The following is a 41,071-nucleotide window of genomic DNA, read 5'->3' as shown; positions in this document are numbered from 1 at the left end:
GAATCGGTGATCGCAACGTCACCACCGTGCCATGGCCGCTCGCCCCTCAGAGCAGGCGCCGTTCTCTCTCCAAAACTTTTTGCAGAACCTTCAGCACACTATCATGCTTTGCGTTTCTGGCTCTATGGCAGCAACGCCGTTGGTCTACTGCCGCATCGTTGAAACGCCACCAATACAGACCCATATGCGAATTGCGTCGGATGTCTCCTCCCATTGCGTCCGGCGCGTTCCCCTCTGGAGGTTATAGACCTTCACACTTGGCCGGGCTTAACAACCCGGCCTTTTCTTTTGGCATTTGTGTAATCCGCCTGACGGCCCTAATTTGCGAGACATTGGTAAAATCGATTTGCAAATGCATTCATGTGCCCATAACTTGTCACCATGAGCACGATTTCCAAAGTTGCCACGCGAGCGGGCGTGTCGCGCACGACCGTGTCGCATGTCATCAACCATGCGGACCGGGTATCGAAATCGCTACGTGAGCGCGTACAAGCGGCGATCGACGAACTCGGCTACACGCCGAACCCGCAGGCGCAAAGCCTGCGCACCGGCCGCACCAACATCATCGCGATGCTGATCCCGGACATCCGCAACCCGTTCTATCCGGAGCTGGTGAAAACGGCGCAGTCGACGCTCGAAGTGGTCGGCCTCGACATGCTGATCTTCAACACCGACGTGCCGGGCGGACATTCACAGGATCACGGCCGCGAGTATTTGCGCCAGATAGGGCGCAAGCGGGTCGACGGCGTCATCGTTGCCGACTTCGCGCTGCACGGCATGCACAGCGAACTGCTCAGCCTCGATCTGCCCGCCGTCTTCATCGGCCATCTGCCGAACCATGCTGTCGACAGCGTCCAGATGGACGATTTCGGCGGCGGCTATCTGATGGGCGAGTATCTGGCGAAGAGGGGCCATCGCCGCGTCGCCCATGTCACCGGGCCAGCCTTTTTCAAGGAGGCGATGGCGCGTGCCGCCGGCTTCGAAAAAGGGCTCGCCGACAATGGCGTGCCAATCTCCGCCGATCTGCGGTTCGAGGGAAGCTATCTTGCCCCGTCAGGGCGGGAAGCGGTCACCTGGCTCAGGGAGAAGCACGGCGGAAACCTGCCGTCGGCGATGTTCTTCGCCAATTATCTGATGGCCTCCGGTGCGCTGACCGAATTCTACGACCATGGGATCAATATCCCTCAGGATATCGCCATCGCAGTCTTCGATGACCTGCCTCAACTGGAATATGTCAGGCCGAAGCTGACCCGTGTCGGCAACAGTCCGACAATGCTTGCCAAGCGCGCCACGCAAATGCTGCTCGAACGGCTGGGTGGCAAAGTCGAGGGCGCGCCGCGCACCGAAGTGATCCCATGCGTGTTGAGCCCATTCGACAGCGCGTGACGCCAGGTGCCGGCAAAGGGAACGGAGGTCCCTTCGCCAACGTTCGACCGAACAACATCCAAGGGAGGAATTGATGACTGACAAAACGACCCGCGACCGGCCATTGGCCAGCCTGAACCGCCGTCGGCTGATCCAGGGCGGCGCCACTTTCGCTGCCGCCGGCCTCACAGGCTTCCCGTTCATCAACAGGATGGCCGTGCGCGCTCAGGAAGCGCCGCTGAAATTCTGGCAGTTCTATGCGCCTGGGGGAGACGTGAAGCCGCAGGTCCAGTGGTTCGAGAAGCTGGTGGCCGACTGGAACGACGGCCACGACCAGAAGGTCGAGCTCGAATATGTCGTCAACAGCGAATACATCTCCGGTTCCAAGCTGGCAACGGCCTTCGCGTCGGGCGAGGGCCCTGACATCTTCCTCATCAGCCCCGGCGATTTCCTGCGTTATTACAATGGCGGCGTACTTGCCGACCTGACGCCGCATATCGAGGATGCCGCCAAAGCCGATTTCCCGGAAAGCGTCATCGCCAACCGCATGGTGGACGGCAAGATCTACGGTGTGCCGATGGAAGTCGAGCCGATGGCCTTCTACTATTCGGTCAAAGCGTTCGAGGATGCAAAGCTCAACGAGAACGACGTGCCGAAGACCTGGGACGAGCTGTTGGCGGTCGCCAAAAAGCTGACGACGCCCAGTCGCTACGGCGTGCTGTTCGAAACGACTCCCGGCTATTACCAGAACTTCACCTGGTATCCGTTCCTGTGGCAGGGCGGCGGCGAATTCCAGGGCAAGGACGGCAAGAGCGCCTTCGATTCGCCGGCCACCGTCCAGGCGCTGAAACTCTGGCAGGATGCCATCAATACCGGCGTGGCGCCGCGTCAGGTGGTCGGCGGCGGCTTCGACATAGTCGCCAATCTCGGGGCAGGGCTGTGCGCCATGCAGAACTGCGGCATCTGGGGCATTTCGGCGATGGACAACAACGCCAAGGACGTGCCCTACGGCATCTTCAAATTGCCGACACCGGCCAATGGCAAATACGTCACCGTCGGCGGTGGCTGGGCCTTTGTCGCCAATGCCGGAGGCAAGAACCCGGATGCTTCCGCCCAGTTCTGCGCCTGGGCGCTGGCCTCAATGGATCCGGCATCGATCGACCGGGTCGTCAACTGGTGCACTGTCGCCAAGAGCGACATGCCGCCGCGCAACAGCGCGCTGAAGGCCGGCGCCGATGTCTTCAGCACCGGCAAGTTCGGCACCTTCGCCAAGGAGATCCATCCGGGGACGCGCGCCGAGCCGCGGGTTCCGCCGGAGGCCTACAAGATCATCTCCGACGCCATCCAGTCGGCACAGCTTGGCGGGGTTGATGCCCAGCAGGCGGCGACGACGGCCAGTCAGCAACTCGATGCGTTCCTCGCTTCCTATTCCGGCGCGCCGATCCTTTAGGCCCTTTCCAGCATGGATCAGATGAAACCGCCAGCCGCGGGCGCGAATTCCGCCCGCGGCCTCACCGCCAAGCAAAGGGAGCGCTACGCCGCATGGCTGTTCGTCCTGCCCGATGCGCTCGGCTTGCTGGTGTTCGTCGGCGTGCCGATGCTGCTGTCGCTCGCCGTCGGGTTTTTCGAGGTCAACGGCTTCGGCGGCTACAGGTTCGTCGGGTTCGTCAATTACAGGCGCATGTGGGGCGACCCGCTGTTCTGGTCGTCGGTGAAGGTGACGGTAGCCTATGCCGTCATGCTGGTGCCGGCGCTCTACGTCGCCGGACTGGGACTGGCGCTTCTGGTGCAGAAGACCAACCGCTTCAACGCGGTCATGCGCTCGATGTTCTTTGCGCCGCAGATGGTCAGCCTGGTCGTGGTGGCGCTCGTGTGGCAGCTCATGCTGGTCGAAAAGGTCGGCATCGTCAGCCGGCTGGCGCCGCTCGTCGGCCTCGGCGGAATTTCGCTGCTCGGCGATCCAAATCTGGCGCTGTTCACGCTGGTGCTGGTCAGCGTCTGGTTCCTGATGGGTTTCTACATGCTGATCTTCCTCGGCGGGCTCCAGGACATCCCGGCAGAGTACTACGAAGCTGCAAAGATCGACGGTGCCGGGCCGGTGACGAGCTTCTGGTACATTACTTTGCCCTTGCTCAAGCCGACCAGCTTCTTCGTCCTCCTGGTCTCGCTCGTCGCGGCTGTCGCCGGCGGCCAGGTCTTCGACCTGATCTATGTGATGACCAAAGGCGGTCCGGTCAATTCGACCTCGGTGCTGATCATCTATATCTACAAGCAGGCATTCCAGTTCGGCGCGTTCGGCTATGCATCGGCAATGGCATCGCTGCTGGTGCTGGCGCTGATGCTGGTCACGGTCTTCTTCTTCGTGCTGACGCGCGGCGGACGCTTCGAGCATGACTGACGGCCGAACTCCTTCCGGCCGTTCGCAGATACGAGCGGCGAGACTTGCCTGGATGCTGGCAACCGCCGCACTTGGCCTGATGACGGTATTCCCGCTTGTCTGGATGCTGATCATCTCGCTCAAGCCGGCGAGCGACGTCTTCACGCCGAGCCTCATTCCGGAACGCCCGACGCTCGGCAATTTCCTCTATGTGCTGACCGAGGTGCCGTTCCTGCGCTATCTCTTCAATTCGTTCTTCGTGTCGGCGACGGTGACGGTCGCCGCGCTGTTCTTCCATTCGATGGCCGGCTATTCGCTCGCACGGCTCCGTTTTCCGGGCCGCGACACGCTGTTCCTTGCCATGTTCTCGACCTTCCTGGTGTCGCTGCCGGTCATCATCGTGCCGCTGTTCATCCTGACGCGGATGCTGCACATGCTGGACAGCTATGCCGGGCTGATCATTCCGGCGATCTTCAACGCGTTCGGCATCTTTCTGCTCAGGCAATACTACCTGTCGCTGCCCAGGGAACTGGAAGAAGCGGCGATCATGGATGGTGCCGGCTACTGGCGCATCTATTGGAGCATCATCCTGCCGCTCAGCCGGCCGATCCTGTCGGCACTGGCGATCCTGTTCTTCCTCGCCAACTGGAATGCTTTCCTGTGGCCGTTGACGATCACATCGGACCTCGATCTCTGGGTGGTGCAGGTAGCCATTGCGAACTTCAAGAGCCAGTACGCCGCCGCCTGGAACTACGTCATGGCCGCTTCGACCATCGTAGCCGTGCCGATGCTGGTTCTTTTCGTGATCTTCCAACGCCAGATCATGGAATCGATCAAGACAAGCGGCCTGAAATAACCGCTGAAGCAAGAGGAGAAACACATGGATAATGCCGGCTTGTCGCCGCTTCGCGGGCTCGCCAAATTGCGCGACGCCAAAACCCGCCGGTTCTCAAGCTACGACCGCACCGGCGGCAATGACGACCGGCTGCACATTGAACCCGGCCAGACGGTGGTGATTGCCGAGCATGACGGTGCCGGCATCGTCACGCATATCTGGGCGACGCTCGCCTGCGAGAGCGAGGCGTTCCTGCGCAAGATCGTATTGCGCGCCTATTGGGATGGTGAGGCACATCCGAGCATCGAAACGCCGATCGGCGATTTCTTCGGCATGGGCCACGCCCGCACGCGCAATTTTGCCAGCCTGCCGGTGCAGGCAAGTCCCGAGGATGGCAAGGCCTTCAACTGCTACTTTCCGATGCCGTTTGCCAGCCACATGCGCTTCACCGTCACCAATGAGGCTGAGGACGACCTGCTTTTCTATTACTATGTCGATCTCGAACTGCATGAGGAACTCGAGGAAGGCCTGGGCCGCTTCCACGCCCAATACAGGCAGCAGCGACCTGATGGCATAGACGAGACGGGGCTGGCCAACGAGCAGGTCCTGTTTGGCGGGGAAGACACCGACGGGAACGGCAACTACACCATCCTGGAGGCGGAAGGTCATGGCCACTATGTCGGCGTGCTCTATTCCGTCTATTCGCGGCGGCGTTCCGCACTATGGGACTGGTATGGCGAGGGCGACGACATGATCTTCGTCGATGGCGAGCCGGGCATTTCCGTGCCGGATACAGTGCGCAAGCCCGATCCGCGCATCGGACCGAAGGCCGAACTGATCGACGATCGCGGCGAGACCGGCCCCGGCGCCAACGATGCCTGGCCGCCGACGCTGCACGGCACCGGCACGGAAGATTATTTCAATACGGCATGGTGCCCGACACAGGACTACAGCGCGCCCTATCACGGCATCATCGCCGCCGGCGGGCCGAACTGGACCGAGCCGGTTACGCTCTATCGCTGGCACATAGAGGACCCGGTCATCTTCCACAAACGGATCCGGGTGACCATCGAGCACGGTCACGCCAATCGCCGCTCGGACGACATTTCGTCGGTCGCCTTCTGGTATCAGGCCGAACCGCACAAGCCGTTCGAAGCGCTTGCCGATGTCGAGGACCGCATCCCCACCTATCGCGCGCCTTATCACAATTGGAATGCCGCCTTCGACGAGAAGAGGCGTTAGGCCGGGATGCGTTCGAATTGAACCGTGCATCCCGCGCTATCTGCGTCGGGGCACGACACTGCCGCAGCGCGCCACCTCAGCTGCGAGGTGGAAGTTGCTGGACAGACCAGGTGTTGCCGTCGGGATCCTCAAAGAAGACAAATCTGCCCCAGGGAAAATCCTTGATATCGCTGACCTCGATACCTTGAGCGGCCAGGTACCGGTGTGCCTCATCGACATCGGGCACGACCAGTTGCAGGCCCCTTATGGATCCCGCGGGGCTGTCGACGAGGCCCTTGCCCATGGCAATCGAACAGGCCGAACCGGGCGGCGTCAATTGCACGAAACGTATCTCGTCGCTTACGGTGTGGTCGTGATCGAGATGAAAGCCGACCTTCCCAACATAAAAGGCAATTGCTCTATCGACGTCCGATACGGGGACCGGGACTAGTTCCAGCTTCCAATCCATGACAGCCCTTTCGCAGCTTGATCGCCAAGTGGTGCCGAACACCGTGGCGCCATCCCGCCATCTTCCCAATGCCATTGTCGGCGCGGGCCGCTCAGTCAGTCAAGAGATACCCGGGCTCGGGCAACGTGAGGACTGGTCTCATTGCTGAGACGGCGTTCGGAACCGATGAGCACAAGCTCAGTTAGGCGGAGGACAACCACCTTTCGGATCAGCAAGGACGACTTTAATGATCGGAACGCAGGGCGCCGAATACAACTGTGGGAAGGTTGAACGGGCGTCGTTGACGCGCGAAGGGATTGCTTGGAAGCGACGCTCGCCGAAGCTGGCGAGGCGAAGCCGAAGCGCAATTATGCCGTGAATGCCTACGATTCGGCCTGCCTTCTCCTTGCCGCGATCAAAGACGCCAGCACTGTATCCAAGGGATATCCGAGCCGGCGCGACGTTCTGGCGGCGGTGCGCGATATCCGTTTCAAGGGAATCGCCTATCGCGAGCCGGTGCGGTGGGATGAAAAGGGCGACAATCTGGCCGCTGTGACTGCACTCAACGGGGTGGAAAACGGCCGCTTCCGACAGATCGCCGAAATCCAGCAGATGCAGAGTGTAGAGCAGACCTGACGCCGACAGGCTCTTCGACCGAACCGGTTTCCGCCGCTTTGCCAGGACGATTTTCACAGGACCACGAAACAATAATCTCCGGTCGCCGTTTCGCCCGCAGAACCTTTCGAGGAGGCGACGATGAGCGCAACCGGCTTGGACGTTTTTGACAAAACGCTGCAAATAACAAACATCTGGCTTGACGAGATCATGGCGGATCTTGGTCCGGATCGACACGTCGCCTGGCATACATTGGGCGCCGTTCTGCGAACCCTTCGCGACAGGCTGCAGATCGGACTGGGGCCAACTTGGGAGCGGAACTGCCGCTGCTAGTGCGCGGCGCCTACTATGATCGCTATCGGCCCGCCGACATGCCCGACAAGACACGCTCGCTCGAGAAGTTCCTGCAACACATCGCCGATGAATTGAAATCGACTCGTCCTGTCGATCCCGAGGATGCGGCACGCTCAGTGCTGCGTGTGCTTGCACGGCATATCGACCTTGGCCAGTCGGCAAAGGTGCGGGATGCGCTGCCAAAGGAAATCCAGGTCCTCTGGCCTGAAAGCGTGGGCGTCAAATAGCGGCGATCCTGCTCATGCGGACGCGCGACGGACCAACTGCCACGAAACGCTGAAAAGGGTAGGTATTGCGCCCGGTGTTGCTGAGATCAATGAGATCAGATGATCGGCAAGATGGTCGTAGTGGGCAGTTTCGGGGCCGATTGTCGTCAATGCCGGATGACTGAATTCGCCCTCGTCGATATTGCCGCAGCCGATGACTGCAATGTCGCCGGGCACGGAGAGGCCGGCCTCCTCGAATGCGTGCAGGGCGGTCACGGCGGCAAAATCGGATTCGACGAAAAGCGCGGTCGGCCGATCCTTGCGGGCGGCCAGCGCCGTAGCATTGGCAAACGCAGCCTTGCGCGCCTCTGCACCGCCGATCACCAGGTCGTCTCGCAGCGGAAGGGCGCGTGCTTGCAGGAAGCTGCGATAGGCGGCGAGACGGCTCGCGTCCACCGCTTGCTCATGCACCATATAGGCGATGCAGCGATGGCCGGCTCCGTAGAGGTAGTCGAGAGCCTCGAAGACGGCCCTGCCGGTATGCTGGCGCACAACCGAGAAGCCTGCCGGCTCGATGGTCGGATGGAAGATCACCGCTGGCCGGCCCGCGGCCGCCAGGCGCGCGGCCAAGAGCATCACCTCGGGCTCGGAGAGATGCTGCCAGTCGGCGATAATGCCGTCTGCCAGCCCGCTCTCGATTTCCCTCACGATCCGGTCGGTTCGCTCGAAGGCGTCTCCCGCGGTGATAATTGTCGAAAATCCCCTCAGCGCCGCTGCAGATTGGATATCCTGCGCGATCCGGTCGCTGAACGGCACGCCGAGACGAGGCAGTACAAGGCAGATTCGCTCGGCCTGCTGGCGGCGCAGCTGCCGCGCGGTGCGGTTTTGCACGTAGTTGAGCTCAGCGACGGCCTCGAGGATGCGCTGCCGCGCCTCCTTGCCGACGAACTTCAGGCGCGTGCTGTCGCCGCTGAGCAGGTACGACACGGCAGCGGTCGATACATTGGCGCGCCGGGCGACATCGGCCATGGTCGGCGCCTTTCTGCGATCGGAACTTCTCTCGTGCATTGTTGGATCCGCTGCGCGACGTGACATGATCAGCTGTCGCTCAGCCGGATTTCATTCCAGCTTCCATACCCGGCGGCAAGGATCTCGGGCCTTGCCTCGCCGGCCTCCTCCATCAGGGCCACGATGCGGCCTCGCAGCCATGCACGCGTCTCTGCGTGATCGGGCGAAGCTATGAGATTGGTTAGCTCGTTCGGATCGCCATCGAGGTCGTAGAGCCTCGCCTCGACATAGAAATCGCTGCCGGAATCCCGCCAGCCGTCTTTTCCCGGCGCCTCGACCTCATATTTCCACCGTCTGGTGCGCAACGCGCGGCCGACATGGTGCTCGCTGATTTGAATGAATATCTCGTCGCGCGACGGCCGTTCGCCCTGCAGTGCGTCGAGCAGCGAGACGCCCTGCATCGAATTGGGCACTTTCAGGCCGGCCGCGGCGAGCAGGGTCGGCGCGAGATCGACGAGGCTGACCAGGCCTTCATATGTGCCGATGCGCTGGAAGCCGGGGCCGTGGAATAGCGTCGGCACGCGGATCGACGCCTCATGACAGGAACGCTTGTATTCGTTGTTGCGGGTCTTGAAGTGACAGCCATGGTCGGAGGTGAAGAGGATGATCGTGTCGTCAAGCCGGCCAAGGCTGTAGAGCGCCTCGACCAGCCGTCCAAACGCCTCGTCGAGGCGTGCGACCATGCCCAGATAGCCGGGGAAATGTTCCGCTGTCGTGCCGCCAAGTGCGGCGAGATCGCCGGGAATGGCGAGCTTCTTGCGGATCCTGTCCTCGTATCCGAGCGGGGCAGGGTAGTTGTCCGTCTGGTTCTGGTGATGCGGCTCGAGGAAGGACAGGAATAGGAAGAACGGCTCGTCTTCCCTCGATGCGACATAGCGGATTGCAGCGTCGGTGAGGGCATCGACGCGGTATCCCGGCAGCTTCACCGCCTTGCCGTCATTGTCGTGGACGACGGTGTCGAAGGGGCCGGAAGTGAACTCCAGGATGTTGGAGGCCAGCCAGTAGCGATAGCCGCCGCGTTCTTCCTGGGTGACCGGCTCGGCGGACCCCAGGTGCCATTTGCCGATATAGGCGGTGTCATAACCTGCTGCGGCGAAATGGTGCGCGAGCGTGCGCTCGCTCTTCGGCAGTGGGATGTCGTTGCGGTAGCAGCCGGTGATGGTCGGGTACCGCCCCGTCTGGAAGACGGAGCGGGCGGGGCCGCAAACGGGCTGGCAGGTAAACGAATTCGCCACGAACGTGCCGGTCCCGGCGAGGCGATCGAAATTTGGCGTAAGCTCGAGCGGATTGCCATGGACGCCAACGGTGTCCCAACGCTGCTGGTCGGTGAAGAAGACGATCACGTTCGGTCGGCGAGACGTCATGGGATGCAATAACTCCGAATGGTCATTTCATGCCTGCCAGCATCACGCTGCGGACGAAGTAGCGCTGCGTGAAGAGGAACAGCAGCAGGCTCGGGATGAAGAGAATGATCCCGCCCGTCGCCGTCAGGTTCCACTGGGTGAAGAATTCCTGGTTGAAAAGCGTCAGTCCCGTCGTGATCGGCCGCATTTCGGTGGTGTTGACGGCGACCAGCGGCCAGAGGAATTCGTTCCACTGGAACACGAAGGTGAGGAGGGCCAGCGTCGCCAGTGCCGGACGGACCTGCGGCAGCACGATGCGCCAGTAAAGGCCGAGTTCCGAGCAGCCGTCCATCCGTGCAGCGTCAAGCAACTCGTCGGGAATCGGACGGATGAACTGCCGCATCAGGAAGATTCCGTAGGCGCTCATGGCGAATGGAAGGATAAGGCCCCGATAGGTGTTGAGCCATCCCATCCGCGCGGTGAGCACATAGAGCGGGATCATGCGGATGAAGAATGGGATCATCAGCGTCGACAGCACCGCGACAAACATGACGCGCTTACCGGCGAATTCCATTTTCGCGAAGACGTAGCCGATCAACGGATCGAAGATCAGATGGAGGAAGGTAATCCCGCCGGCGATGATGAAGCTGTTGAGCGTGAAACGCGCGAACGGCGCCTTTTGCCAGATGTCGATGTAATTCGTGAATTGCCACGTCTCGGGGATCAGAATCGGAATGCCGCTGAAGACGTCGGCATCGCTCTGCAGCGACAGCGAAAGCATGTAAAGGAACGGAAAGATCGACAGCGCCACGCAGAAGAGCAGCAGTAGGTAGGACGGGAGCGTTTTTGCGAATGTCATGCCAATCTCAATAGGTGGTTTCGCGGTTGAGCAGGCGGAACTGAACGAAGGTGATGGCCAGGATCAGCAGGAACATCAGGAAAGACAGCGCCGAGGCGTAGCCGATGTTGAGCTCGAAGAAGGCTGCCTCGAACACGTGCAGGCTGAAGAACCGCGTCGCGTCGGCCGGTCCGCCCTTGGTTATCAGGTAGGCCGGCGCCAGCTCCTGTAGCTGGCTGATCGTGCTGACGACCGCGATGAACAGCGTGGTCGGCGTCAACAACGGCCAGGTCAGATAGCGGAATTGCTGCGTCGGCGTGGCGCCGTCGATGGATGCGGCATCGTAGAAGTCGGACGGGATCGACTGCAACGCGGAGAGGTAGATCAGCATGGCATAGCCGACATCCTTCCACACCGTGATGGCGATGAGGGTCGGCAGCGCGGTCGAGGTGTCGCCGAGCCAATTCTGGGTCGGCAGCCCAAGCTCGGCAAGGAAGCTGTTCAAGATGCCAGTGTAGGGATCGAGAATTGCCTGCCACATCAACGCGACGATCACGAAGGAGGTGATGTAGGGAAAGAAGATGATTGCGCGGATCAGAGTGCGCCCCGGGATCGGCCGGTTGAGCACGACCGCCAGTCCGAGGCCAATGGCGATGCTGGCCGCGGTGACGCCTATCGCGAAGGCCAGCGTCACGAAGAGCGACTGCCGAACGCGCGCGTCGCCGAGGGCAGCAACGTAGTTGTCCAGTCCGGCGAATCGGCTCTCGCCGATCAGCGGCTGGCCGCTGTACAGGCTCGCCCAAAACTCCAGTCCTATCGGATAGAAGAAATAGACCGAGAAATAGAGGATTGCTGGCGACAGCAGCAGGTAAGCGAGAAGCGTTTGTCTGGTGCGCCGGCTGAAGCGGGCAGCTCGCCGGGTCGGCATCGCGCCGACGCGAATGTCCGTATCGGCCGTATCGGTGCTGCCGCTGATAAACATCGGCCTAGTTGTTGGCCAGGATGACGTTGGCCTCGGCCGCGAATTTCGGCATAATCTCGGCTGCTGGCTTCTGATTGTAGATGATATCCTCGAGCGCACTTTGCAGAAGCTTCTCGATTCGCGCGTGCTTGCCGGTGAGGCGCAGCTCGGCGGTGACGTCTTGCGCGTAAGGCAGGCATTTGCTGAAGCTGCCGATGACCGGATCGGCCTGAACCTCGGCGTTTTCGGCCCAGGATTTGCGCGGCATCGTCATGCCCGCTTCCTTGGTAGCCGCCAGTTCCGTGTCGAGCGCGACGAGCCGCTTCAACAACTCCCAGGCCTCCTTCGGGTGCTTGGCGTCCTTAGGGATCATCACGCTGACGCCGCCCGCGAACGTCGCCTGCACCTTGTGCTTGAGTGATGGCGCAACCGCCCAGTTGAGCTTCGGGTTGCCCGAGCGGATCGGCTTCACGTCCCACGGACCGGTTATGATCATTGCGACCCGGTTGGCCGTGAACAGCTTTTGCGGACCCTCATAGTCAGCACCCGCCGCCGGCTTGGTCGCTGCTTTTTCCTTGTGGATCAGGTCGGCGAGGAACTGGATCGCTTCGATCGCCTCAGGACTGTCGAGATTGACCTTGTTTGTCTTGGGATCGTAATAGCTTACGCCGTTCTGCAGCAGCCACGACGAATAATATCCGATGCTGGGGTTGGGAGCGAAGCCGAAGCGGGCGCCGGTCGTCGTCGCCTTGGCAACCTTCAGGAACTCCTCCCAGGTCGCAGGCGGCGCGTCGAACCCCGCCTGCTTAAGCATATCGACGTTGTACACGAGGGTGGCGCAGGTGAGGTGGATCTGGACGCCATAGTACTGGTCGCCGAGTTTGTTGCGCTCGACGGAATAGGCTTGCCAGTCGTCGGGATAGCCGATCGCCTTGCCGTCTTGTTCGATGAAGTCGTTCAGCGGCCGCAGCAGATTCCGCTGGCCGAATTCCTGCACCCAGCCGCCGGGTTCGGCGACGAGATCGGGCGGACTCTTCGCCGCAAAATCCGCCACCAGCTTGGTGCGCATATCCGGCCACTGGAATTTCTCCCACTGCACCGACCATCCGGGATGATCGGCCTCGAACTTTGCTATTGCATCGGCATAAGCTTGATAGGCGTGGCCGGCGTTCCAATAGAGCGTCAAGGTCTCGGCATGGGCCGCAGTCGCGGTCGTCAGGGCCACGCCCAAAACCATGCCGTGCAGGAATCCGACTGACTTGTAGCGGCTCATCTTGGTCTCCTCCCAGGTTTGCCACCCGCCTTCCTCACAATGGATGGTGTCATATTATTCGATTAATATACCCGCTATACCGCAGTTTTTGTCAAGCTCCGACTGTAATGCAGTGCATAGTTCTGGCCGAACTCGGGCGGAGCTATTTACAGCGCGCGATGGCGAAGTTGCTTCCGGTACCCGGTATGGACGATCGCGGCCTAACCTGGAAAGATTGTGAAACCGCCATCGACTCGGATTACCTGCCCGTTGATGAAGCGCGCGCGCGGACCGGCGAGGAAGGCCACCGCTTCGGCGATCTCTTCAGGCTCCGCATACCGGTTCAGCGATTTCTTGCTCGAATCCATGCGCTGCGGATCGACCACGCGGCTCGCCTGGAACCGTGCCGTCTTGGTGGCGCCGGGGCTCACCGCATTGACGCGTACGCCATCGTCGATCAGTTCCTTGGCGAGGCAGCGCGTATAATGGACGACAGCCGCCTTGAGCGTCGAGTAGACCACCTCGGGCGAGCATCCGATATGCGCTGCCGCCGAGGCGATGTTGATCACCGAGCCTGAGCCACGCTTGACCATCGGCGGAACGAACGCTTGGCAGACCAGCATCGTGCCGATGAGGTTGTTCTCGGTTAGAACCTTGATGTCTTCGTAGTCGATGTCCAGTGCGTTGTTGGGATTGGGCTTTACGCCCTTGGCGCCGATGTCGCCGCCGGCGCAGTTTACCAAGACGTGCACGTCGCCGAGCTCCGCTTCGATCTTCCTCTTCATTTCCGCGACAGCTTGCTTGTCGCCGATGTTGCCGGTAACCGCGGTGATGCGCGTCCCATGCTTCTCCAAGCCCCTGGCAGAGTCGCCGAGGTCCGCGAATTCGCCATATTGAGATGGCCGGGCCCAATCGAGGTCGTGGACCGCGACGTTTGCGCCAAGTTCGGCCAAGCGGTCGGCCATCACGCGGCCGAGGCCGCGTCCCGAGCCGGTGACGAAGGCGGTCAGGCCGCTGAGTTCTCGGGCAGTCATGCTGATTTCTCCATTGCAATGAAATCGAATTTCATCATGTTGGCGGCGCTGCGCCGGATCATGTCGAGCTCGTACGAAACGAGCGCACCGTCATCATCGCGCTCCCATGGCGTGCGGTAGTCGGCGTCGTCCGCAAGGCGGTTCAGGCGCGCAGCACTCAGGCAGGCCGCGAATTCGCGGGCGGTCTTCGGCGCATATCCGTTCCACCAGTCGTCGGTGAGACAGCGAACGTGACGGGCCTCCAGCGCGCCTGGCTCAAGCACCGCCGTCAGCGTGTCGTGGTGCTCGCCAAGGAGGGCTGCCAGTTCGGCGAAAGGCACGGCGCCGTCGCCGATCGCGCAGCGGACCAGGCGGTAGCCCTCATCCGTGAACTGGACGCGATAGTCCTTGAGGTGAACGTGGCGGACATGGGGCGCGATCTGGCGCGTGAAGGCAAGCGGCGCCTCGCCGACAGGAAAGGTGTTGCCGGTGTCGTAGGTGATGCCGACACCCGGCCCGCCGAGTTCGCAGAACGCAAGCAGTTCGTCGCTGCCGAAGTCCTGATGGTTCTCGATGCCGAGCACGCGTCCCTCGGCCGCCGCACGCGGCCCCCATTCCGTCAAGGCAGCGCGAATCGTTGCGTTGAACTCGCTCCATTTCGGACCCCACGCATTGCGGTCGCCGCACAGGACAGGCGTCAGTGCGATACGGATCGTCGTCGCCTCGAGCAGGCGCGCAGCCCGAAAGGCGTTGTCCAGCGGACCTGCCACTAGAAGTCCGCCGCTCACCACCGGGACGATGTCCAGCGCGGCAAGACGCCTGCGCAGGGCGACGATTTCGGCGTCAGTCAAGTCGGTCAACCAGGGTTCGTAGATCTCGAGCGTGCGTGTGCCCAGTTCCTGCGCCAGCGTGATGAAGCCTTCCAGCCCCACGCCGTCCGGATTGTGCCGCGGCGTGCCGCGGCCCTGCAGGCCGAGATAGTAGGTCAGTCCGTAAGGGTTGAGGCCGAGACGAAACATCAGCTTGGCGGTTCCAATGGAGAGCGGAGAGGCGTCACTAGCGCAGACCGGCATCGACGGTTATGGACTGTTTGGTGATCATGCGGCTGTCGTCGGCCGCCAGGAAGAGCACGGTGCGTGCAATCTCCTCGCCCAGCAGGACGCGGCGGATCAATTGCCGCTGCACCGTCTGGTCGACTGCCTCCTGCGTCTTGAACCACAGCTCGCGCTGCCGCTCGGTCATGACGGCGCCGGGTTCGATCGCATTGACGCGGATGTTATCCGGTCCGAACGACCGCGCCAACGCACGCGTCAGCGCCACCACGGCCCCCTTGGCGGTGGCATAGGCCACCATCTGGTCCGCTCCGAACCGCCAGGCAATGGAGGAGAAGTTTATGATCGAGCCGAAGCCGAGTTCCTTCATATGCGGATGCACTGCCTGCGCGGCGAAGAAGTGATGCCTCAGATTGACGTCGAAGCTGCGGTCCCAATAGTCGGCCGTTACCGCGTCGATGGGATGGCGCTGATCATTGGCTGCGTTATTCACCAGGACGGCGACCGGACCAAGCCGCGCGCGCACGCCTGCTACCGACGCCTTTAGCGCATCGACGTTGGTCACATCGCAATGGAGATATAACGGAGCCTGCCCAGCGGCACCAGCGAGCTCGCGCACCAACGCCTCCGCTGGTTCGTCCTGCACATCGAGAAAGGCTATCCGGGCGCCGTTCGCCACGAAGGCGCGGACCATATCGGCGCCAATGCCGGAGGCGCCGCCGGAGATCAGCACGACCCGATCGGTCAAGCTCGGATAAGTCGCGAATTGTACGGACATCAAACTACAGAAGCGCCTTGGTTGTTGGATCGAACAGACAGGCGCGCGACATGTCGATGCCGAGCGTTATCGTCTCGCCCATGACGGGAGCGTCATCCGGCTCGAAACGGCCGGTGATCTCCAGGTCACCCAGCCTGAGCACGGCAAGCGTCTCGGCCCCGGTAGGCTCGACCAATTCGACCGGCGCCTGCATGGACGCCACAGCAGGTTTGCGCGACTTCAGATCGGTCGTGAAACGGTAGATGTGTTCCGGCCGGATACCGAGCACGACATCCTTTGGCGCACCGGCGTGCATCGGCGCGGCAAGGGCGAGGCTGGCGTCGCTGCCGTCAGCGGCGCGTACCGAGATGCTGGTCGAGCCCGTAAGCCGGGCGGGAATGAAATTCATCGCCGGCGATCCCATGAAACCGGCAACGAACATGTTGGTCGGCCGGTCGTAGATCCGCTTCGGCGTGTCGAACTGCTGTACCGAGCCCTGGTTCATCACCGCAATGCGGGATGCAAGCGTCATCGCCTCGACCTGATCGTGGGTGACATACACCGTGGTCTTGCCGACGCGATGGTGAAGCTTCTTGATTTCGGTACGCATGTCGACGCGCAGCTTGGCGTCGAGGTTGGACAAGGGCTCGTCGAACAAAAACAGCTTCGGGTCGCGCACGAGGGCGCGCCCCATCGCAACGCGCTGCCGCTGGCCCCCCGAGAGCTGGCCGGGCTTGCGTTTAAGCAGCTGTTCGATCTGCAGGAGTGCGGCAACCCGCTGGACAGCTTCCGCCTGCGCCGCTTTTGGCACGCCGCGGCTCTCCATGCCGAAGGTGATGTTTTGGCGCACCGTCATGGTGGGATAGAGGGCGTATGACTGGAACACCATCGCAATATCGCGGTCCTTGGGTTGCACCGAGTTCACCAGCCGGTCGCCGATCCATATCTCGCCCGACGTGACGGTTTCCAGTCCGGCGATCATGGCGAGCAAGGTTGACTTGCCGCAACCCGACGGGCCGACAAGGGCGACGAATTCTCCGGTCTTAGCCTCGAGATCGATGCCGGCAAGAATCTCGAGCGAGCCGTAGCTCTTGTGAAGGTTGCGGATCATCAACGCGGACATCGGCGACGCCTCATTTTATGGCGCCCTGGGTGAGGCCGCGCACGAAGTATTTTCCACCAAACAGATAGATCAGCAGCGGAGGCAACGCGCCGATCAGCACGGCTGCGCTCATCACATCGTAAGCACGTGCGGTCGTGCCGCCGGCCGTGAGCGCGACCAACGCCGCCGTGATCGGCTGCTGCTGGCCCGATGTGAAGACGACGCCGAACAGATACTCGTTCCAGATGCCGGTGAACTGCCAGATGACGGTGACGATCAGGATGGGCGGCGACAGGGGCAGGATGATCTTGCGGAAGATCCGCCAGAAGCCGGCGCCGTCGATGCGTGCCGCCTTGATCAGGTCGTCCGGTATGCTGACGTAGAAATTGCGGCAGAACAGGGTGGTGAACGAGATGCCCTGGACGACGTGGATCAACACCAGCCCATATGTGGAATTGGTCAGGCCGAGCTTGCCGAGCAGGAACGCCCACGGCATCAGCGAAATCTGGCCGGGCATGAATACGCCGAGCAGCATCAGATTGAAGATCAGTTCAGAGCCCCTGAAGCGCCATTTGGAGAGGATGTAGCCGTTCATGGCGCCGAGAATGGTCGAGATGATGGTGGCGGGGATCGTCATCGCCAGGGAGTTGAAGAAATTGCGCTTCATTCCCTCGCAGGTACCGCTGACGCAGTAGGATTCCCAGGCCTGCGCCCACGCATCGAACCGGAAGCTGCGCGGTACGGAGATGAGGCCGTTGCGGGCAATCTCCGACTGCTCGCGCAATGAGTTGAAGATCACCACCAGCAATGGCACGAGGTAGACGACCGCGAAAAGCGTCAGCACGGCATAGACAAGGAAGCGACTCCAGAAATGCCGGCGCGTGGCAGCGGCTTCTTCCGGATCAAAACGGGCATTAGGGGCAATTTCAGCCATTGCGGCCCTCCGCCCGCCGGCGCCAGACGATCCACAAGGAGTACGGCACCAGCACCACCGCGACCGCCGCGAGCATCATCATCGCTGCGGCGGCACCCTCGCCGATTTGGCCGCGCTGGAACATCAGGTCGTAGACATAGATGGCTGGGAAGGTGGTGGACACGCCTGGCCCGCCCCGCGTCAACGCCGCCACCAGGTCGAAGGTCTTGATGGCGAATTGTATCTGAATGACCGCCACCGCCAGGAATATCGGAGCGATGGTTGGCAGGATGACCCTCCGATAGGTCCGGAAAACCGACGCGCCGTCGATTTGCGCGGCTTTGACGAGATCCGGATCGACCGACCGCAGACCGGCCAGGAAAAGTGCCATTGCGAAGCCGGACGACTGCCAGATACCGGTTATGATCACAGCATAGATCGCAGTGTTGCGGTTGGCCGTCAGGGCGAAGCTGAAGTCGGTCCAGCCAAGCCCGCGAACGAAGGCCTGGATACCGTCGACAGGATTATAGAGCCAGCTCCACACCGTACCGGTGACGATGAAGGACACCGCCAACGGGTAGAGAAAGATGGTGCGCCAAGCCGCCTCGCCGCGGACGCGCTGGTCGATCGCGATCGCGAGCAGCAGGCCAACGGCCATCGAGCCAACGATATAGAAGCCGCTGAACAGGAAGAGATTCGTATAGGCGATGTTCCAGCGCCGGTTTGCCCAGAGCGAAGCGTAATTGTCCAGGCCGACGAACCCATAGGTCGGCAACAGCGACGAATTGGACAGCGAGATGTAGAGCGTCCAGAGCGTGAAGACGAAAACATAGACGAAACTTGCCGCTATCGACGGCGCCAGCACCAGAATGGGCACCATCGTGCCCAGGCGCTCGCGCCACGGACGGGCCGCGGCAGCTGCAGCTGGTACAATCAGATCATGGGTGGACATCGGGCTGCTCCGGCGAAGTCTGGCCGGGCGCTTCGCCCCCGGCCATCATCGGCAGCGTCACTTCTGCGCTTCGGCCGCATCCGCCATCGCATTGGCCGCGTCCTGCGCACTCATATCCGGCGTTGCTACAAACTCCGTGATGCTATCCATTATTGCGCCGCGGACCTTTTGCGGAACCGTCATGTTGTGCGCCATCGAACGCACGAGCGTGCCGGCGGCGATCGAGGCTTGCAGATCCTTTTGCGAGAGTTGCTGGCAGGGATTGAAGCCGTTCGAAAGATCGACGTCGAGGCGGGCCGGAATGGACCCTTTGGTCTGATTGAAAATGGTCTGGAATTCGGGCGACAGGATGATGCTGGCAAGCAGCTTCTGTCCCTCGATATAGTCCGGGTCCTTCTGCTTGAAGAACACGACGGAGTCTGAATTCAAGATGAAACCGGGCTTGCCCCAATCGGTCGGCGCCTGGGCGCAGACATAGTCGGTGCCCTCCTTGAAGCCGCCGGCCGTCAGCAGGCCGATCGTCCAGTCGCCCATGATGTGGAAGGCGGCCTCGCCGCGGCCAACGAGATGCGACATGGTATCCCAGTCACGCCCGTTCATGCCGGGGTCCATGTACTTCGAGGTCATGGTGCGAAACTGCTCGAAGGCCTTGACCATGCCGTCGCTGCGCATGGCATCGACGTCGCCCTCGACGAAAGCTTTCTTGTAGAGATCGAGGTCCTGACCGTACACGACCACTTCGAAGACGGTCGAGTCGGTCCAGTCGGCGGTCGAGTGCGAAATGCAGATCTTGCCGCTGGCCACGATCTTGTCGCAGGCGGCGTTGAATTCCGCCCATGTCTTCGGCATCTCGGTGACGCCCGCGTCCTTCATGACCTTCGGCGATGCCCACAGCCAGTTGATGCGGTGGATGTTCATCGGCGCGGCCACCCAATTCCCGGTCGGCTTCATCACCGGCAGCAATTCGGGCGCGACGACCTTCTCCCAATTTTCCGCCTTCGCCAGGTCGTCGAGATTGGCTGTCATGCCCGTCTCGTTCCATTCGGCAATCTCGGGGCCCTTTAGCTGCACAGCGGGAGGTGCGTTGCCGGCGATCACATCAGCACGCAGTTTGGCCAGGGTATTGGCCGTATGGCCCGCGATGGAGGTCTGCTGCCAGGTGCCACCCTTGGCGGTAAACATCTCGCCGAGCTTGGCGATAGCCTGGGCGTCCGATCCGGTGGCCCATTGATGCAAGAGGTTGGTCTTCGGCTCCGCGAGGGCTGTTCCGGTAATCAAGGTGAAGGCGGTAGCGGCCGCAAAGGCCGTCCTCAGGTATTTCATCGTTTCACTCCCATATGTGATGCACGGTTCGTATCGACCGCTTGTGGCCCGCGATTTGAGGTCGTGGCCGGCGAGATTCAGTAATCTCCGTTCTTTCCAAGATGACATATTTGGGCTATCAGTCAACGTGCTTTGTGCCCATCATGAACAAACCTTCGCTTAGAAATTGGCTGATCGACAGGCCGTCCGCGTCGCCGGAGAGCCTGATCGTCCGATGCTTGCGCGAGCGCGGCGTGCTTTCTGCGTCGCAAATTACCCGCATTACCGGTTTGGCGCGGTCGACGGTTTCAACCGCGCTCAACGGCTTGAGAAAATCTGGGATGGTGATCGAATCCTCGGCCCATCATGACGCGGCGAGGGGTATCGGCAGGCCTGCCACGACATTGACGCTCAATCCCGCTGCGGGCACCTGCGTCGGCATCCATCTGGGCCTCGACGAGATGCGGTGTGTCGTCGCTGACGTCTCGCATTCTTTCGTTGCCGAACAAACTATCCCCATGGGTCTGGACTACCAGCCGCAACAGGCGGCCCAGCTCGCCAAGTCAGTAATTGCCCGATGCTACGAAGAGAACGGTCTGCCGATGGCGGGGCTCCTGGGGGTTGGGGTCTCCGTCTCGGGCCCAGTCAGCCGCGAAGGAGTGGTGCTGCGCGCGAGTATCGTTCCGACCTGGGCCGGGGTCAACATCCGCGATGTGTTCGGGCCGGTCCTTGAACAGCCGATCTTCGCCGACAATGAGAGCAACTGCTCGGCCATTGCCGAGCTGATGTGGGGTGCTGCCGTCGGCCAGGACGATTTCGTGCTGTTCAAGGTCGATCTGGGCGTCGGCGGGGCCATTGTCCAGCACGGTCGGCTGGTGAGCGGCATCGCCGGCGGCGCCGGCGAATTCGGGCACATTAGCATCGATCCCGGCGGCGACCTTTGCCGGTGCGGCAATCGAGGATGCCTGGAGCTCTATGCCAGCTTTGCCGGACCGCTCGAGCAGATTTCGCGCATCGTGCGGCGGCCGGTCACGATGGACGACGTGATCATGATGGCCGAGGAGGGCGACGTGAGGGCGCTGCGGATGATCGAGGACACCGCCGAGTTCGCCGGCCGTGGCCTTGGCCTGATCGGTTCGGTTCTCAATCCGCCGCTCATCATCATCAGCGGCCGCATGGCCTTGGCGGGCGACATTCTCCTGGCGCCACTGATCGCATCATATGAACGCCACACGCTCATCAAGTCCCGCGATGTGGCGCCTGCGCTGCGCACGCGGATAATCGTTGGCAAGCACACGGAGAACGATGCATTGCTCGGCGCGGTCGGCCTCGTGCTGCGCCACAACAGCCGGCTTCAGTGACCCGGCTTGCTTCGGGTGGCGCTCTGATTTTGCGAGCTGCTCGCCGAAGCAGCGGAACTGATGTTTGCGTACGCGACACGCACCGTGCGCTGCCTCGGCTTGATCGCGGTGGCGAGCAGCAGGCCGGCGATGATAAAGGCGGCGCCGGCGAGATCGTAGTCGTGCAAGCTTTCGCCAAGGACCAGATAAGCGAGAACGGCGACGAAGGCGGTCTGGAGATAGAGCAGCATGCTGGCGCGCCCCGCACCAAGCGTCTCGACGCTACGGTTGTAGAGATAGTACATCAGAGCGCCGCCGGGGCCGGCAACATAGGCGAGAGCCAGAAGGCCGTTCGCATGCAGCGCCGAACGATCCCCGGAAAACAATTCCCAGAGATAGAAGGGCAGTGCGGCCAGCGCGCCGGCTCCCAGCAGCAGGACCACCATCGGCAGAAGCTCGATAGCGAATTTGGCGCGACGCAGCAGCACGGTGTAGAGGCCCCAACAAAACGCGCTGCCGACGATCCACAACTCGCCGGGATTGAACTGCAGCTGCATCAGCGCGGCAAGGTCGCCGCGCGCCACGATCACCACCATCCCGGCCAGAGCGACCAGCGCTCCAAGCGCTTTCCAGATACCGAGGGGCTCGCCGAGCACGAAGCGGGCAAGCACCATGGTCATGATCGGCGACAGCGCCATGATGATGCCGGCGGTTGTCGCGTTGGTGTAGTTGAGGCCCGTGTAGATCATGCCCTGACACAAGGTTAGCCCGATAGTGCCGATGACCAGCACCTCGATCACCCGGGATTGGATCAGCACGAGCATCGCCCCGTGATGACGATGGACGATAGGCAGCAGGATCGCGCACGCGAGCGTCAGCCGCCAGAAGCAGAGCGCCCAAGGCGGCATCTCGGGGGCAACCCACTTGGCGGCGATATAGACGCCGGCCGACAGGAGCCAGCAGAGCGTCGCGAGGGAATAGGCGAGCGGAAGTGATGCGCCGGGTGTCGCCTTCGCTACACTTGGATGTGCTATCGGCAGCGATTGGATATCCGTCTCCTCCCACCGCAGACTTTAGCAGATTTGCGGCGTCTTGCTAAGCAGCAACAACAGCTGTTTCACCAGCTGGTGCAATCGGTGGGTCATTGTGGGTCCCGCCGTTCACGGTCTCCTTCCATTCGAACGCATGTTGGCCCATGAGCAACTCGATACCGAAAAGCGCAAGCCGTACCGATTTCGCGCGATACAAATGTGAGATTTATATTGCGCGACAGATATTCGCGCGGTTGCCACAATCTTCTCGCGCCATATTTCTACCGAGCGCAGATCTGTCGCGAATTCCTGGCCCTCGGATTACGAGCGCCGCTGTTTCGAAGCAATTGGAAGAATAAGCCACTGACTTCCGTTTGCACAAAGAGCGCGACACAAATCCATGCGGAGGACGTCCGATGCATGCCGGCTTCCCAGGAAGCGTACTCGTAGCGGTGTTGGGCACCGTCATGGCAAGCTGCGCTGGCATTCCGGCGCAAAAAACCGGGGCAATATCCGGCTATGGCCCCAACCCCACTTTACCGAAACCAAGACCGACGCTGATCCCGACTGTTAACATCGCCGAGGCGAAAGGCTGGCAGAAAGAAGGTATGCCGACCCCGGCGAAGGGGCTGACAGTGAACGCCTTCGCCACCGGCCTCGACCATCCGCGCTGGCTACATGTGCTTCCGAACGGCGATGTGCTGGTTGCTGAAACCAATGCCCCTGCCAAGCATGACGAAGGCTTCAGTCTTAGAAAGGTCTTCATGGACCTAGCTATGAAGCGGGCTGGCGCCGCGACCAAAAGCGCCAACCGCATCACGCTCCTGCGCGACACCGATGGCGACGGCATTGCGGATGTGCGCACGACGTTCGCGGAAGGCCTCAATTCGCCCTTCGGCATGACGCTGTCCAAAGGCAAACTCTTTGTCGCGAATACCGACGCGCTCGTCGCTTTCCCCTACTCCAATGGCCAGACCCGAGTCAGCACGTCGCCGGAAAAGATCATCGACTTGCCGGCCGGGGACCTCAACCATCATTGGACCAAGGACGTGATCGCAACTCCGGATGGACGCAAGCTCTATGTCACCGTTGGTTCCAACAGCAACGTTGGAGAAAACGGCATAGCCGCGGAGAAGAACCGCGCTGCTGTCCTTGAAGTGGATCGGTCTACCCGCCGCACTCGGGTCTTCGCCTCGGGCCTGCGCAACCCGAACGGGCTCTCCTGGAATCCTGAGACTGGCCAGCTTTGGGTCGCCGTGAACGAGCGTGACGAGATCGGCGACGACCTTGTGCCGGATTACATGACCTCGGTTCGTGACGGCGCTTTCTACGGCTGGCCCTACAGCTACTACGGACAGAACGTCGACGAACGTGCCAAGCCGCAGCGCCCCGATCTCGTGGCGGCAGCGATCAAGCCCGATTACGCCCTGGGCTCTCATACCGCCTCGCTGGGACTGACCTTCTCCAAAGGCGCGCGGCTCGGTTCGGCCTACGGCAACGGCGCCTTCGTCGGCCAGCACGGCTCGTGGAATAGAAGCGTGCACAGCGGCTACAAGGTCATCTTCGTGCCGTTCCATGGTGGCAAACCGAGCGGTCCTCCGGAAGATGTGCTCACTGGCTTCATCGGGCGTAATGGCGAGGCGATGGGCCGGCCGGTCGGCGTCGCTATCGATCAGACTGGCGCACTGCTCGTCGCCGACGACGTCGGTAATGTCATCTGGCGGGTCCGCCGAGCGAATGGCCGTTGAGCGCAGGTGGCCTTTCTGATTCCGACCTCACAGCCTTCGGCTACAGCGCCACGCCCGATATGGCTGCATTCGGCTGCGATTTCGATGCAAATGCCAGGTGACGACATCGCGCCTGCCGCATGTCGGTCGCTATGGCGACGTCTATTTTGCGCATGGCTATTCGGGCAAGGGGGTGATCCTGTCGACGCTGTCGGGCAAGCTGCTCGCTGAGGCGATCACCGGTGATGCTTCGCGGCTCGATCTGTTTTCGACCCTAAGCCCGCTGCCGTTCCCCGGCGGCACGGCGCTGCGCGGCCCGCTCTATGTGCTCGGCATGCTTTGGTACGCAATGCGTGACCGCATCAAACATTGAGCGCAGGCATGCGCAATGAGGCCGAGCGCCGCCACCAAGCGATTAACGGCTGATTTCGCGGCGGCGTCCGACTTGATCGATCTTGAATATGTTCCGTAGGCAATGGCCGCGAGTCGGTCCATGCCCTGCTCCCGAAGCCTGAGCGCCGATAGACCTGCCTGCTATTTCCTCAGCTAATAGATCGATATGATTGCAGGATTGACCGTTTCATATCCCAGGCGCGGCTCCGATTTGTCTTTCGAAATCGCGCTGGAGACAGTTCCGGTTGAACTGCTATCCAATTTTGTTTCCCTGTTTTTCTTGATCGTGCTGCCCGACAGGTCGGCGCAGGCCGACGTTACTTCTGTACTGACCACTCTCTTTTTCTCGTGCGCAACGGCGGCGGTGGATACGGCCATCACAATTGCCGCGCAAACAATCGTCAATCTCATTGATTCCCCCTTAGAGCACCGCAAACGTGTGGTCGGCTGCTTTGAGACGCCGGCGAAGGCGGTATTCGCGCCTGGCCGGCCCATGCAGCTTCCGACTGCACAAGATTGTAACTACATTAGCTGCAGCGCAAGTAACCATTTCGGACTAGGGAACGGGTTCCCCTTCGATCGAAAGCGCTGGGCTGCCGGCGAAAAAGCAGGCGTTTTAGCCGTTCTCGCCGCCGAGCGCCTTCCAGTTTTGGGACAGAGGTTGGCTGATGCCCTTAAACTCACGGCTACGCATTGGTTGGATCTATGCAGCGACAAGGCCAACCTTGGCAAAGCCTCTACATAGTCACCTTCGGGCAGCACCAGTCTTGGAATTCACGCCCTCAAGCAAGGCGAGCAGGCCTTTCAGAATTTCGATTGGCGGCGGCGGACAACCTGGAATGTGCAGATCGACAGGCAAGGCCTCGGACACTCCGCGCACCACCGCATAGCTGCCGGCGAAACAGCCGCCATTGCCTGCGCAATCTCCCAGTGCGACCACCCATTTTGGGTTGGGTGTTGCGTCGTAGGTCAGCTTCAATGCCTCGCGCATGTTTTTTGTGACCGGCCCGGTGACGAGCAGTACATCGGCATGGCGCGGTGATGCGACGAACCGGATCCCAAAACGCTCGATGTCATAGAAGGCGTTGTTCAGCGCGTGCATCTCAAGTTCGCAGCCGTTGCAGGAACCGGCATCGACCGCCCGGATCGACAGGCTTCGCCCCAATCGTTTGTGAGCAGCCCCATCGAGCGCGCGTGCGAGTTCGTCGACTGCCGTGCTGCTTGCCAACGGCGGACGCTCGGTGAGAGGGGGGCGTATCAGGCTTTCAAAAAGAAGCTTGCGCATGACAGCGTGCCTTCAGAGATCATGGCCCGAATAAGAGCAGTTGAACGATTTGTTGCACAGCGGAAAGTCGGCAACGATGTTTCCTTCGATCGCCGCTTCAAGGAGCGGCCATTGAAACCATGACGGATCACGGAGGTGACAGCGCTCGACCAAGCCGCCCTTGCCAATGCGCAGCCAGGCCAGAATGTCGCCGCGGAAACCTTCGACGAGCGCCATGCCTTCATGCGATCGGTTTGTCTGCGCGAAATCGACGCGGATCGGCCCGTCTGGCAGTTGTCGCAAGACTTGTTCGATCAGGGACAGGCTCTGTTCGACCTCGTGGATACGAATCCATACACGGGCGTTCACATCGCCTTCCTGGAGGAGAGGTACATCGAAGGCGAGTTCGCCATAGGGTGGATAAGCGAGATTGCGTCGGGCATCGAAGTCCCGACCGGAGGCCCGGCCAACGTAGCCTCCGGCGCGATATTGACGAGCGAGTTCCACCTTCAGCCGGCCAGTCGCGACAGTCCGATCCTGCAGCGACGCCGTGTTGTCGTAGAGCTCGACCAGCGCGGGAAACCGCTGCCTGATCTCTGCGATCAGGGACCTGAGCGCTGTCGTGCCCTCATCGCTCAGGAAGCTTGCCACGCCTCCGGGCACGATGCAGTCGCGCATCAAACGATGACCGAAGGCAGCATCGCTTGCCCGCAATACGCGCTCACGCAGCACCCCACAGTGGGCATGCATGAGCGCGAAGGCGGCATCATTGCAGATAGCGCCGATGTCGCCCAGATGATTGGCCAGGCGCTCCAACTCGGCCATGAGCGCTCGCAGCCAGACCGCGCGTGGGGGAACCTGGACACCCAGCGCCGCCTCGACCGCGCGGGCAAAAGCGAGGGAGTATGCCACGGTACTGTCGCCAGAGGTTCTGCCCGCCAATTTGGCCGCACGGTCGATGTCGGACCCCGCCATCAGGCCTTCTATACCTTTGTGCGCGTATCCGAGGCGCTGCTCCAGCCGGACGACCGTTTCACCGCTCGCCGTGAACCGGAAATGGCCCGGCTCGATGATGCCGGCATGCACGGGCCCGACCGGGATCTGATGCAGGCTCTCCCCCTCTGCAGGCAGGAAACTGTACGGGAAGGCAGTCGCAGCAGACGTCCGGACGCGGGTACTCAACGGATAGCTGACACCCCAGTGGCCATGATCAAGCCACTGTCGTGTATCAGGCGCACCTTGTGGTAGGAGCCCGAACAGGTCAGCGGCCGCACGTTCCAGGCGCAATGCGGGCGGATGCAGCCGGCCGACCGATGGGTAGCGGCCACTGGGGCATTCCAGGCTGACGACGCCAATGTCCCCGGCGCTTTCATCGAGAAGTGCCATGTGGACGGCGCCTGGCTCACCCCATAGGCCGAGCAAGCTCCAGTGGCCCTCGGCCAGTTGCTCGACGGCAAAGCCCCATTTTTTCGGAGTCACCACGGCGCGCGACCACGGGAAATGATTTTCGACACGTTGGCCAGCAAGGATGAGGTCGATCAGCCCGGGCATGCTCTTTCTCTCCTCTGCTCACCCCAGGATACTTGCGACGTGCTGGAACCATGTGACCAGCGGTGGCGGCAGATAGATGCCGGCGGCAAACACCAACGCCAAGTGGGAATACATCGGAATGTAGGACGCCTCGGCGGGTGCAGTGCTGCCGCGCGGTTCGCCGAAAGCGACGCCGGTCAGTCGAAGCAGCAGGGCGCCGAAAGCGAGCAGAATCCCGAAAACCAACGGCATCGCCAAAAGAGGGTGTCTTGCAAATGTCGAACTCACGACCAGGAATTCGCTCATGAAGATACCGAGCGGAGGGAGGCCGGCAATGGCAACGACGCCGATGACGAGCGCCCAGCCAAGGGCAGGATGTGTTTCCGTCAGTCCCCGGATTTCGGCGATGTTCTGTGTCCCCTTGACCTGGGCAATGTGGCCGACCGTGAAAAAGATCGCCGACTTGGTCAGGCTGTGCATGACCATGTGCAGCAGCCCGGCAAAATTGGCGAGCGGGCCTCCTATGCCGAAGGCGAACACGATGATGCCCATGTGCTCGATCGAGGAGTACGCGAACAGGCGTTTGATGTCGCGGCGGCGGTAGAGCATGAAGGCCGCGAAGACAAGCGACGTCAGTCCCATCGTGATCATCAATGGCCCAGGTGCGATCGCTTCCGGGCTTGCCGCGAGCAATAGCTTGAAGCGCAGCACGGCATAGAGCGCGACGTTTAACAGCAAGCCCGACAGCACTGCGGAAATCGGCGTTGGACCCTCAGCATGCGCGTCTGGCAGCCAGGCATGTAAGGGCGCAAGGCCGACCTTTGTCCCGTAGCCGAGCAGCAGAAAGATGAAGGCGACATTGAGCAGAGCCGGATCGAAGCGCGCGGCGTGAGCGATGAGCACCGTCCAGACCATCGCATTGGTCCCCTCGCCAACAACCGGCTGTGCAGCCATGTAGACGAGGATGGTGCCGAACAGTGCGAGCGCGATGCCGACGCTGCCCAGAATGAAATATTTCCAGGCTGCCTCCAGCGCTTCGTGCGTGCGGTAGATGCCGACCATGAGCACGGTGGTCAGCGTGGCAAGCTCCACCGCCACCCACATCAAGCCAATATTGTTCGACACGAACGCCAGGTTCATGCCGAACATCATGACCTGGTACATTGCGTGATAAAACCGCAAGTTCGGGACTGTCAGCCGCCCGCTCTCCAGTTCGTGGGCAATGTAGGAAGCGCTGAAGACGCTGGTGGTGAAGCCGACGAATGTGTTGAGCACGATGAAGACGATATTGAGATCGTCGACGAGCAGATACTGCCCAGGCTGCGGGCGGTCGGTGACAAGAAGCGACAGGGCGGCGAGCAAGGTCAGCAAGCTCGCAGCGACATTGACGCCCGCCGATATCCGGTATTTCGGCAGCGCCGCCAGAAGTGCGGCCGCGAAGACCGGTATCAGCAAAATGGCGGCCACCGCATCGAGGGAAAACGCGGTCAACGGTGTTCTCCCCTGTAGTCGTCGAGCGCGCCGACATCCACCGAGTCGAACCTCTCGCGGATGCGGAACAGGAAGACTCCGATGACGATGAAGGCGATAAGGATCGAGAAGGCGACACTGATCTCGACGACCAGAGGCATGCCCTTGGCCCCCGTGGCGGCGAGGACCAGACCGTTCTCGAGCGACATGAATCCGACAACTTGGCTGACGGCGTTGCGGCGGGTGACCATCACCAGCAGCCCCAGCAAAATGATGGACAGCGCGAAAGCCAGGTCCTCGCGGGCGAGGGGATCAGCCTCGGGAGTGACGCGCAGCATCAGGACCATGGACAGGGTCACCAGGCCTATCCCCGCAAGCATCGTCGTACCGATGCCGACGGCGGTCTCGACGTCACGATGGATGCCGAGCCGCTGAATGATGCGATGAAGCCCGACAGGAATGACGATCGCCTTGAAGACGAGGGCGATCGCCGCCGTGACGTAGAGATGATGCGCGTCCTGAATGTATGCCTGCCAAGCTACGGACAGGGCCAGCACGATTGCATGAAGCGCAAAAACGTTGATCAGAGCAAAGAGGCGATCCTGATACAGCATCATGAAACTGACCAGCACTAGGCCGCCGGCGAGCAGGTGAGCGATGTCGAAGGTGAGGCCGTTCATCAGAGGCTCCGCGAGACGAACAGCAGGAGCGTGCCAAGCAGGGCCAGCATCAGCGCTGCCCCGAGGAAATCCGGGACGCGGAAGACGCGCATCTTGGCGATGGCAGTCTCAAACACGGCGAGGAGAACGCCACATACGGCAAGCTTGCCAAAATAGGCGACGACACCCGGAGCAAGGGATTCCAGTCCTGCCCCGGCGCTCGCCAGGCCCCAAGGTAGGAAGACGCAGGAAATCAGCGACACATAGAGCAGAAGCTTGAGGAAGGCGGCAAACTCGATCATCGCCAGATGGCGACCGGAATATTCCAGCACCATCGCCTCATGAACCATGGTGAGTTCCAGATGGGTCGATGGGTTGTCCACGGGTATGCGGGCGTTTTCGGCGATCGCCACCATCACGAGGGCGATGAGCGACATCCCGAGCGACACCCGCAAGCCAACCTCCGGTGACCCCATGAAGGCGGCGACCGTTGAGAGTTGCGTAGCACCCGCGACGAGCGCCAGGCTGAACACGATGAGCAGCATGGCGGGTTCGGCCAGCGAAGCGATCATCACCTCGCGGCTCGAGCCGATGCCGCCGAAGCTCGTGCCGACGTCCATGCCTGCCAGCGCCAGGAAGAACCGGGCGCTTCCCAGCAGTGCGACAATGGCTATGAGATCGGCGGTCCAACTGAATGTAAGGCCGGCGGCGAATGTCGGGATGAGCGCCGCGCCGACCCAGGTGGTGGCAAAGATCAGATAGGGCGTCACGCGAAACAGCCAGGATGCGTTGTCCGCCAGAACGACTTCCTTGCGCATCAGCCGCAAGAGATCGCGGTAAGGTTGGATCAGGGAAGGACCCTGGCGGCGCAAGAGCCGTGCCTTCACCTTGCGCACGAATCCGGTCAGGAGCGGCGCCAGCAAAAGCACCAGCGCCATCTGCGCGCCTTGAACGGCCAACTCGAGAATCACGGCCATAGTGCGAGCACCAGGAGCAGGACAATGAGAAAGAGAAAGACGAGGGTCAGGTAGCGCCTGATCGTCAGGAACTGCAGATGGTTGAGGTGGTCGGTCGCAAAGTCGAGGGCCCGGCCGATAGGCAGGTACAGCGTCTCCCAGATCACATCATGCATTTCGACATTCAGACGAGCCGGACCGGTCTCGCCAGGTGCCGGCATTTCGACGGTTTCCCTTGCACGGAATACGAACGTGCCGAAGACGCGGCGGATAGGCTGCGCGAAGCTGACGGCCGTGTACTGCGAGCTCGGGACCACATCCGGGAAGCCACAACCCCAGGCGGGACCCCGACGGAGTGCATGTGATGCAAAGCGATGGATCACATATGCCGCAGCGGATGCGGAAAAGGCGATGAACAGGAACACCAACAGGCCGTTGTAGGAACTGCGGCTCGCTGCAATCGGCACGATAGACAGCCAGGGCTGGGCCATCTGCACAGGCATCCGACTGCCGATCAGTGGCAGTGTCACCGATGAGAGGCCGTCTATCACAAGACCGGGCAGAATGCCGGCCAGGAGACAAAGGGCAGCGAGAATGAACAATGCCGCCAGCGAGTAGCGGTCGACCTCATGCGCCAGTTCCACCGCGGCCGAGCGTGGCCGGCCGAGGAATGTAATCCCGAACGCCTTTACAAAGCAGGCCGCGGCCAGTGCCGCTGACAGCGCCAGCAGACCGCCAACGGCGGGCACCATGACCTTCAGTCCCCATTGTGGCAGATCGGGGCTCTGCAATATGGCCTGAAAGGCCAGCCATTCGGAGACGAAGCCGTTGAAGGGTGGAAGTGCCGAGATCGCGACGCAACCGACGAGAAAGGCAAAACTTGTAAAGGGCATGCGGTGGATGAGACCGCCCAGCTTCTCCATATCCCGCTCTCCGGTTGCCGTCAGAACGGCGCCCGCGCCGAAAAACAGCAGGCTCTTGAAAAAGGAATGGTTGAGGACGTGGAACAGCGCGGCGGTGAGGGCCAGCGCTGCAGCCGATGGCATGGCGTTCGCCTTGAAAGCGAGCGCGAGACCAAGGCTTACGAAGATGACGCCGATGTTTTCAATGGTGCTATAGGCAAGCAGTCGCTTCAGGTCCTTTTCCATCAGCGCGTAGAGGATGCCGAGAACCGCCGTCAGGCCGCCAAGGAAAAGCACGGCAACGCCCGACCACCATGCCGGCTCACCGAGCAGATCGAAAATAACGCGTATGAAGCCATAGACTGCGACCTTGGTCATCACGCCGCTCATGAGAGCCGAGACGTGGCTTGGCGCGGCCGGATGAGCGAGTGGCAGCCAAACGTGAAGCGGGACGAGTCCAGCCTTGGAGCCGGCGCCCAGCAGCATGAGAACCAGGACGAAAGCAGCGGCGAACGGGGTCGGGTCGGCGGCTCGCATCGCGTCGAATGTGTAGGTTCCATCGGATCCGGCGAGCAGGCCGAACGCAAGCAGCAGCGCGAGTGTGCCGAAGCTCGCCATCACGAGATAGATGTAGCCCGCCCGCGCATTGTCCTGCTCGCGATGGTGCGCCATGACGAGCGCCCAGGAGGCGAGCGACATGAATTCCCAAGAAAGCAGGAAAGTGAAGGCGTCGTCGGCCACCACGACAAGGTTCATTCCGGCTAGGAAAGCCGGGAAGAACGGCAGCACCCGATGCGGCGCAGACTCATGCCTGCCGTAGCCGAGGCCATAAAGGCTGGCCATGGAGCCGCCGAAGTTGACGACGATGAGGAAGAAAGTCGAGAGCGCATCCAAACGGAAATGAGCGCCAATCCATGGCAATCCAAGAGGCAACACCACAGTCGACGGGGTGACGGGATTGTCGGCGATGCGGCTCGCGAGAACCATGAGCACGGCCGCCGATATACCTAGCGTCAAGCCGTAGATCAGGCGTGTTCCCGAGTCGGATCTGCGGCTTTCCGCAATCGCAAGCACCGCAGTCCCCAGGAGCGCAGCGACGCCCCACAGGAGGACCGCGGCCCCCGAAATCACGCCACGCTCCTCACGGGGAGTTTGGCATCCGTATCGACCCCGCCAAGGATTTTGGCGGGGTCAAAATCCGCTTTCAGTCGCACGCCGCGCCCGCCGATTTGGCTGGAGGCGCCTTCAGCGATCAATTCCACGCCGGCGAGGTCAAGTGCCCCGATCAGCTTCATGAGAGAATCGACGTTACCCCGAATAATCGACTCGCTGGCTTCCATGCGTTGAATTGTCGGCACGGAAAGACCGGACAATTCGGCAAGCCTGCGCTGGTCGATGCCAAGGAGCGCCCTCGCGGCACGCAACTGTGGAGCAGTTATCACGGTCGCATCCCCCTTTTTGATCAGCTTTGAGATATTATCTCTACGTCTTGCAGCATATATTAAAATGCGGCGCATTCAATTAGTGATGCGTGGCGCATCTGTCTTGAGGCTGTAGAAAACCGGGCGATACGCCCTGCGCCTCGAACCAAAGCCATGCGGCCGTTCCCGTCACTGCCAGTCTTGTCGCCAGCCGTCTCGGATTGCGCGTGATGGCGCCGGCGATGGGCCTTATCTCGGCCGGCCACTCGATTGGAGCCGCCGCGGGCTACAGGCCTTTTCAGGATCCGACCGGCACCTGGACCGTCAATGATGCTCGTACCGGGCGGCCCGCCGAGATGGGCAGCCGAACCATCGTTGGAATGAACCAGCACGATCCCGAGGAACTCGCCGATCTCCTCAACGGGCTGAATGCACAAAGGCAATCTGGTTCTGCGGACGGAATTTCTGAAGAAAGCGTAGGAGAGCCACCGCTGCGATGGGATGTTGTCTCGAGGCTTGTACGGGAGTGCAATCTAGAGCACCGAAACGTCATGGCCCTCGCAGCTATCGGATCGCCCTGTCTTGAGAGAAGCGCCCTGCTGCAAAACCGGGTGTCAAAATTGCAAAATCGCGCGACCCGCTACATGAGACGACTGGCACCGTACATCTCTATGTATCTGATTTTTCTTGGAATTTGGTAGCGGGAGAGGGACTTGAACCCCCGACCCCAGGATTATGATTCCCGTGCTCTAACCAACTGAGCTACCCCGCCAAGGCGGCGAAGGCCCGAAATCCAGCTTAAATCGGCAGGCATATCGGCGCGTTCGCCAAGGTCGCGCGGATATAAGGTTGCGAGGCCAAGCCTGTCAAGCATCGAAGTGGCTGCCGCGCCGGCATATTGCTGGCGCCTAAAGCTTTGCCGGGCAGACATTTGGGCGCACAGGCCGGGGTTGAGTTCAGCGAGGCACGTCGCTATGTCTCGGCCACGAAAGCCATGGTCATGAATTGATGAAACCGCGCATTGCAGTCCTCGGTTGCGGATACTGGGGCAGCAACCACATCCGCACCCTAAAGGCGCTCGGCGCGCTGCATGCGGTTTCGGACGTCAACCCCGCGCGTGCGGAGGGTTTTGCCAGCGAGCAGGATTGCCTGGCGATAGAGCCGGAGGCGCTGTTTGCCCGCGACGATGTCGACGCCATTGTCATGGCGCTGCCGCCGCAGTTCCATGCCGACATGGCGGTGCGCGCCGTGCTCGGCGGCAAGGACGTGCTGGTGGAGAAGCCGATCGCGCTGACGGTGGCCGATGCCGAACGCTCGGTGCAGGCGGCCGCCGATAATGGCCGTGTCTTCATGGTCGGCCACGTGCTGCGCTTTCATCCCGCCTTCGAGACGCTGAAGGCGCTGATCGACAATGGCGAACTCGGCGAAGTCCGCTACATCCATTCGCATCGGCTCGGCCTCGGCAAGTTCCACACCGAAAACGACGCGCTATGGGATCTGGCGCCGCACGATCTGTCGATGATCCTGGCCATCACCGGCACCGAACCGGTCGAAGTGCGCGGCGAAGGCGCTGCTCTTCTCGACAATCTCAGCGACTTTGCGCATCTGCACATGCGCTTTCCCAACGGCCTGCGCGGCCATCTGTTCGCCTCGCGGCTCAACCCTTACCGCGAACGGCGGCTGACCGTTGTCGGCACCAAGGCGATGGCGGTGTTCGACGATGTCGAGCCGTGGGAGCGCAAGCTTGCCGTCTATCGCCACGCGGTGTGGCAGGACAGCGGCCAATGGGCGTTCACCGCCAACGAGCCGTCCTATGTCGCGGTCGGTGAGGGCATGCCGCTGACGCGCGAGCTGGAGCATTTCATCCACTGCATCGAGACGCGGGCCGAACCGCGCACCAGCGGCGAGGAGGCCATCCGCGTGCTGCGCATCCTGACCGCCGGCACCGTCGCCCATACAAGGCCCGCCCATACAAGGCCCTAAAAGAAAACGCCGTCTATTCGGCGGGAACCCGCGCCGGCTGGACGGCAAGCCGCGTCAGCATCGCCTCGGCCTCGGCGCCGCGCTCGGAGCGCTCGATGAAGCCGCCGCCGAACACGCGCGCCTCGTTGCCATCGTCGGAATAGAGCACGCAAGCCTGACCGGGCGCGATGCCGGATTCGCCGTCGACCAGTTCCACCGAAGTGACACCGGCGCGGTGATGCAGCACGGCCGGGCGCGGCGGCCGCGTCGAGCGCACCTTGGCGAAAAGCTCAAGCCCGGCCGCCGGGATAGCGGTCAGCGGGCCATCGCCCAGCCAGTTCATGTTGCGCAAGAAGATCTTGTGGGTCTCCAGCGCCTCGCGCGGGCCGACGACGACGCGGGCCCGGTCGGCGTCGAGATGAACGACGTAGAGCGGCTCGCCCGAGGCGATGCCGATGCCGCGGCGCTGACCGACGGTGTAGCGCAAAATGCCCTCGTGGCGGCCAAGCACGCGCCCGTCTATATGGACGATGTCGCCCGGATTGGCGGCAGCCGGCTTCAGCTTGGCGATGATGTCGGAATATTTGCCCTGCGGCACGAAGCAGATGTCCTGGCTGTCCTGCTTGGCCGCAACCGTCAGTCCCATCTCCTCGGCGATGGCGCGAACCTCAGGCTTCGACAGGCCGCCGAGCGGAAAACGCAGATAGTCGATCTGCGCCTGGGTGGTGGCGAACAGGAAGTAGCTCTGGTCGCGGTCGGCGTCGACCGGCCGGTAAAGCGCGCGGTGGGCGCCATTGGCGCCGGAACGGATGTAGTGGCCGGTCGCCAGCGCGTCGGCGCCGAGTTCCTTGGCGGTCGCAAGAAGGTCGGCGAATTTCACCGTCTGATTGCAGGAAACGCAAGGGATCGGCGTTTCGCCGGCGACATAGCTCTCGGCGAACGGGTCGATCACCGCCTTGCGGAAGCGCTCCTCGTAATCGAGGACGTAATGCGGGATGCCGAGCGTCTCGGAGACGCGGCGGGCATCGTCGATGTCCTGGCCGGCGCAGCATGAGCCGGCCCGGTGCGTCGCCGCGCCGTGGTCATAAAGCTGCAGCGTGACGCCGACGACGTCGTAGCCCTCGCGCTTCAGGAGGCCGGCAACGACCGACGAATCGACACCGCCCGACATGGCGACGACGACGCGGGTGTTTTCGGGGCGTCCGGGAAGATCGAGGCTGTTCATGGTTCTTTCGTTCTGCGCGGCGCTTCAATGCCAATGGCCGGAATATAGGTCAAGCGTCTCGGCTGCGCCAGCTTTGCCGGACCGGCTCATTTTTCCTGCCGGGTTCAATGCGCTTGCCGGCAGATGTTTCAAATGCCGATGAAAAGGCTAACGCCGCGTTCATGATCCTTACCTAACCATTAGGGTCTGCTTAGGCAAATTTTAAAGCTGTGGCGGTAATGTGGTGGGGATTGGGTCTTTGAGTTTTTTGTAGAGAGTACGATGACCGATCTAATTAGACCGCGAGTCAAATATGTTATCGGGCCAGACGGCAGCCCACTTACCATCGCCGATCTGCCGCCGACAAACACACGTCGCTGGGTTATCCGGCGCAAGGCGGAAGTGGTGGCGGCGGTGCGTGGCGGGCTTTTGAGCCTCGAAGAGGCATGCCAGCGCTACAAGCTCACCACCGAGGAATTCCTGTCCTGGCAAGCGTCGATCGACGAATACGGCCTTGCCGGCCTGCGCACCACGCGCATCCAGCAATACCGGCATTAGGCCGATAAGGGCGCTGATCAGCGCCCTTACGTTTGCGAGGGGCGACGATCTGCAATTTCAGACCGTCAGCACCACCTTGCCGATCGGCCTGGTGGCGAGAAAGGCATGGGCGGCACCGGCCTGTTCGAGCGGAAACGCCTTTGCCACGTGGACGGCCAGCTTTTTCGCGTCGATCAATTTGCCGAGCTCCACCAGAGCGGCACGGTCGGGCACTACGGACATGCGCTCGACGCGGATGCCTCGCGTCCTGGCCTTTGCCTTGGTGGCATCGCTGACATCGAGCAGCGACACCAGAACGCCGCCGGCCGTGAGCACTTTCAGTGATTGCTCCGCATGCACGCCGCCGAACGGGTCCAGAACCAGATCGATGTCGCGGGCCTTCCCGGTGAAATCATCCCTTGTGTAGTCGATCACCTCGTCGGCGCCGAGCGAGCGGACGAAATCGAGCTTTTCCGGGCTGGCGGTCGCGACGACGTGAGCGTCGTGCGCCTTGGCGATCTGCACCGCCAGATGGCCGACGCCGCCGGCTCCGGCGTGGATCAGCACGCGCTTGCCAGAATCGAGCCGGCCATGGCGGACAAGGCCTTGCCAGGCCGTCAGGCCGGCCAGCGGCAGCGCGGCGGCTTGCGCGTGATCTATGCCTTCAGGTTTCGGCGCAAGCTCATCAGCCGGGACAGCGGCGAGTTCGGCGTAGGCTGCCGCCTGTTTGGGAAAGCGCGTCATGCCGAACACGGCATCGCCGACCTTGAGGCCGGAGACGCCGGAGCCCAGCGCCTCGACAACTCCCGAAACGTCCCAGCCAAGGACAAAAGGCGGCTCGCCGAGCAGCGGATAGTGGCCGCCGCGCACCGCACCATCGACCGGATTGATGCCGGCCGCCTCGATGCGGACGAGCACTTCGCCGGCCTCGGGTGATGGCGCGGGGCGATCGGCAATGACGAGGACGTCGGGTCCGCCGAAGGAATTCTGGATAATGGCACGCATGGAAGGCTCTCCTGCTGGTTTTGATGTACCACTATCATTTGGATAGGTACATTCTCTTGTCTAGTATGTACCTTTTTGATATATACGCACCTCATGGATAGTGAAGATGTTTCCCCTTTCGGCTATGACGCCTTTCGGCGGTCGTGCCCGTCACACGCCGTGCTCGAGACGCTCGCCAGCAAATGGGTCTACCTGGTGATCTGTGCGCTGCGCCGCGGCCGGCTCCGCAACGGCGAATTGGCGCGCAAGCTCGAAGGCATCACGCCGAAAATGCTGGCGCAGACGCTGCGTATCCTCGAACGCGACGGCCTTGTGCGGCGCGAAATCTTCCCGGTCATTCCGCCGCGGGTCGAATACGAGCTGACCGAACTTGGCCAGAACCTGGCAGGACTGCTCAATCAGATCAGAGCCTGGTCGGAGCAGCATGTGCCCGACATCAAAAATGCGCGCGCACGGGCGGCGGAACAGCAAGAAGATCTGGATGCCTGAGGCGGGCACAGTTCGGTGCGCAGCAATAGCGCTCAAGCGCGACGCGCGTTAAAGTCTTGTTTTCAGCCGATCATGGCGCTGCGGCCGCCGGCTTCCGTGTCGCGCGCCTTGGTGTCGCGCGATTCCAGCATCTCGGCCTTGGAAAGCTCCGCTTCGGCTTCGCTCAACAATGATTCGGCGACATTTCGCTGCTGGGCGAGGTCGCTTTGCGAATTTCTAAGGTTGTCGCGGCGCAGGCGTGCCGCCTTGGCGAAGGTCGGATAAGCAAAATGATTGATGTCGGTGATGCCGGCCTTCTTCTCTTCGGCGGCGATCTGAAGTTCCAGCTCGACGGCCATGCGCTCGAATTCGGCGATCATCATGTCGAGCTGCAGCAGTTGCCGCCGCTTCTCGCTCACCTGAAATTGCTTCAGCCGAACGAGGTTTTCACGTGACTTCATGATTCGGTACTCCCGGAAACGCACACCTGCACATATCGTCCAATTCACCCGGCAAGGCCCAGGCTTGACCCGTTTCCACCGGCTTTCCCCGAACTATGGGAAACAAACTCCTAAAGTTTTTTGCCGGCGGTAACCATTCGTTTACGGGCATTGTTAATCATACGGCTCAGGACTTAAGGGCGGGTAAAAATTCTGCTTCTCGTCGCGAAACCTGGCCAACGAGTCCGAAGAGTCACTTAGTCTGGCTTATTAATGTGCCGCATTAACGGTTTGGGTCTGTGATTCGTTATTGGATTCAACAAGGTGTAGAAAGGGGTTAAAAAATCTGATACCGTCACGGACGGGGAATTAGGTTTTATTAACCATTCGATGGCAGCCTCTGCTCAGGGCAATCACTGCTCCGGTCCTGGACGGGTCGTGAAATGGTCCGGCAGCAGAAAAGGGGAATGAAATGCGCGTTCTGCTGATAGAAGACGACAGTGCAACCGCACAAAGCATCGAGCTGATGCTGAAATCAGAAAGTTTCAATGTCTATACGACCGACCTTGGCGAAGAGGGTGTCGATCTAGGCAAGCTTTATGATTACGACATCATTCTCCTCGACCTCAACCTCCCCGACATGTCGGGCTACGAAGTGTTGAGAACACTCCGCCTTTCCAAGGTGAAGACGCCGATCCTCATCCTCTCCGGCATGGCCGGCATCGAGGACAAGGTGCGCGGCCTCGGCTTCGGCGCCGACGATTACATGACCAAGCCCTTCCACAAGGACGAACTGGTCGCCCGCATCCATGCCATCGTGCGGCGTTCCAAGGGCCATGCCCAGTCGGTCATCACCACCGGCGACCTGGTGGTCAATCTCGATGCCAAGACCGTTGAAGTCGGTGGCCAGCGCGTCCATCTGACCGGCAAGGAATATCAGATGCTGGAACTGCTCTCGCTGCGCAAGGGCACCACGCTGACCAAGGAAATGTTCCTCAACCATCTCTATGGCGGCATGGATGAGCCGGAGCTGAAGATCATCGACGTCTTCATCTGCAAGCTGCGCAAGAAGCTCGACGCCGCGTCTGGCGGGCAGAATTACATCGAGACCGTCTGGGGCCGCGGCTATGTGCTGCGTGAGCCTGAAGATATCCGGGTCAGCGCCTGAAGCAAGGGCATGATCCCAAAATGGGCGCCGGCTTTCGGAAAACAACCTGGTAAAACAACGAGATAGAGCTCATCCGATTTTCGTCGGAATGGAACAGGCTCTGATCAGGCGGCAATCTTCAAGGCGCGGAAGCACTCGAGCAGTTGCGGCCGGTTGAACGGCTTCAGCAGGTAGCCCTGGGCGCCGGCGCGCTTTGCCCGCATGATCGCCCCGACGTCGACCTCGACCAGCGAAATCAAAACTTGCGGCACTACCGGGCTTTCCATGGCGCGCACGCGGCGGATGAGGTCCTGCGCCTGCATGTCCGGCAAGGCGCCGTCGACGACGATGATATCAGGCATGTCGACCGCGCACATCTCGATCGCCTCATGGCCGCTGGCGGCTTCGATCACCATCATGCCGGAACCGCCCAGGATACGCCTTGCAACCTTCCTGATGACGCTCGAATTGTCGACGAACATGCAGCGTTTCATTCCCGGACCCTCTTTGCCATGCGGCAAACCGACAGCGTCGTGGCATCTGCCGGGGAACATAGGCCGATCTGGTAAAGAAGCCGAAAAGCCGTTAGGTAAAATTTTCCTGAAGGTGTTTTTTAGTGAAATATTCTTTCGCAATGCTTCACGCAATCAATCTGCAAGCCGGTCTCACAGATGTTAAGACGACGCCGCAAATATGATTTGGAGAAAAATACTTTTCCGGCTCTTAGCAGAACTTCAGACTGCAGAAAGGACGATCTCGTCGGCGGTCGCATGGATCGAAATCGTCATGTTGGCTTCGCGGGCCAGGAGCAGCGTGTAATAGGGCTGCACCGAATGCGCGTCGATCGGCTCTTCCGGCCTGTGGCCGGAATGCAATTCCAGGAATTTGGGCGGCACGCGGAGCATCGGGCCGCTCGCCGCGAGCGCAAAGCGCGGCTCGGTCTCCAGGTTCTCCAGCGTGACCACCAGCCTGCCGCCGCGCGGAATGGCGGCGTTAGCGACGAGGATGAGATTGAGCAGCAGCTTGACCTTGTTCTTGGGCAACAGTGCGCGGGTTCCGTTCCAGATCAGTTCCGGCTTCTCGTTCTTCAGGAAGGCGATGGCCACGGCCTCGGCGTCCCCGGTGTCGATCAGCATGCCGGCGGAACCGGCAGCGCCGAAGGCGATGCGGGCGAATTGCAGGCGGGCGGAGGCGTTTTTGGCGCTTTGGCGGATCAGCTTCATGGCGTCTTCGTCGGCGCCGCCTTCGTCGAGCAGCTCAAGCCCGTTGTTTATGGCGCCGACCGGCGAAATGATGTCGTGGCAGACCCGGCTGCACAGCAGCGCTGCCAGATCGGGTGCGGAAAGGGTGAAAAGCTCGGCCATCGGCAAAAATCCCTGCAAATTTCACAACACAATGACCGGGCGATCATGATCACGCCTGTCCACACGAATCACGCTCTCTCCCAAGCATTCTGAATACACAGCGCTTGTGCGTGCAGCAACAAATCCGAAATCATGATTGTCGAAAATGGCGTGTTCACGCAGCAGGGTGCTGCGCGGGCGATGTGAAACAGCCTTCGAACCGCCATCTTCATGTGGGAGTTTAATGGTTGAAAAAGGATTACGGCATAGTTTGCCCCTAACAGTCATCCTTAACGGC

At 61.3% G+C, this 41,071-nt stretch carries 39 protein-coding genes, 1 tRNA gene and 3 pseudogenes; 16 read left to right on the top strand and 27 right to left on the bottom strand.

Features of this window, described 5'->3' with window-relative positions:
- Positions 1–381 precede the first annotated feature (381 nt).
- The 5 genes from NKI29_RS22640 to NKI29_RS22620 all read left to right on the top strand — a co-directional run bounded on the left by NKI29_RS22640 (position 382) and on the right by NKI29_RS22620 (position 5,819).
- Positions 382–1,386 (top strand): LacI family DNA-binding transcriptional regulator, encoded by a 1,005-nt coding sequence (locus NKI29_RS22640; RefSeq protein WP_352568072.1) that lies wholly within the window; start codon positions 382–384, stop codon positions 1,384–1,386.
- Positions 1,387–1,459: 73 nt separating this feature from the next.
- A complete protein-coding gene (locus NKI29_RS22635) occupies positions 1,460–2,815 on the top strand; it encodes an ABC transporter substrate-binding protein (protein ID WP_352539309.1) in 1,356 nt (451 codons plus the stop codon).
- Between the two features lie 21 nt (positions 2,816–2,836).
- Entirely contained in the window at positions 2,837–3,763 is a 927-nt protein-coding gene (locus tag NKI29_RS22630) for a carbohydrate ABC transporter permease (RefSeq protein WP_352568071.1), read from the top strand.
- Positions 3,756–4,598: a carbohydrate ABC transporter permease gene (locus NKI29_RS22625; protein WP_352568070.1), complete on the top strand. Its 843-nt coding sequence runs from the start codon at positions 3,756–3,758 to the stop codon at positions 4,596–4,598. Before NKI29_RS22630 ends, NKI29_RS22625 begins: the two co-directional genes overlap by 8 nt.
- 24 nt (positions 4,599–4,622) lie before the next feature.
- Positions 4,623–5,819 carry a glycoside hydrolase family 172 protein gene (locus NKI29_RS22620; RefSeq protein ID WP_352797252.1) on the top strand — a complete coding sequence of 399 codons (1,197 nt, stop codon included), beginning with the start codon at positions 4,623–4,625 and terminating at the stop codon, positions 5,817–5,819.
- 76 nt (positions 5,820–5,895) lie between these two features.
- Here NKI29_RS22620 and NKI29_RS22615 read toward each other — a convergent pair whose 3' ends face one another.
- The gene (locus NKI29_RS22615) at positions 5,896–6,267 is read right to left on the bottom strand and encodes a VOC family protein (RefSeq protein WP_352568068.1); all 372 of its coding nucleotides are present in this window, start codon (positions 6,265–6,267) and stop codon (positions 5,896–5,898) included.
- Between the two features lie 300 nt (positions 6,268–6,567).
- Here NKI29_RS22615 and NKI29_RS22610 point away from each other — a divergent pair, with 300 nt between their 5' ends.
- Positions 6,568–6,882 (top strand): hypothetical protein, encoded by a 315-nt coding sequence (locus NKI29_RS22610; protein ID WP_352697484.1) that lies wholly within the window; start codon positions 6,568–6,570, stop codon positions 6,880–6,882.
- Between the two features lie 120 nt (positions 6,883–7,002).
- Positions 7,003–7,442 (top strand): annotated as a pseudogene (locus NKI29_RS22605) (DUF2267 domain-containing protein).
- 12 nt (positions 7,443–7,454) lie between these two features.
- Here NKI29_RS22605 and NKI29_RS22600 read toward each other — a convergent pair.
- The 12 genes from NKI29_RS22600 to NKI29_RS22545 form a co-directional block, all read right to left on the bottom strand.
- Positions 7,455–8,450, bottom strand: coding sequence for a LacI family DNA-binding transcriptional regulator (locus NKI29_RS22600; protein ID WP_352568066.1), 996 nt, complete (start codon positions 8,448–8,450; stop codon positions 7,455–7,457).
- A gap of 68 nt (positions 8,451–8,518) precedes the next feature.
- Positions 8,519–9,853 carry a sulfatase family protein gene (locus NKI29_RS22595; protein ID WP_352697486.1) on the bottom strand — a complete coding sequence of 445 codons (1,335 nt, stop codon included), beginning with the start codon at positions 9,851–9,853 and terminating at the stop codon, positions 8,519–8,521.
- Between the two features lie 22 nt (positions 9,854–9,875).
- A complete protein-coding gene (locus NKI29_RS22590; protein WP_352568064.1) occupies positions 9,876–10,691 on the bottom strand; it encodes a carbohydrate ABC transporter permease in 816 nt (271 codons plus the stop codon).
- A gap of 7 nt (positions 10,692–10,698) precedes the next feature.
- A complete protein-coding gene (locus NKI29_RS22585) occupies positions 10,699–11,652 on the bottom strand; it encodes a carbohydrate ABC transporter permease (RefSeq protein ID WP_023675501.1) in 954 nt (317 codons plus the stop codon).
- Positions 11,653–11,656: 4 nt separating this feature from the next.
- On the bottom strand, positions 11,657–12,904 hold the full coding sequence (locus NKI29_RS22580; protein ID WP_352454143.1) for an ABC transporter substrate-binding protein: 1,248 nt from the start codon (positions 12,902–12,904) through the stop codon (positions 11,657–11,659).
- 200 nt (positions 12,905–13,104) lie between these two features.
- Positions 13,105–13,917 carry an SDR family NAD(P)-dependent oxidoreductase gene (locus tag NKI29_RS22575; RefSeq protein ID WP_352448128.1) on the bottom strand — a complete coding sequence of 271 codons (813 nt, stop codon included), beginning with the start codon at positions 13,915–13,917 and terminating at the stop codon, positions 13,105–13,107.
- Positions 13,914–14,915 carry a sugar phosphate isomerase/epimerase family protein gene (locus NKI29_RS22570; protein WP_352754966.1) on the bottom strand — a complete coding sequence of 334 codons (1,002 nt, stop codon included), beginning with the start codon at positions 14,913–14,915 and terminating at the stop codon, positions 13,914–13,916. Before NKI29_RS22570 ends, NKI29_RS22575 begins: the two co-directional genes overlap by 4 nt.
- Positions 14,916–14,952: 37 nt before the next feature.
- Positions 14,953–15,726 (bottom strand): SDR family NAD(P)-dependent oxidoreductase, encoded by a 774-nt coding sequence (locus NKI29_RS22565; RefSeq protein WP_352754964.1) that lies wholly within the window; start codon positions 15,724–15,726, stop codon positions 14,953–14,955.
- 4 nt (positions 15,727–15,730) lie between these two features.
- Positions 15,731–16,828, bottom strand: a complete 1,098-nt coding sequence (locus tag NKI29_RS22560) for an ABC transporter ATP-binding protein (protein ID WP_352754962.1) — start codon at positions 16,826–16,828, stop codon at positions 15,731–15,733.
- Between the two features lie 10 nt (positions 16,829–16,838).
- The gene (locus NKI29_RS22555) at positions 16,839–17,741 is read right to left on the bottom strand and encodes a carbohydrate ABC transporter permease (protein ID WP_352754960.1); all 903 of its coding nucleotides are present in this window, start codon (positions 17,739–17,741) and stop codon (positions 16,839–16,841) included.
- On the bottom strand, positions 17,734–18,672 hold the full coding sequence (locus tag NKI29_RS22550; RefSeq protein ID WP_352754957.1) for a carbohydrate ABC transporter permease: 939 nt from the start codon (positions 18,670–18,672) through the stop codon (positions 17,734–17,736). The genes NKI29_RS22555 and NKI29_RS22550 overlap by 8 nt, the downstream gene beginning before the upstream one ends.
- Positions 18,673–18,729: 57 nt before the next feature.
- Entirely contained in the window at positions 18,730–19,995 is a 1,266-nt protein-coding gene (locus NKI29_RS22545; protein WP_023675509.1) for an ABC transporter substrate-binding protein, read from the bottom strand.
- A gap of 101 nt (positions 19,996–20,096) precedes the next feature.
- On the opposite strand from NKI29_RS22545, the gene NKI29_RS22540 reads away from it, so the two are divergent.
- A complete protein-coding gene (locus NKI29_RS22540; RefSeq protein WP_352577737.1) occupies positions 20,097–21,335 on the top strand; it encodes an ROK family transcriptional regulator in 1,239 nt (412 codons plus the stop codon).
- Positions 21,336–21,421: 86 nt separating this feature from the next.
- Here NKI29_RS22540 and NKI29_RS22535 read toward each other — a convergent pair.
- Positions 21,422–22,363 (bottom strand): annotated as a pseudogene (locus tag NKI29_RS22535) (DMT family transporter); the annotation flags it as partial.
- A 398-nt stretch (positions 22,364–22,761) separates the two neighbouring features.
- On the opposite strand from NKI29_RS22535, the gene NKI29_RS22530 reads away from it, so the two are divergent.
- From NKI29_RS22530 to NKI29_RS22520, 3 genes and pseudogenes are all read left to right on the top strand, one after another.
- Positions 22,762–24,093, top strand: a complete 1,332-nt coding sequence (locus NKI29_RS22530; protein WP_352568060.1) for a PQQ-dependent sugar dehydrogenase — start codon at positions 22,762–22,764, stop codon at positions 24,091–24,093.
- A 97-nt stretch (positions 24,094–24,190) separates the two neighbouring features.
- Positions 24,191–24,445, top strand: a pseudogene (locus NKI29_RS22525) (FAD-dependent oxidoreductase); the annotation flags it as partial.
- 231 nt (positions 24,446–24,676) lie between these two features.
- Entirely contained in the window at positions 24,677–25,210 is a 534-nt protein-coding gene (locus NKI29_RS22520) for a hypothetical protein (protein ID WP_352787018.1), read from the top strand.
- Here the strand turns inward: NKI29_RS22520 and NKI29_RS22515 are convergent, their stop codons facing one another.
- The 7 genes from NKI29_RS22515 to NKI29_RS22485 are packed head-to-tail and all read right to left on the bottom strand — an operon-like array spanning position 25,211 to position 32,688.
- Positions 25,211–25,750 carry an NADH-quinone oxidoreductase subunit B family protein gene (locus tag NKI29_RS22515; protein ID WP_023675516.1) on the bottom strand — a complete coding sequence of 180 codons (540 nt, stop codon included), beginning with the start codon at positions 25,748–25,750 and terminating at the stop codon, positions 25,211–25,213.
- Between the two features lie 12 nt (positions 25,751–25,762).
- The gene (locus NKI29_RS22510) at positions 25,763–27,280 is read right to left on the bottom strand and encodes a hydrogenase large subunit (RefSeq protein WP_352568058.1); all 1,518 of its coding nucleotides are present in this window, start codon (positions 27,278–27,280) and stop codon (positions 25,763–25,765) included.
- 18 nt (positions 27,281–27,298) lie between these two features.
- Complete coding sequence (locus NKI29_RS22505; protein WP_023675518.1) at positions 27,299–28,750, bottom strand: hydrogenase 4 subunit F; 1,452 nt, start codon at positions 28,748–28,750, stop codon at positions 27,299–27,301.
- Positions 28,747–29,409 (bottom strand): hydrogenase-4 component E, encoded by a 663-nt coding sequence (locus tag NKI29_RS22500; RefSeq protein ID WP_023675519.1) that lies wholly within the window; start codon positions 29,407–29,409, stop codon positions 28,747–28,749. Before NKI29_RS22500 ends, NKI29_RS22505 begins: the two co-directional genes overlap by 4 nt.
- On the bottom strand, positions 29,409–30,365 hold the full coding sequence (locus NKI29_RS22495) for a respiratory chain complex I subunit 1 family protein (protein ID WP_352568057.1): 957 nt from the start codon (positions 30,363–30,365) through the stop codon (positions 29,409–29,411). Before NKI29_RS22495 ends, NKI29_RS22500 begins: the two co-directional genes overlap by 1 nt.
- Complete coding sequence (hyfB, locus tag NKI29_RS22490) at positions 30,356–32,377, bottom strand: hydrogenase 4 subunit B (RefSeq protein ID WP_502896717.1); 2,022 nt, start codon at positions 32,375–32,377, stop codon at positions 30,356–30,358. Before hyfB ends, NKI29_RS22495 begins: the two co-directional genes overlap by 10 nt.
- Positions 32,374–32,688: a helix-turn-helix domain-containing protein gene (locus NKI29_RS22485; protein WP_023675522.1), complete on the bottom strand. Its 315-nt coding sequence runs from the start codon at positions 32,686–32,688 to the stop codon at positions 32,374–32,376. Before NKI29_RS22485 ends, hyfB begins: the two co-directional genes overlap by 4 nt.
- Positions 32,689–32,897: 209 nt before the next feature.
- On the opposite strand from NKI29_RS22485, the gene NKI29_RS22480 reads away from it, so the two are divergent.
- The gene (locus tag NKI29_RS22480; RefSeq protein ID WP_352568056.1) at positions 32,898–33,368 is read left to right on the top strand and encodes a hypothetical protein; all 471 of its coding nucleotides are present in this window, start codon (positions 32,898–32,900) and stop codon (positions 33,366–33,368) included.
- Here NKI29_RS22480 and NKI29_RS22475 read toward each other — a convergent pair.
- A tRNA-Met gene (locus NKI29_RS22475) sits at positions 33,363–33,439 on the bottom strand. The genes NKI29_RS22480 and NKI29_RS22475 overlap by 6 nt on opposite strands.
- A gap of 236 nt (positions 33,440–33,675) precedes the next feature.
- Between NKI29_RS22475 and NKI29_RS22470 the strand changes: the two genes are divergently transcribed.
- Positions 33,676–34,650: a Gfo/Idh/MocA family protein gene (locus NKI29_RS22470; protein WP_352452922.1), complete on the top strand. Its 975-nt coding sequence runs from the start codon at positions 33,676–33,678 to the stop codon at positions 34,648–34,650.
- 13 nt (positions 34,651–34,663) lie between these two features.
- On the opposite strand, the gene mnmA is transcribed toward NKI29_RS22470, so the two are convergent.
- A complete protein-coding gene (mnmA, locus tag NKI29_RS22465) occupies positions 34,664–35,854 on the bottom strand; it encodes a tRNA 2-thiouridine(34) synthase MnmA (protein ID WP_023679564.1) in 1,191 nt (396 codons plus the stop codon).
- A 261-nt stretch (positions 35,855–36,115) separates the two neighbouring features.
- Here mnmA and sciP point away from each other — a divergent pair, with 261 nt between their 5' ends.
- Positions 36,116–36,391: a CtrA inhibitor SciP gene (gene sciP, locus NKI29_RS22460; protein WP_023679563.1), complete on the top strand. Its 276-nt coding sequence runs from the start codon at positions 36,116–36,118 to the stop codon at positions 36,389–36,391.
- 57 nt (positions 36,392–36,448) lie between these two features.
- Here sciP and NKI29_RS22455 read toward each other — a convergent pair whose 3' ends face one another.
- On the bottom strand, positions 36,449–37,375 hold the full coding sequence (locus NKI29_RS22455; protein WP_352568055.1) for an NADP-dependent oxidoreductase: 927 nt from the start codon (positions 37,373–37,375) through the stop codon (positions 36,449–36,451).
- A 93-nt stretch (positions 37,376–37,468) separates the two neighbouring features.
- Between NKI29_RS22455 and NKI29_RS22450 the strand changes: the two genes are divergently transcribed.
- On the top strand, positions 37,469–37,864 hold the full coding sequence (locus tag NKI29_RS22450; protein ID WP_352568054.1) for a winged helix-turn-helix transcriptional regulator: 396 nt from the start codon (positions 37,469–37,471) through the stop codon (positions 37,862–37,864).
- Between the two features lie 62 nt (positions 37,865–37,926).
- Here NKI29_RS22450 and NKI29_RS22445 read toward each other — a convergent pair whose 3' ends face one another.
- Positions 37,927–38,304, bottom strand: coding sequence for a flagellar export protein FliJ (locus tag NKI29_RS22445; RefSeq protein WP_023719275.1), 378 nt, complete (start codon positions 38,302–38,304; stop codon positions 37,927–37,929).
- Between the two features lie 451 nt (positions 38,305–38,755).
- Here NKI29_RS22445 and ctrA point away from each other — a divergent pair, with 451 nt between their 5' ends.
- Entirely contained in the window at positions 38,756–39,451 is a 696-nt protein-coding gene (gene ctrA, locus NKI29_RS22440; RefSeq protein ID WP_006203583.1) for a response regulator transcription factor CtrA, read from the top strand.
- 104 nt (positions 39,452–39,555) lie between these two features.
- On the opposite strand, the gene NKI29_RS22435 is transcribed toward ctrA, so the two are convergent.
- Together NKI29_RS22435 and chpT are read right to left on the bottom strand one after the other, a co-directional pair.
- Entirely contained in the window at positions 39,556–39,924 is a 369-nt protein-coding gene (locus tag NKI29_RS22435) for a response regulator (RefSeq protein WP_023679559.1), read from the bottom strand.
- Between the two features lie 240 nt (positions 39,925–40,164).
- Positions 40,165–40,794: a histidine phosphotransferase ChpT gene (chpT, locus tag NKI29_RS22430; RefSeq protein ID WP_023679558.1), complete on the bottom strand. Its 630-nt coding sequence runs from the start codon at positions 40,792–40,794 to the stop codon at positions 40,165–40,167.
- Between the last annotated feature and the right edge of the window lie 277 nt (positions 40,795–41,071).

Origin of the sequence: Mesorhizobium sp. M0678 (genome assembly GCF_040320505.1) — a bacterium.
In the GTDB taxonomy this organism is placed as follows: Bacteria; Pseudomonadota; Alphaproteobacteria; order Rhizobiales; family Rhizobiaceae; genus Mesorhizobium.
This window is presented reverse-complemented; position numbering and strand designations above follow the sequence as displayed.

What these genes read in the sequence shown, in the direction of transcription:
- NKI29_RS22640 (WP_352568072.1), top strand. Translation starts at nt 382, where the DNA reads ATGAGCACGATTTCCAAAGTTGCCACGCGAGCGGGCGTGTCGCGCACG.
- NKI29_RS22635 (WP_352539309.1), top strand. Translation starts at nt 1,460, where the DNA reads ATGACTGACAAAACGACCCGCGACCGGCCATTGGCCAGCCTGAACCGC.
- NKI29_RS22630 (WP_352568071.1), top strand. Translation starts at nt 2,837, where the DNA reads ATGAAACCGCCAGCCGCGGGCGCGAATTCCGCCCGCGGCCTCACCGCC.
- NKI29_RS22625 (WP_352568070.1), top strand. Translation starts at nt 3,756, where the DNA reads ATGACTGACGGCCGAACTCCTTCCGGCCGTTCGCAGATACGAGCGGCG.
- NKI29_RS22620 (WP_352797252.1), top strand. Translation starts at nt 4,623, where the DNA reads ATGGATAATGCCGGCTTGTCGCCGCTTCGCGGGCTCGCCAAATTGCGC.
- NKI29_RS22615 (WP_352568068.1), bottom strand. Translation starts at nt 6,267, where the DNA reads ATGGATTGGAAGCTGGAACTAGTCCCGGTCCCCGTATCGGACGTCGAT.
- NKI29_RS22600 (WP_352568066.1), bottom strand. Translation starts at nt 8,450, where the DNA reads ATGGCCGATGTCGCCCGGCGCGCCAATGTATCGACCGCTGCCGTGTCG.
- NKI29_RS22595 (WP_352697486.1), bottom strand. Translation starts at nt 9,853, where the DNA reads ATGACGTCTCGCCGACCGAACGTGATCGTCTTCTTCACCGACCAGCAG.
- NKI29_RS22590 (WP_352568064.1), bottom strand. Translation starts at nt 10,691, where the DNA reads ATGACATTCGCAAAAACGCTCCCGTCCTACCTACTGCTGCTCTTCTGC.
- NKI29_RS22585 (WP_023675501.1), bottom strand. Translation starts at nt 11,652, where the DNA reads ATGTTTATCAGCGGCAGCACCGATACGGCCGATACGGACATTCGCGTC.
- NKI29_RS22580 (WP_352454143.1), bottom strand. Translation starts at nt 12,904, where the DNA reads ATGAGCCGCTACAAGTCAGTCGGATTCCTGCACGGCATGGTTTTGGGC.
- NKI29_RS22575 (WP_352448128.1), bottom strand. Translation starts at nt 13,917, where the DNA reads ATGACTGCCCGAGAACTCAGCGGCCTGACCGCCTTCGTCACCGGCTCG.
- NKI29_RS22570 (WP_352754966.1), bottom strand. Translation starts at nt 14,915, where the DNA reads ATGTTTCGTCTCGGCCTCAACCCTTACGGACTGACCTACTATCTCGGC.
- NKI29_RS22565 (WP_352754964.1), bottom strand. Translation starts at nt 15,726, where the DNA reads ATGTCCGTACAATTCGCGACTTATCCGAGCTTGACCGATCGGGTCGTG.
- NKI29_RS22560 (WP_352754962.1), bottom strand. Translation starts at nt 16,828, where the DNA reads ATGTCCGCGTTGATGATCCGCAACCTTCACAAGAGCTACGGCTCGCTC.
- NKI29_RS22555 (WP_352754960.1), bottom strand. Translation starts at nt 17,741, where the DNA reads ATGGCTGAAATTGCCCCTAATGCCCGTTTTGATCCGGAAGAAGCCGCT.
- NKI29_RS22550 (WP_352754957.1), bottom strand. Translation starts at nt 18,672, where the DNA reads ATGTCCACCCATGATCTGATTGTACCAGCTGCAGCTGCCGCGGCCCGT.
- NKI29_RS22545 (WP_023675509.1), bottom strand. Translation starts at nt 19,995, where the DNA reads ATGAAATACCTGAGGACGGCCTTTGCGGCCGCTACCGCCTTCACCTTG.
- NKI29_RS22540 (WP_352577737.1), top strand. Translation starts at nt 20,097, where the DNA reads ATGACATATTTGGGCTATCAGTCAACGTGCTTTGTGCCCATCATGAAC.
- NKI29_RS22530 (WP_352568060.1), top strand. Translation starts at nt 22,762, where the DNA reads ATGCATGCCGGCTTCCCAGGAAGCGTACTCGTAGCGGTGTTGGGCACC.
- NKI29_RS22515 (WP_023675516.1), bottom strand. Translation starts at nt 25,750, where the DNA reads ATGCGCAAGCTTCTTTTTGAAAGCCTGATACGCCCCCCTCTCACCGAG.
- NKI29_RS22510 (WP_352568058.1), bottom strand. Translation starts at nt 27,280, where the DNA reads ATGCCCGGGCTGATCGACCTCATCCTTGCTGGCCAACGTGTCGAAAAT.
- NKI29_RS22500 (WP_023675519.1), bottom strand. Translation starts at nt 29,409, where the DNA reads ATGAACGGCCTCACCTTCGACATCGCTCACCTGCTCGCCGGCGGCCTA.
- NKI29_RS22495 (WP_352568057.1), bottom strand. Translation starts at nt 30,365, where the DNA reads ATGGCCGTGATTCTCGAGTTGGCCGTTCAAGGCGCGCAGATGGCGCTG.
- NKI29_RS22480 (WP_352568056.1), top strand. Translation starts at nt 32,898, where the DNA reads ATGGCGCCGGCGATGGGCCTTATCTCGGCCGGCCACTCGATTGGAGCC.
- NKI29_RS22470 (WP_352452922.1), top strand. Translation starts at nt 33,676, where the DNA reads ATGAAACCGCGCATTGCAGTCCTCGGTTGCGGATACTGGGGCAGCAAC.
- mnmA (WP_023679564.1), bottom strand. Translation starts at nt 35,854, where the DNA reads ATGAACAGCCTCGATCTTCCCGGACGCCCCGAAAACACCCGCGTCGTC.
- sciP (WP_023679563.1), top strand. Translation starts at nt 36,116, where the DNA reads ATGACCGATCTAATTAGACCGCGAGTCAAATATGTTATCGGGCCAGAC.
- NKI29_RS22455 (WP_352568055.1), bottom strand. Translation starts at nt 37,375, where the DNA reads ATGCGTGCCATTATCCAGAATTCCTTCGGCGGACCCGACGTCCTCGTC.
- NKI29_RS22450 (WP_352568054.1), top strand. Translation starts at nt 37,469, where the DNA reads ATGGATAGTGAAGATGTTTCCCCTTTCGGCTATGACGCCTTTCGGCGG.
- NKI29_RS22445 (WP_023719275.1), bottom strand. Translation starts at nt 38,304, where the DNA reads ATGAAGTCACGTGAAAACCTCGTTCGGCTGAAGCAATTTCAGGTGAGC.
- ctrA (WP_006203583.1), top strand. Translation starts at nt 38,756, where the DNA reads ATGCGCGTTCTGCTGATAGAAGACGACAGTGCAACCGCACAAAGCATC.
- NKI29_RS22435 (WP_023679559.1), bottom strand. Translation starts at nt 39,924, where the DNA reads ATGAAACGCTGCATGTTCGTCGACAATTCGAGCGTCATCAGGAAGGTT.
- chpT (WP_023679558.1), bottom strand. Translation starts at nt 40,794, where the DNA reads ATGGCCGAGCTTTTCACCCTTTCCGCACCCGATCTGGCAGCGCTGCTG.